Here is a 55,662-nt window from a genome sequence, read left to right as displayed (position 1 = left end):
AGCAGACTCATCGTCCTGTCGCTCGCACTGGTAACCCTTGCTGGTATCGTGCTGAGCCAGTACCAGTCTTATGCCTCCCTCCTACGCAACAATCGGGAGATCCGGCTCATTCTGGTTCCCACCAATTTGTTTGCTGCCGGTCATGGTTACCTGAAACGCAAGCTGGCCACACCGAAAGCGCTGACCTCCATTGGTACCGACGCCGTGGTGACCAGGCAGGGAGCGGCTCGCAAACCCAAGCTGCTGGTACTGGCAGTGGGGGAAACCGCACGTTCCGCCAACTTCTCCCTTAATGGCTACTCCCGCGATACGAATCCAGAGCTGGAAAAGCGCAATGTCATCAGCTTCTCGAATGTGAGCTCGTGCGGCACTGCCACTGCGGTTTCCCTGCCATGCATGTTCTTGGACGTCGGGAGGGATGAGTACAAGGACGGCTTGGCCAAGAGCCGAGAAGGGCTGCTCGATGTGCTTCAGCGGGCAGGCATCAGTGTCATGTGGACTGATAACAATTCGGGCTGCAAAGGGGTCTGTGATCGGGTGCCAAACCACAAGGCTACCCAACACGCAGATGCTCAACTGTGTACCAGCGACGAGTGCAAGGACGGGGTGCTGCTTTCGGAGATGGAGGACTTCATCAAGCGTCAGGAAGGCGATGCAGTCCTGGTGCTCCACTACAAAGGTAGTCACGGCCCGGCCTACTACAAGCGCTACCCCCCGCAGTTCAAGAAATTCGGGCCGGTCTGCGAGACCAATGAGCTCGACAAATGTAAGCAGCAGGAGGTGATCAATGCCTACGACAATTCGATCCTCTACACCGACTACGTGACGGCCGGGCTGATCGACATCCTGGCTGCGAATACCAAATTCGACACTGCGCTCATGTACGTCTCAGATCACGGAGAGTCACTGGGAGAGGGTGGTCTTTACCTGCATGGGCTGCCCTATGCGATGGCCCCAGATGAGCAAACCAAGGTGCCATTGGTGCTCTGGATGTCTGATTCTCTCGCGAAAAGCGAACGCCTCAATGTGGGCTGCTTGAAAGCACAGACGAGCTCGCCACTGAGCCACGACAACCTGTTCCACACCGTACTCGGGATGATGAACGTCCAGACATCCTCGTATCGCTCAGCTCTTGATTTTACTGCCCCTTGCAAGACTTTGACCGGAAGCACCTACTCAGGCCTCTAATGCTGCAACGGGCTGAACACGTGAGGTCGATAGCGATTCCACATCGAGCTGCTTTGACAGCAGCCAGAAGCTCGACTAACTACATAGCAGTACTCAACAACCCAAGCGGAAAAGGAAATTTGCATGAGCATCAAGCCAGGCCCTAAACGCACCAACGAAGATGGCACTCCGGACAAGAGGCAGCGGGTCACGCCTGAGAAGCAGAAGGATCACCCAGACCTGAAACCCCACAAGCATAAAAAGGGGGAGTAGGGCAGAAAAGCAGCTTTTCGGAGCTGCTTTTTTATCTGCAGACAGTGTCCTGAAAAGCTCTCTAGCCCAGGAATGTCAGGCATGAAAGGACGGCTGAAGCCACCTGATGCCACTACCACAGCACGCGTAGTGAAATTCGCTCCGTTGGCGGTGCGAACCTCAAATGCCTTGCCCTTCTGTACGACCGCCACCACTCGGGTACCGCCCTGAAAAGGGAGCTGAAACTCGGCGGCGTATGCCTCCAGGTACTGCACCACTTCATTTCGCACCGGGTAGTCCTTGGGATCGCCAAGAAACGCTCGCCCCGGCAGCGCTGAGTACTCCGATGGTGAGAACAACTGCAAGCTTTCGTAGTAGTTACGCCAGTTACCGCCCGGGGATGTCTGCTCATCCAAGATGAGGTAATCCAAGCCGTGCTGCTGTAAATGCCAGCCAGTCGCCAAACCTGCTTGCCCACCACCGATAACGACCACATCCAGAACGCGATCCAACTCATTCATATATGCGCACTCATGCATATCTAAAGGCAAAAAAAGGCCGGACTACGGACAGCAGATCGATACTAGACCTTTGGTTCGCTGGAGCAGGCCCTCCAGTCGCTCGACGATCGACCCACCATTTACTTCATAGAACACCTGCCGACCCACCTTGGTGGCCTTCACGATCTTGGCGTCATGCAATACCTGCAGGTGCCTGGAGATCACCGAGCGCTCCTGTGGCAGCTCTTTGGCGATTTCGCCGACATCCGCCCGGCCGAGCAAAAGTACGCGCTTGAAAACCGCGACTCTGGAAGGCTCGCAAAGCGCTTTGAAGAAGGTCTCGTCTAGCGACTCGATGGCGGCTTCGATGGCTTGAGCACGGAGATTTTGGTTGGTCGTCATGCAGCCAATATATGTGCATGAACGCGCACATGTAAAGCCACCCATCATCGAGGGGTTGCGACACATTCGAAAAAGCGTATATTCGAAAAACCATATACACTCAGGGTACCAAGTGATGACTGGCAAGACCCGCGTTCTGTTTGTTTGCACCGCAAACGCCGCTCGCTCCCAGCTCGCCGAAGCTTTGCTCCGGCACACAGACCCTGTGCATTTCGAAGTTTTTAGCGCAGGTACCCAGCCTGGCCAAGTCGATCCGCGCACCTATGACGCCCTCGAATATCTCGATATCGATACCAAGGCTCTACGCAGCAAGTCCATCGACGAGTTTGCAGGGGAACGGTTCGACTACTTGATTACGCTCTGCGACAAGGCAGCCCATGAGTGCCTTACTTTGCCTGCCCTCGGCGAGGTTCTGGCGTGGAACTTCGAAGACCCTGTTACCAGTGACCAACACGATGCCTTCCGACGCACGCTTCATGAGATTCATGAGCGCATCAAAATGTTCGTCCTCGTGAAAACTAAACACTGAGAATTGCTATGACTGACTCGCTGACACCTACCAAGGTTTTCAAATGCCTCGCCGACGAGAACCGCATTCGGATGATGCTGCTGATCTCTCGCGAGGAAGAACTCTGCGTCTGTGAACTGACCTGCGCGCTGGAAGAAAGCCAGCCCAAGGTTTCCCGCCACCTGGCGCAACTGCGCACGTGTGACCTGCTGGAAGACCGGCGTCAGGGCCAGTGGGTTTATTACCGCCTGCATCCATCGCTTCCCGGCTGGGTACGTGAGGTCCTGGCGACGACGCTGGAGGCCAACCGCGAATGGCTGAGTGCTAGCACTAAACGACTGGACACAATGGGTGACCGCCCTCAACGCGTCGCCTCCTGCTGCTGATCATTGCCGAGAAAAACCGATGAAAGTTCTGTTCCTCTGCACCGCCAATAGCTGCCGCAGCATCCTCTCCGAGGCTGTTTTCAATCATCTGGCCCCGGCCGGCATGAAGGCCTACAGCGCCGGCAGCCAGCCAAAGGGTGATGTGCACCCGCTGTCCATCACCGCGCTGCAGCGTGCTGGTATCTCCACCGAGGGCCTCAGCAGCAAGTCAAGTGACGCGCATGCCGAGCTGGCACCGGACTTTGTCATCACCGTCTGCGACAAGGCCGCTGGCGAAGCCTGCCCCGTGTTCTTCGGACCAGCAGTGAAAGCCCACTGGGGGCTTTCTGACCCTTCTGACCAGCAGGGCAACACCGCCGAACTGGACGCAGCGTTCGACGTCACGCTTGAGCAGATCAAACGACGCCTCAATGCATTCCTCGCGCTGCCTTTCGAACAATTGGATGCCGCCCAGCTTAAGGCCGAGCTGGCCCGTATCGGAACGCTCTGACGTTTAGGGAGATCCACCATGAGCAAAAGCCGACTTTCCTTTCTAGACCGCTACCTGACGGTGTGGATCTTTCTGGCCATGGGCCTGGGCATTGGTCTGGGCAGCCTGTTCCAGGGATTGCCTGCGTGGCTGAATAGCCTGTCGGTAGGCTCGACAAACATCCCCATCGCCATTGGCCTCATCGTAATGATGTACCCACCTCTGGCGAAGGTGAAATACGAGGAGTTGCCACAGGTATTCAAGGACAAGCGCATCCTTGCCCTGTCGCTGATCCAGAACTGGGTGATCGGCCCGGTCCTGATGTTCGGGCTGGCCGTTGTCTTCCTTTCCGACAAGCCTGAGTACATGACCGGCCTGATCCTCATCGGCTTGGCACGCTGCATCGCCATGGTGCTGGTGTGGAACCAGATCGCCGGTGGCAACAACCAGTACGTGGCGGGTCTGGTCGCCTTCAACAGCATTTTCCAGATCCTGTTCTTTAGCGTGTACGCCTGGATCTTCCTGGGGCTGTTGCCGCCGCTGTTTGGCCTTGAAGGTAGCGTCATTGAGACCAGCTTCCTCGATATCGCCCAATCGGTGCTGATCTACCTGGGCATCCCGTTCCTGGCTGGTTTCCTGACCCGCAAGATCCTGATCAGCAGCAAGGGCGAGACCTGGTACCAGGAGCGATTCATCCCGAAGATCAGCCCGCTGACCCTTGTGGCGTTGCTGCTGACCATCGTCGCCATGTTCAGCCTGAAAGGCGACATGGTGCTGCAACTGCCGCTGGATGTGCTGCGCATCGCTATCCCGCTGACCATCTACTTCGTGGTGATGTTCTTCATCAGCTTCTGGATGGGCAAGCTGTTGGAAGCTGACTACCCACGTACCACGGCGCTGGCGTTCACTGCAGCGAGCAACAATTTCGAACTGGCCATTGCCGTGGCCATCGCCACCTTCGGCCTTGCCTCGCCGGTCGCGTTTGCCACCGTCATCGGGCCCTTGGTGGAAGTGCCGGTACTGATCTCCCTGGTGGGCGTGGCCTTGTGGCTCAAGCGCCGCTGGTTCGATCAGCCATCTGGCGCCTTGACTCAGGAGTAAATCATGACCGAACACCATATCCCGAATATCGACAACGATCTGGTCGACCTGCCGACAGCAGACAAACTGGCAGTCGAGCAAAAGTCCACCCATAACCCTCGCATCCTGCTGCTGTACGGATCGACCCGCGAACGCTCGTTCAGCCGCCTGCTGACGGAAGAAGCGGCACGCCTGCTGGAGCACTTCGGTGCCGAGACGCGGATCTTCAATCCGACCGGGCTGCCACTGGCGGATGACGTGCCCGATGACCACCCCATAGTCAAGGAGCTGCGCGACCTGGTGCTGTGGTCGGAAGGCATGGTCTGGTGCTCGCCAGAGCGCCACGGCGCGATGACTGGCGTGTTCAAGTCGCAGATCGACTGGATTCCACTGAGCATGGGCGCCGTGCGCCCCACTCAAGGCAAAACCCTCGCGGTGATGCAGGTCTGCGGCGGCTCGCAGTCTTTCAACGTGGTCAACCAGCTGCGCGTCCTCGGCCGCTGGATGCGCATGTTCACCATCCCTAACCAGTCGTCCGTGCCGAAGGCCTATCTGGAATTCGACGAGGCGGGTCGCATGAAACCCTCTTCGTACTACGACCGTGTTGTCGACGTAATGGAGGAGCTGGTGAAGTTCACCCTGCTGCTTCGTGATCGCTCCGACTACCTGGTCGATCGCTACTCCGAACGTAAAGAGTCGGCTGAAGAACTATCCAAGCGTGTCAATCAACGATCCATTTGAGGCTTTGTGAGCATGCAATTGCACCCGTATTCAGTGTTGGCTAATTCCGAACTGGTCGGCCAGCTGATCTTCACTCCGTGCCCAGGTACCAAGGAGACATCGGTATCTCAGGCTCTGGCAACGTTGCACGATGCCGGCGCAAGCGCGCTGGTAACCCTGATGCCGAGTGAAGAACTGCTGCAGAACGAGATCGATCTGCTTCCCGAGGAGTGCCAACTGCTGGGCCTCGAATGGTTCCACCTGCCGGTCGAGGATGACGAAGCGCCCGGTGAGCCGTTTGCGGCCGCCTGGAAGGCTCACCGGGAACGCCTGAAAGAGCTGGTGATGACCGGTAAGACGATCGCCATTCACTGCAAGGGCGGCTCTGGCCGCACCGGCCTGTTTGCCGCCCGCCTGATGATCGAGTGCGGCATCCCTGTGCAGGAAGCTGTTTCCCAGGTCCAGGCCCTGCGTCCACGTGCGATCCAGAACCCTGCGCACGTTGGGTATATCAACCAGTTCAGCGACACCCTCTGACCTTTCGCTAATCGCGATTCGAGAAAAAGAACATGGCTATCAAAGTAGGTATCAATGGGTTTGGCCGTATTGGTCGCTTGGCGCTTCGCGCCTCCTGGGACTGGCCGGAATTCGAGTTTGTGCAGATCAATGACCCGGCCGGTGACGCCGAGACCCATGCCCATCTGATCAACTTCGATTCGATCCACGGACGCTGGCACCGTGAAGCCCGCGCAGAGGGCGACGCGGTAGTGATCGAGGGCAAGCGCATCAAGGTCACCGCCAACAAGACCATCGCGGACACCGACTGGTCGGGCTGTGACTTGGTCATCGAGGCCAGCGGCAAGATGAAGTCGGTAGCCGTACTCCAGGCCTACCTGGATCAAGGCGTCAAACGTGTGGTCGTCTGCGCTCCAGTGAAGGAGAAAGGCGCACTGAACGTGGTGATGGGCGTCAACCAGCACCTATTCGACCCGGCGCAGCATCGTATCGTCACCGCCGCTTCCTGCACCACTAACTGCCTGGCCCCGGTGGTCAAGGTGATTCACGAGAACCTGGGCATACGCCACGGCTCGATCACCACCATTCACGACCTCACCAATACCCAGAGCATTCTGGATACACCGCACAAGGACCTGCGTCGCGCCCGAGCCTCGGGCATGAGCCTGATCCCGACCACCACGGGATCTGCCACCGCAATCGCCGAGATCTTCCCCGAGCTACGCGGCAAGCTGAATGGTCACGCCGTACGTGTACCACTGGCCAACGCCTCGCTGACCGACTGCGTGTTCGAAGTGGAACGTGAGACAACGGCTGAAGAGGTCAACGCGCTGCTGAAAGCCGCAACCGAAGGACCGCTGAAGGACATCCTGGGCTACGAAGAACGCCCCTTGGTGTCCATCGACTACCGCACCGATCCGCGGTCCTCGATCATCGATGCGCTGTCCACCCTCGTAGTCAACGGTACCCAAGTGAAGATCTACGCCTGGTACGACAACGAGTGGGGCTACGCCAACCGTGCGGTTGAACTAGCACGCCTGGTCGGCGCAGCGGAGTAAATGGCGATCATGAAGGCGTTGTCAGCCCTGTCTGCGGAAGTGCGTCAGTACCTGCTGGTTACCGGCAATTACTGGGCCTTCACCCTTACCGACGGCGCTTTGCGCATGCTGGTGGTACTGCACTTCCATTCGCTGGGCTACACGCCGCTGCAGATCGCGGCGCTGTTCCTGTTCTACGAAGTGTTCGGCGTGATCACTAACCTCGTGGGCGGCTACCTCGGCGCCCGCCTGGGGCTCAACCGCACCATGAACATCGGCCTTGGCATGCAGGTCTTCGCCCTGCTGATGCTCACGGTACCAGCAGCCTCGCTGACGGTGCCGTGGGTGATGGCGGCCCAGGCGCTCTCCGGCATCGCCAAGGACCTGAACAAAATGAGCGCCAAGAGCTCCATCAAGCTCCTGGTGCCGGACAGCCAGCAAGGCATCCTCTACAAATGGGTGGCCATCCTGACGGGCTCGAAGAACGCTCTCAAAGGCGTGGGTTTTTTCCTCGGGGGAGCATTGCTCGCGTTGCTCGGTTTCACCCAGGCGGTGCTGGCCATGGCGGCGGTGCTGGCCCTGATCTGGATCGGTAGTCTGATGCTGCTGAAAAAGGACTTGGGCAAGGCCAAGGCCAAACCGAAGTTCCGCGACATGCTGTCCAAGAGCCGGGCCATCAACATCCTCTCGGCCGCACGGCTGGTTTTGTTCGGTGCGCGGGATATCTGGTTCGTCGTGGCACTACCGGTGTACCTGAGCTCTGCGTTTGGCTGGGACTTCTGGCTGGTCGGCGGTTTCTTGGCCGTCTGGGTAATCGGCTATGGCATCGTCCAGTCGTTTGCCCCCCATATCACCGGCAAGAGGCGTGGTCATGTACCCGATGGCCGAGCAGCCTTCATCTGGGCAATCGCTCTGGCCGGACTGCCTGCGCTCATTGCCGTGGGCCTGTCGGCAGGCTGGTCGGCAAAGGTAGTCTTGCTCGGTGGGTTGATGCTGTTCGGTGTGCTGTTCGCCGTGAACTCATCGCTGCACAGCTACCTGATCGTCAGTTATGCCAAGGAAGATGGCGTCTCCCTGGATGTAGGCTTCTACTACATGTCCAACGCCCTCGGTCGTTTGGTCGGCACACTGCTGTCAGGTTGGGTGTTTCAGGCCTATGGGTTGGAGGCTTGCTTGTGGGTTTCCAGCGTCTTCGTATTGGTCGCTGCACTCATCTCGATTGCTCTGCCCAGGCACACTGAAATGGCACAGCAGACGCACTGATCTGAGAGGAAATGCGGAAGCCATCAGGCCTTCGCTTTCATCACAAAGTGCTCCATTTCTGCTGCGGTATTTCGGGCCGTGCGGGACACCCCGTTCACAGAACGTGTTGCTTACGCGCCTCCGCCACAGGCGGGACCATCATGACATCGCCCAACCCACCGACTGGCTGGTCAATGACGCGCCCGGGGAGTTTTTCTCTAGCGCAACCGTCCTGGCACAGTTCAATTCTCTAACTCCACTGTCTCCGTTCCAAGCACAAAAGATACCATCATAATTTTTTCGGGTTTTTTCCGAGGCGTACCCCTGCGATTTTTCTCCGGCTGAACCTTTGCTGTGACAACCGTTATTGTTGTGACAACCTTTATTAAACGAAAACCCCCGAGATTTTTTGAAAAGCGATGCTTTGTGACAACCTTTAATTTCGCTTCCACAGGATCAACCTCCCCGCTAGGCCGCGAATTTCCAGAGGTTTTGTGACAGAGTTTATTAATAAGCAACACTTCGGTTATCGGCCAGCGATAAACCAGGTCTACATTGGCAACGATGTCACGGCTGCTTCCCTGCCCAGGAAAGCAGCCGTGCTCGTATCCGACTCAAAATCTCAACGCTGATCGGCGTCCGCTAACATTCCCCTGCTACCCACACTGAAACCCATTCGATAGCCGTTCGGTTGCCTGTATCTTCAGCCCCTCCAACAAGCGCGAGGTCGGTCTAATGCTTCATAAGCAGCTCATTCGTCGAATCGACCTCATGACCCTGCAGCTCTTCGTCTCGGTGCACGAGGAGGGCACGCTGACGCGCGGCGCGGAGCGGGAAATGATTGCGCTGTCCGCCGCGAGCAAGCGCATGAACGACATGGAGCAGGCGCTGGGTATCGAGGTGTTCGAGCGTAACGCCAAAGGCATGGGGCTCACCGCAGCGGGTGAGACGTTGCTTTACTACGCCAAGCGGATCCTGGCCGACATTGAAAAAATCAGCATCGATGTCGGGGAACACCTGCACGGTGTGCGCGGCTATGTGCGCATGCTGGCCAATATCTCCGCCATCATCGAATTCCTCCCCGAGGACCTCCAGGCCTTCATGGCCAGCCACGAACAGGTCAAGATCAACCTGGAAGAGCGCCCCAGCGCGGGGGTGGTGAAGGGAATTCTTGATGGGGTCGCGGACATCGGCATCTGCTCTGCCGATACCGAAATCAAGGGCCTGCATGCTGTGCAATATCGTCAGGACGATCTGGTCGTGGTCATGCGGCCCGAGCACAGCCTGGCTGACAGGGGGCGGATATCCTTTGCCGAAACCCTGGATTTCGATCACGTTGGCTTGCATGCCGACAGCTTCATAAACCTGCGCACGCATGCCGCAGCCAGGGCCTGCGGCAAGCCTTTACGTCTGCGCATTCACGTCCCCGGCTTCGATGCGGTGTGCCGCATGGTGCAGGCCGACCTGGGGATTGGCGTACTGCCCCTCAAAGCCTTCGAGCTGATCGGCAAACCGTTGGGCTTGGTGTCTGCAGCGCTGGAAGACGAATGGGCAAAGCGCAGCATGTTGCTGGTCATCCGGGATGCTTGCGCGCTATCGCCGGTGAGCCGCTTGCTCTACGAGCACCTGCAGGGCCTCTAGCTGCGCGGTCTTCGCGTTTCGCGAAGGGCTATTGCCGATTTACGGTTGGTAGCGGGGCGGTGCCCTCAAATACGCTTGGTGCAAATTCCAAGAAACACGAGGTTGCACCATGACTGCTCTCAACGGACTTCGGGTGATCGAGATCGGTACGCTTATCGCTGCACCGTTTGCTGCCCGCATGCTGGCTGAATTCGGCGCCGAGGTAATCAAGATCGAATCCTTGGGGCAGGGAGACCCTCTTCGTAAATGGCGAAAACTGCACGAAGGGACGTCGCTGTGGTGGTACCTGCAATCTAGGAACAAAAAGTCGATTGCATTGAACCTGAAGTCAGCGTTTGGCATTGACATCGTCAAGCAGCTGGTTGAAAGCGCTGATGTTCTGATCGAGAACCTGCGCCCCGGTGCACTGGAGAAACTGGGCCTCGGCTGGGATGTACTCCACGCGTTGAATCCAAAACTGACGTTGGTGCGAATCTCAGGTTACGGTCAGTCGGGCCCTTACCGAGATCGACCCGGCTTTGGTGCCATCGGTGAAGCCATGGGAGGTATCCGCTATACCACCGGTACTCCCGGCATACCCCCAGCCCGCGTCGGCGTAAGCTTGGGTGACTCGCTGGCCTCCATGCACGCCGTAATTGGTGCGCTTATGTCCGTATTGCGTGTCAAGACAGGTCAAGGTGACGGACAGGTAGTTGATGTGTCGCTCGCAGAGAGCGTTTTCAACGTCATGGAAAGCTTGGTACCTGAATACGACATGCTTGGCCATGTTCGTGAACGTAGCGGTGGTGCATTGCCAGGTATCGCGCCCTCCAACACCTACCCGACGGCAGACAAAGGGTATGTTGTCATCGCCGGTAACAGCGATCCGATTTACAAGCGCTTGATGATTACGATTGGTCGACCAGACCTGGCGAATGACCCGGCGTTTGAGCACAACGATGGTCGAGCGGCCCAGTGCGAGCTGCTGGATGAGGCAATCACCCAGTGGAGTTCCAAGCTGCCGATCGATGCGGTGCTTGAAGCCTTGGAAAAAGCTGAGGTTCCAGCCGGGCGCATCTACTCCGTAGCAGACATCGTGGCCGACCCGCACTATCAGGCGCGCGACATGATCCTGAATGCGACGCTGCCCGACGGAACTACAGTGAAAATGCCGGGGATCGTACCGAAACTGTCGGACACGCCAGGCTGTGTCAATTGGCAGGGGCCAAGCCTTGGTCAGCATACGCATTCTGTTCTCGGTGACTTGGGGTTGCCTGACGAAACGATCCAACGCCTGAAGGATGAGGGGGTCGTGCAATGATCACCGACTACTCTCAACGCCTCATCGTCCAAGAGGTGTCGCCTCGTGACGGCCTGCAGATCGAACCGGTCTGGGTCGAGACGGCAGACAAGATCAAGCTCATCAACGAGCTGTCCTTGGGCGGCTTCAGTCGGATTGAGGCCGGGTCGTTCGTATCGCCGAAGGCAATTCCTGCCCTGCGCGATGGCGAAGCAGTATTTCAGGGAATTGAGCGTCGGCCGGGTGTGGTTTATGTGGCGCTTGTACCGAATCTGAAAGGTGCCCAGCGGGCCTTGGAGTCCAAGGCTGACGAGTTGAACCTGGTGTTGTCAGCTAGCCAAAGCCACAATAAAGCCAATATGCGTATGACCCGAGAGCAGTCACTCGTTGCATTCGATGAGGTGGTTTCGCTCGTCCGTGGCAGCTCCGTCAGCCTGAACGGCACTGTGGCCACGACGTTTGGTTGCCCTTTCGAAGGCCGCATTGATGAAGATGTCGTCATGCGCTTGGTTGATGCGTATCAAGCGCTCGGGATGCAAGGTATTACGCTGGCGGACACCACCGGTATGGCGAATCCACGCCAGGTCTACCATCTGGTTAAACGCGTGTTGACCCAACTTCCCGCCGCGCAGCTGACCTTGCACTTTCACAATACCCGAGGCCTCGGTCTGAGCAATGTATTGGCTGCATACGAGGCTGGCGCCCGCCGGTTCGATGCTTCGCTGGGTGGGCTGGGTGGCTGTCCTTTCGCGCCTGGTGCCTCGGGCAACATCTGCACGGAAGACCTGGTCAATCTTTGCGAAGAGGTCGGGATCGACACAGGAATAAATCTTCCGCATTTGCTCACGTTGTCTCGCTCGCTGCCCGCCTTGCTGGGGCATGAGATGCCGGGGCAAGTGGCGAAAGCAGGCCGTAATTGTGACCTTCATCCGTTACCTCTAGGCAATGGCTGATACCTGACAAAGCGACCAACGTCGCAAGCCAGAAAACAAAAACAATTAGAGCTTCCCTCAAGAAAGCTCACCTGGAGAAACCTAAATGTCTATTTCTGTTTCCGCGCCTGGCGACGGCATTGCCGCCACTTCCATCGACGAAAAGAAACTGATATCGAAAGTGGCATGGCGGCTGATGCCGCTGATTATGATTTGCTATCTCTTCGCATTTTTTGACCGAATCAACATCAGTTTCGCGAAGTTTCAACTACAGGCGGATCTCAGCCTCAGTGATACAGCCTACGGACTCGGCGCTGGCCTGTTTGTTGTCGGTTATGTGCTGTTCGAAGTGCCGAGCAACATGATGCTGTACAAGGTCGGGGCCAGGCGGTGGATCGCCCGGATCATGATGTCCTGGGGCCTTGCTACCGCACTCATGGTGTTCGTGACAGCAGAGTGGCAATTTTATGTCTTGCGCTTCCTGATCGGTGCCATGGAGGCCGGCTTTGCGCCAGGGGTACTTTATTACCTTACTCTTTGGTTCCCCCAGCACTATCGAGGCCGTATCACATCCATGCTGTTCTTGGCGTCTGCCTTTGCAGGCCTTATCGGAGCCCCGGTTTCCGGCTTGGTATTAGGCCATATGGACGGGCTTTTCGAGATGCGTGGCTGGCACTGGTTGTTCCTGTTAGGTGGGCTTCCCTGTATCGCACTTGGCCTGGTCGTGCTGTTTACATTGAAAGACCGCATCAGTGACGCCAACTGGTTGAGTTCCGATGAGAAGTCCTATCTTGCTAGCCGGATTGCCAGCCATGAAATGAACAAGCATGAAGGGTCTCTGCTGACGGCACTGCGCCTTCCAGGCTTCCTGATGCTGGCGTTTATCTACTTCCTGATCCAAGTAGCGTCTTACGGTCTGAATTTTTGGGCACCGCAGCTCATCCGTAGCGCTGGCATCGAAAGTGCGACGATCATTGGGTTGCTGACCGCTGTGCCTTACGTGTGTGGTGCTATCAGCATGGTGCTGGTTGGACGTTTGTCTGACGCTACGGGTGAGCGAAGAAAATTCGTATGCGGCTTGGTTGTCATCGGCTCGATTGGCTTCTTCAGCGCGGGGATTTTTGAGGCGCACGTGCTTTATCTCACCCTGTCGCTAGCACTTTTGGGCGCAGGCATCATCGCCTCCATTCCAACTTTCTGGTCACTCCCACCAAAACTGCTTGCTGGGGCAGGCGCCGGAGCTGCTGCGGGAATTGCGCTGATCAACACGATGGGGCAGGTAGGCGGCATTGTTAGCCCTGTAATGGTTGGCTTTATTAAAGACGTTACCGGCAGCACGACCCCGGCGCTTTATCTGATTGGGACTACTTGTCTGATTGCAGCTGCGCTCTTGATCTGGGCCTTGCCTGAGAGCTTGAGGACTTTGGATAAGAAGTGATGATTTCTTAATGTTGCGATTGCTGGGCTTGGCCTGCAAGTCCAGTGTTGCGGAAGCTTAGTTAGAAACTCGGAGTTCCGTAACGTCAAACGTGCATCAAGTACTTATTGGATACGGTGTCTCTGTAGACGCGTGCGCCTATCGGTACTCCCAGCGTCCGCGTATCCGGCTCCGTTTTGCCTCCCCCACAATGCAGGGTCAAAGGCGGAGCCGGGTTCGCTGGCCCTAAATAAGAGAAGTATAATGAACCCGATTACCCTCTTTGAGAAACTCTGGCGTCGTCATGCGGTTCTTGAAACAGATGATGGCCAAACTCTGCTATACATCGATTTGCAATTGATCAATGAAGTGACCAGTCCGCAGGCGTTCGATGCCCTGCGAATGAATGGGCTCAGTCCATGGCGTGTAGATTCTGTGTTGGCCACTGCTGATCATAACGTTCCGACCAAGGATCGGCCTAAAGGCATTACGGACGATATTGCTCGCCGTCAAGTCCATGCGCTCGAGCGAAACTGCGCAGAATTCAACCTGACGCTTTTCGGTATGGACGATCATCGTCAAGGTATCCTCCATGTGATAGGCCCTGAACAAGGGCTCACCCTTCCTGGCATGTCGATCGTGTGCGGCGACTCTCACACAACGACCCATGGTGCCTTTGCTGCACTCGCTTTTGGAATTGGTACGTCGGAAATCGAGCACGTTCTGGCAACCCAATGCCTTTCGATGAAAAAGCTCAAAACCATGCGTATCGCCATCGATGGCGAGCTTGATCCCTACATAACGTCGAAGGATCTCGCCTTGGCACTGATCGGGCGAATTGGTACCGCCGGCGCGACGGGGTATGCCATTGAGTTCGCAGGTTCCACGGTCGAGCGCATGACGATGGAAGCCCGCATGACACTTTGCAACCTGGCAATCGAGGCAGGCGCGCGTTGTGCCATGGTGGCATTCGACGATACGACAGCGGCTTACATCCGAGTTAAGCCGATGGCACCGACGGGGCAGCGGTGGAATGACGCCGAACGCTATTGGCGTACCCTCTGCAGTGATGCCGGGGCGGTGTTCGACGCAGAAGTCCGCATGGATGCGAGTTCTATCAGACCGCATGTCACGTGGGGCACTTCTCCGGAAATGGTCGTGGACATCGACGGATGTGTGCCATCCCCGCAGGATGAACCTGATCCGGTCAAACGACAAAGTATTGAACGCGCCTTGAAGTACATGGATTTGGCGCCGGCTACGGCAATCAAAGACATCTTTCTCGATAAAGTCTTCATTGGCTCGTGTACCAACTCGAGGATCGAAGATCTTCGTCTAGCGGCGTCCGTTGTCGCAGGAAAAAAGGTAGCTCCAACTATCAAGCAGGCGCTAGTCGTTCCTGGCTCTGGCTTGATCAAAAAGCAGGCCGAGTCGGAAAAACTGGATCGCATCTTCATCGATGCCGGCTTTGAATGGCGGGACGCCGGATGCTCCATGTGCCTGGGCATGAACGAGGACAGGCTTACCGCTGGCGAACGTTGTGCGTCGACCTCGAATCGAAACTTCGAAGGGCGTCAGGGCCCTGGTGGGCGCACTCATCTTGTCAGCCCGGCAATGGCAGCTGCTGCAGCAATCGCTGGTCACTTTGTCGATATTGGAGAGGTATAGGCCCGCTATGCAACCATTCACTTCCCTGAAAAGTAAGGTTGTTCCGTTGGATCGTGCCAATGTGGACACTGATGCGATCCTGCCAAAGCAGTTTCTGATGATTATCGAGCGCAGTGGTTTTGGCCAGCATCTGTTTGATGAGTGGCGTTATCTTGACCACGGTGAACCCTATCAGGACTGCTCAAAAAGGCCACTCAACTTGAGTTTTCCACTGAACCAGCCTCGCTTCGAAGGCGCTGGGGTTTTGTTGACTCGGGGTAATTTTGGTTGTGGCTCCAGCCGTGAACATGCGCCTTGGGCTTTGCATGACTGGGGAATCAGGGCGATCATTGCACCGAGTTTTGCTGAAATCTTTTATGGCAACTGCTTCAAAAACGGAATTCTACCGATCGCGCTCGACGAGGATACTGTCGAAGCGTTGTTCGGCGCAGTCGAGCGCTTGCCAGGTTTTCAACTCAGCATTGACCTTGAGAAACAAGAGATCGTAGACGACCAAGGCAACCGCATTCCGTTTGATGTCGACCCGTTTCGTAAACATTGCTTGCTTAATGGTTTGGACGAGGTCGGCATGACATTACTCAAGGCAGGCGCTATTCGGGCGTTCGAAAAAGCCCGAATGGCTTTGGAGCCATGGCTTTACGACAGATTCTAGCGTCAGAATCCGCGCCTACCGCAAGAAGCTCATTGCTGTCTTGTGGTAGGTCGTCGCGGCATCATTTCCGACACGCGAAGGGCTGCAACCCGGCCCCGCGCTGTTTCACATCAGATCTGCATCGCCATCCCGTCCACGTTCATCGCTGCCTGGCGCAAGGCCTCGGAGCGGGTCGGGTGGGGGTGGCAGGTGAGGGCGATGTCTTCCGCCGAGGCCGAGAATTCCATGGCTACGCAGAACTCACCAATCATCTCGCTGACGCTCGGGCCGACCAGGTGCACACCCAGCACTTCATCGGTTTCGGCATCGGCGATGACCTTGGCGAAGCCTTCGGTCTCGTGGTTGATCTTGGCGCGGCTGTTGGCGGTGAAGGGGAACTTGCCGACTTTATAGGCTCGCCCTTCGGCCTTGAGCTGCTCTTCGGTCTTGCCCACGGTGGCCAGCTCCGGGCGGGTGTAGATGACGCCCGGGATCAGGTTGTAGTTGACCTCGTGGGGCTTGCCGGCGATGCGTTCGATGCAGGCCACGGCTTCATCTTCAGCTTTGTGCGCCAACATCGGGCCGGAGGTTACATCGCCGATCACCCAGATACCTGGCACGGAGGTGCGGTGGTGGTCGTTGCCGAGCATGCCGCGCTTGTCGGTTTCCAGGCCCACGCTTTCCAGGTTCAGCCCTTTGGTATAGGGGCGGCGGCCGATGGCGACCAGTACATAGTCGGCTTGTAGCGTTTCGGCGGTGCCGCCGGCGGCTGGCTCCAGGGTCAGGCTGACGCCCTCGGCGCTGGCGCTGGCCTGGGTCACCTTGCTGCCCAGCTTGAATGCCATGCCTTGCTTGGCCAAAGCCTTTTGCAGGGTCTTGGCGGTTTCTTCGTCGGTGCCCGGGCAGATGCGGTCGAGGTATTCGATGACCGTCACCTGGCTGCCCAGGCGACGCCATACCGAACCCAGCTCGAGGCCGATCACGCCGGCGCCGATGACCACCAGGTGCTTAGGCACCTGCGGCAGCGACAGCGCGCCGGTCGAGTCGATGATGCGCTGGTTGTCGATGGTCACGCCCGGCAGGGGCGTGGGCTCGGAGCCGGTGGCAATGACGATATCCTTGGCCTGGAGTGCGGTCTCGCTGCCATCCTCAGCCTTGACCACGACCTTGCCGACGCCATCCAGGCGCCCCCAGCCCTTTACCCAGTCGACCTTGTTCTTGCGGAACAGGTATTCGATGCCCTTGGTCAGGCCGGTCACGCTCTCGTCCTTCTGTTTCATCATCTGGGCGAGGTTGAGGGTGGGTTTCACTTCGATACCGAGGTGGGCGAACTCGTCACCGCTGGCGGCTTCGTACAGTTCGGAAGCATGCAGCAGCGCTTTGGATGGCATGCAGCCGACATTCAGGCAAGTGCCGCCCAAGGTCGAGCGGCCTTCCACGCAGGCTACGCTCAGGCCCAGCTGGCCGGCACGGATGGCAGCGTTGTAGCCGCCAGGGCCACCGCCGATGATCACCACGTCATAGGATTTCATGGGTTCAACTCCAGGATGAAGAAGTGCGAGAGGGGCACAAGGTTAAGCTGAGATGCGAAGATTGTATACAATCTGCTGGGCGGATAAGATCAGTTGGTTCTAGACCATGGTCGCGTTTAGAGGAAACATCCCACGAATGAACTACTCTGTTCCGGCGACGTTCGTAATATCAGACGTCGTGGCCAAATACGGACAGGAGGGTCGTTCATGCTTGCGCAACTTCCACCGGCATTGCAGAGCTTGCACCTGCCATTGCGGCTGAAACTGTGGGACGGCAACCACTTCGATCTTGGCCCTAGTCCGCAGGTCACCATCCTGGTCAAGGAGCCGCAGCTGATCAGCCAGTTGAGCCACCCGAGCATGGACCAGCTGGGCACGGCGTTCGTCGAAGGCAAGCTGGAGCTGGAAGGCGATATCGGTGAAGCCATCCGCGTGTGCGATGAGTTGAGCGAAGCGCTGCTGGCCGATGAGCAAGACACGCTGCCGCAGCGGCTTGCCCATGACAAGAGCACCGACGCCGAAGCCATTTCCTACCACTACGATGTTTCCAACACGTTCTACCAGCTGTGGCTGGATCAGGACATGGTCTACTCGTGCGCCTACTTCCGCGAGCCGGACAACACCCTCGATCAGGCACAGCAGGACAAGTTCGACCACCTGTGCCGCAAGCTGCGCCTGGACGCCGGTGACTACCTGCTCGACGTTGGCTGCGGCTGGGGTGGGCTGGCGCGTTTCGCTGCACGTGAATATGGCGCCAAGGTCTTCGGTATCACCTTGAGCAAGGAACAGCTCAAGCTCGGCCGCGAGCGCGTCAAGGCGGAAGGCCTGGCCGACAAGGTCGACCTGCAGATTCTCGATTATCGCGACCTGCCCCAGGACGGCCGCTTCGACAAGGTCGTCAGCGTTGGCATGTTCGAGCATGTCGGCCATGCCAACCTGGCGCTGTATTGCCAGAAGCTGTTCGGGGCAGTGAAAGAAGGCGGCCTGGTGATGAACCACGGCATTACCGCCAAGCACGTTGACGGCCGCCCGGTCGGGCGTGGCGCTGGTGAGTTCATCGACCGCTACGTGTTCCCCCATGGCGAGCTGCCACACCTGTCGATGATCAGTGCCAGTATCTGTGAAGCAGGGCTTGAGGTGGTGGATGTGGAAAGCCTGCGTTTGCACTACGCCAAGACCTTGCATCACTGGAGCGAGAATCTGGAAAACCAGCTGCACAAGGCGGCCGCACTGGTGCCGGAAAAGACCTTGCGCATTTGGCGCCTGTACCTGGCCGGCTGTGCTTATGCCTTCCAGAAAGGCTGGATCAACCTGCACCAGATTCTGGCGGTGAAGCCTTACGCCGATGGGCACCATGACCTGCCCTGGACCCGCGAAGACCTGTATCGCTGAGTTGCTAAAAGCCCCTTGCCGCGAGACCCGGCGAGGGGCACGTGTTTCAGAGAATCGGCGAAATCAGCCGCGCAATGCGCATCGCCAGTTGTTGCAGCCGGTGGGTATCGCGGCTGTCCTCTGCAGTAATTTCCTGCGCTTGCTCAAAGTCAGCGATCAGCATGTGCTCGACCTGGTCAGCGAAGCCGCGATCGACGGTCAGCAGGGTGATCTCGAAGTTCAGGCGGAACGAACGGTTGTCCAGGTTGGCGCTGCCGATCGCGCTGACTTCGTCGTCCACCAGCACCACCTTCTGATGCAAGAAGCCTGGCTGGTAACGGAACATACGCACCCCGGCGCGTACCGCTTCGAAGGCAAACAGACTCGAGGCGGCATAGACGATGCGGTGGTCCGGGCGTGACGGGATCAGCACCCGCACATCGACGCCACGCAGTACTGCCAGACGCAACGCGGCGAACACCGCTTCGTCGGGAATGAAGTACGGGCTGGTTATCCACACGCGCCGGGTGGCCGAATGGATCGCCTCAAGGAAGAACAACGCGCAGGTTTCCTGCGGGTCGGCTGGGCCGCTGGCCAGGGCTTGGCACAGTACACCGTTGTCTGGGTAGGTATCTGGCAGGATCAGTGGCGGTAGCTGACGCGTGGCCCAATACCAGTCCTCGGCGAACGACTCCTGCAAGCAGGCCAGTACCGGGCCGCTGATTTGCACATGGGTATCGCGCCAGGGTGAGAGCCGCGGGTGACCACCGAGGTACTCATCGCCCACGTTGTGCCCGCCGATGAACCCGAGCAGGCCATCCACCACCACGATCTTGCGGTGGTTGCGGAAGTTAACCTGGAAGCGGTTGAACCAGCCGCGACGGGTAGCAAAGGCATGTATCTGTACAGCGCCGTCGCGTAACGCCTGGCTGTAGCTGGCCGGCAGGGCATGGCTACCGACGCGGTCGTACAGCACGAACACCCGCACCCCTTCGGCGGCCTTGCGCAGCAGTAGCTGTTGCAGGCTTTTGCCAAGGCTGTCGTCATGAATGATGAAGAACTGCACCAGTACCACATCGCGGGCGCTTTCGATGGCGGCGAAGATGGCATCGAATGTCGCCTTGCCATCGATCAACAACTTCACCTGGTTGTTAGCCAGGCAGGGCATGCGCCCGAGCTTGGGCATGGCGCGCAACGCTGCGTAACTTTCTGATTCGCGGGCAGTGAGGGCTTCTTCTACCCAAGGGCGCCAGTTGAGGTTGGCCATGGCCACGTGCATTTCCTGGTTCGCCTGGCGCCGGGCCTTGATGTAGGCATAGAACGAGCGAGCCCCGAAGACCAGATAGGGGATCAAGGTGAAGTAGGGAATGAAGAACAATGGCATGGCCCAGGCGATCGAACCTTGGGCGGTGCGCACGGTGAGCAGTGCGTGCAGCGCGGCGACGATACCCAGCAGATGAATCAGGCCGAGTAGGTAACCGAAGAAGTAGGGGCTGTGGTAATCCATATGCATCCTGCTTGCCGAGTACACTTGGGTAACAGAACACGTTCCCGGTCCGCCTTGCAACCCGCAGGTGGATTTAGCGTCTAAGGCTCAGCCCGGCCCGCTTGGCCGGCTTTTTCCAGGAGCGTTCGTCCATGAAGATTCGTCTGCCACTGTTGGCTTTGGCCCTCGGCGCGAGCAGCCCATTGGTGCAGGCTCAGATGCTGCAACCCGGCTTGTGGGAGTTGACCACCAGCAACATGCAGGTCGATGGCAAACCATTACCCGACATGGAGTTCATGCTCGGCCAGCTGAAGAACCTGCCGCCGGAGCAGCGCGCGATGATGGAAGGCGTGCTGGCCAAACAAGGCGTAACGGTTGGAGGCAAGGGCGTGCGCTCGTGCCTGACGCCGGAGCAAGTGGCAACCAACGATATCCCGCTGCAGGACCCGAAGTCAGGTTGCACCCAGAAGATCACCGAGCGCACCGGTAATGTCTGGAAGTTTCAGTTCAGCTGCCCCAAAGCACAAGGCAGCGGCCAGGCGACGTTCCTTAGTGATCGCGAATTCACCACGCAGGTTAACGGCACGTTCAACGCCTCGGGTGTACAGCAGCAAGGCAGCATGAACACCCGGGCCGTGTGGTTGGGTAATGACTGCGGTTCGGTCAAGCCGCGCAGCTGATCTGGTGCTATTGCCATTGCCACTGACTGGTGGCGACAGCGTCGTGGGCATGCAGGCTTTCTGCATGTTCCACGCGCAGCTTGAAGGCAGTGCTCCACGCAATTTGCCGTAGCGTCTCATACAGGCGTCGAGCGGCGTCTTCGCAGAACATCAGGTTCTGTCCGTTGGCCAGAGCAAAAGCTTGTTCGTCTGCGCGCTTTACTGCGGTCTGCACCGCTGTGCCCAGGCTGGCTTCTATCCGGTCGATCAATTCGGTGACCGGCAACGACTGCGTATCGTTGCGCAACCTTACTTGTACCTGTGCGCTACTGCGTTGGCTATGTGGCGTCGCTACGATGCCTTCGGCGCTGCCCAGCCATTGCAGCACTGCAGCTTTGTCGACCTGTTGAGCGTTGAACTGCGTTTGAAATTGCTGCTGAATCAACTGCCGCGCAAGGGCAGCCGAACATGGGCATGTCGAGGAGTAGGGCACGGAAACCGATAGTTCCACGTGGAACATTTCATTTTCGATTTTCGCGTCGATCGTTACCGCATAACTTTTCCAGCCTTCCAACGGGCTTACCAAGGCAGGCCTTTTTAGCAGGTGCTCGAAGCGCAGGCGCAGATAGGCGGCAGAAGAAAGGCCTTCATGACTACTGAGAAACGCAGCCAGCAGCTGACGGATGGCGAGCGGCGTCAAGTGCTGACGCTCCAGTGACGACAGCGCGAGATATAGCCGCGACATATGGATGCCCCGTGCGCTGCCATCTACCAGGCTGACGCCCGCGTCGACAGTGGCTGCTGCGGTGCGCCCATCAAACTGCACAGACAGGGCAATCCCGCACATACCTACCCATTGCAAAGGCGAGGCGTATTGCTGAGTTTGTGCAGCAATGTCGGGGAGCTGGAGCTGGGTCATCGGTCATTCCGAATGAAAGGTGGATCAGCGGCCACGGAACGGCTTGGCGAAATTGTATTGTTACTTTATAACATTATGCAATGCATCATTTCGAATGCGCTCGCCTGAAGAGGTTTCGCCATGCCCAACCGTCTCCCTGTCACTGTGCTGTCCGGCTTTCTCGGCGCCGGCAAAAGCACCTTGCTCAACCATGTGCTACGTAACCGCGACAACCTGCGCGTCGCGGTCATCGTCAACGACATGAGTGAAATCAACATCGACGCCAGCGAGGTGCAGCGTAACGTCAGCCTCAACCGCGCCGAGGAGAAGCTGGTGGAGATGAGCAACGGCTGCATCTGCTGCACGCTGCGTGAGGACTTGCTCGAGGAAGTGGCGCGGCTGGCCGAAGAGGGGCGTTTCGATTATCTACTGATCGAGTCCACGGGTATCTCTGAACCATTACCGGTGGCCGAGACCTTTACCTTCCGAGATGAGCAGGGCCGCAGCCTTTCCGATATGGCCCGCCTGGATACCATGGTAACGGTGGTCGATGGCCTGAATTTCCTGGCGGACTACCAGGCGGCAGACAGCTTGGCCAGCCGTGGCGAAACCTTGGGTGAGGATGACGAACGCTCGATCACTGACTTGCTGATCGAACAGGTCGAGTTCGCCGATGTGCTGTTGTTGAGCAAGATCGACCTGATCAGCCAGCACCAGCGCGAAGAACTCATGGCAATTCTGCGCAGCCTCAACGCCCGCGCGCAGATCGTGCCGATGGTCATGGGCCAGGTGCCGCTGGGGCGCATCCTCGATACTGGCCTGTTCGACTTCGACCAAGCGGCCCAGGCACCGGGCTGGTTGCAGGAAATGCGTGGCGAGCATGTGCCGGAAACCGAAGAGTACGGCATTGCCGCCAGCACCTGGCAGGCCCGGCGCCCGCTTCATCCACAACGCTTTTTCGATTTTATCCACAGGCCTTGGAGCAATGGCCGATTGCTGCGTTCGAAAGGTTTCTTCTGGTTGGCCAGCAAGTATCAGGAGGCAGGTAGCTGGTCCCAGGCCGGCGGTATGATGCGCCACGGCCTTGCAGGGCGCTGGTGGCGCTTCGTGCCGCGCGAGCAGTGGCCGCAAGATGTGGATAACACCGCTGCGATCCTGAAAAACTGGGTTGCCGAGAGCGGGGATTGTCGCCAGGAACTGGTGTTCATCGGGCAGAACATCGATTTCGAAAAATTATCCACAGAGCTTGATGCGTGCCTGTTGACCGATGAAGAAATGGACTTGGGCTTCATGGGCTGGTTGCGTCTGCCCGATCCGTTCGGCCCATGGCATGAAGAGGCGGCAGCCTGAACCGGCACGCAAGCCCTTGCTCAGCCTTGACTGGCTAGCCTGACAGCGCATAGTGAGGCATCACCACCGCCCGAAGTCACCCATGCTGCAGAACATCCCCACCCATGTGATTGCCGGCCCGCTGGGGGCCGGCAAGACCACACTGATTCGCCATCTGCTGGCTCAGCGCCCGACCAATGAGCGCTGGGCCGTATTGATCAATGAATTCGGCCTGGTAGGCCTGGATGCGGCCTTGCTCAGCCGTGACGAAGACGGTATTGCCATCGGCGAAGTCGCCGGTGGCTGCCTGTGCTGCGTCAACGGCATGCCGTTCCAGGTAGGCCTGGGCCGGCTGCTGCGCAAGTCCCGGCCCGACCGGCTGTTCATAGAACCGTCCGGGCTGGGCCATCCGTTGCAGTTGCTCACCCAGTTGCAGCAAGCCCCTTGGGCTGGCGTGCTGGCAGTTCAGCCGTTGCTGATGGTTGTGGATGCACAATCGATGGTCCAGGGCGCGTTGCTGCCAGAGGCGCAACAGCAAGCGCTCGAAGCTTGCGAAACTGTGGTGTTAAACAAATCGGAAGCTGTGCATGAAGATTCCCGGCTGTTGATAAGTAGTCGGTTGATTGGCAAGAAGCTACTCTGGACCGTCCATGGGCAGCTATCTCTGTCGGATCTTCCGCTTGCAGCCACAGGCGTCGATCAACGCCTGCTTGTGGATAACAAGCTTATCGATAACCTCATGAATACCCCACCAGCGCTATGGACCGACCCCGCCCAACCGATCTGTTTGGCCCAGCAAGGCGAAGGAGGCTGGAGCATTGGCTGGCGCTGGCATCCAGGCCAGCAGTTTTATCCACAGCGCTTGTTGGCGTTCCTGCGCGCCTGGCCATGGCGCCGCGCCAAAGGGGTTATCCACAGTGTGGAAGGCTGGCAGTCATTCAATGGCCTGGATGGCGAGATGCCGATATGGCAGCCCAGCGACTGGCGCAGGGATACCCGCATCGAGCTGATTTTCGATCAGCCGCAATCGCAACCCGCACTGCAGGCCGGCTTGAGCGACTGCCGCGTCAGCTGATCAGTTACGCCAGCGGTTGTGCTCCTGGCGCCACTGCTGCATTTCGATGACATTGTCGGCGCGCGGAGGGGTCTTGATCTCGAACGGGTAGGGTGCCAGTTCGATCTGTACGCTGTGGGCGCCGAACTGGGTCACGGTACCGGGGTGGCGTTGCTCGCCAGTAACGGTGAACTCGAAGGCGTAGACGCGCGCCAGGCGCTTGCGGCCATTGGCGTCACGGACAAAGGCGATGCGCTTGAGCGCAACCGCATCATCGAGCAGTTCGAGGTCAAGCTTGGCGCAATGCTGTTTGACCCGCTCCAGGGCTTTTTCGCGCAACCCGTGGTTGTGCCACAACCAGGCGCCTGCGGTGGCGACCAGCATCAGGACGAAGAGGTTTTCCAGGGTCAACATTTGCGTTTGCTCCAAACAGGTCGATCCAGCTTAACTGCGTCCCTGGCCTGTCGTACAGGTGGCAATCAAGTTCATACTGCGCTGCGCACAATCCCTGAAACCGCTTTGGAACCCACCTGCATGAAACGTACTCCGCACCTGCTCGCCATCCAGTCCCATGTGGTGTTCGGCCACGCCGGCAACAGCGCCGCGGTGTTTCCCATGCAGCGTATCGGGGTCAATGCCTGGCCGCTCAATACCGTGCAATTTTCCAATCACACACAGTATGGCCAGTGGGCGGGTGAAGTGCTTGCGCCAGCGCAAATTCCTGCGTTAGTGGAAGGCATTTCCAATATCGGCGAGCTGGGCCACTGCGACGCGGTGCTGTCCGGCTACCTGGGCAGTGCCGAGCAAGGGCGGGCGATCCTGGCGGGGGTGGCGCGGATCAAGGCGGTGAACCCCAAGGCCCTGTACCTGTGCGACCCGGTCATGGGGCACCCGGAGAAGGGCTGCAGCGTGCCCGCTGAGGTCAGCGAGTTCCTGCTCGATGAGGCAGCCGCCACGGCTGACATCCTTTGCCCCAACCAGCTGGAGCTGGACAGCTTCTGCGGGCGCCGCGCGCAATCGCTGGAAGACTGCGTGCACATGGCGCGCAGCCTGCTGACGCGCGGGCCGCAGGTGGTGCTGGTCAAGCACCTGGCCTACCCCGGGCGTGCCGCTGACCAGTTCGAGATGCTGCTGGTGACCGCCGAGCACAGCTGGCACCTGCGCCGGCCGCTGCTGGTATTCCCACGGCAGCCAGTGGGGGTGGGTGACCTGACCTCAGGCTTGTTCCTGGCCCGCGTGCTGCTCGGCGACAGCTGGTTGCAGGCGTTCGAATTCACTGCCGCGGCGGTGCACGAAGTGCTGCTGGAAACCCAGGCCTGCGCCAGCTACGAACTGCAACTGGTGCGGGCCCAGGACCGCATCGCGCACCCACGGGTGCGCTTCGAGGCACAGCTTTTGGCGCTTTAAATGGCGTCGGTCTTCAGGTCCTGATAGCGTTTTTCCAGCTCCTGGCGGATTTGCCGGCGCTGCTGGCCTTGCAGGAAGCGGCGCTTTTCTTCGCTGCTCTGCGGTTGGCGCGGCGGTACCTGCACCGGCCGACGGTTGTCGTCGACCGCGACCATGGTGAAGAAGCAGCTGTTGGAATGGCGTACCGAGCGCTCGCGGATGTTTTCGGTCACCACCTTGATGCCCACCTCCATCGAGGTGTTGCCGGTGTAGTTGACCGACGCCAGGAAGGTCACCAGCTCCCCCACATGCACGGGCTCGCGGAAAATCACCTGGTCTACCGACAGGGTGACCACATAGCTGCCGGCATAGCGGCTGGCGCACGCATAAGCCACTTCGTCGAGGTACTTGAGCAGGGTGCCGCCATGTACGTTGCCAGAAAAGTTGGCCATGTCCGGGGTCATCAGGACGGTCATGCTCAGCTGGGCGTTTCCAGGTTCCATAGTGTGCTCACGGTGAGGTTGCGCTGAATCGGGCGAATGGGGCCATTGGGGGTCGTTATCTACAGACACTTCTATTCCCCTCTTGTGAATTTTCCTTCCTGATACGGGACGTTGGCTGACGCTCCATCGTCACGCCGTTCATGCCATCAGCGGCGCTTTTCCGGCCGATCTGTTTCTGCATATTGCACCGCCTTTTTGCGGCAGGGCGCGATGTTAACCTGATTGCGCCCATGCAATTTGGGCGTTCTCTGCATTCAAAACAGTATGTACTTGCTGCTCGCTCAGGGTTGCCTTGGCAGAGGAGCGGTCTGCCCAGGCATTCAGCAACGGACGAGAAAAGGAGTATCACGCCATGCATGCCATCAGCTTTATCCAGGACCTGGCAGTCATCATGCTGGTTGCTGGCGTGGTTACCATTCTCTTTCACCGCTTCAAGCAACCCGTCGTGCTGGGGTATATCGTCGCCGGCTTCATCATTGGCCCGCACACTCCACCGTTCGGCCTGATCCACGACGAAGACACGATCAAGATCCTCGCCGAGCTGGGGGTGATCTTCCTGATGTTCTGCCTGGGCCTCGAGTTCAGCTTGCGCAAGCTGTTCAAGGTTGGTGCCACGGCGTTCATCGCGGCGTTCCTGGAAATCGTGCTGATGATCTGGATCGGCTTCGAGATCGGCCGCTGGTTCGGCTGGAACACCATGGATTCGCTGTTCCTCGGTGCCATTCTGGCAATTTCCTCGACCACTATCATCGTCAAGGCACTCAACGACCTGAAGATGAAGAACGAGCGCTTCGCCCAGCTGATCTTCGGCGTCCTGATCGTCGAGGACATCCTCGGCATCGGCATCATCGCCCTGTTGTCGGGTATCGCCGTCAGTGGCACGGTCAGTTCGGGCGAGGTGTTCTCCACGGTTGGCAAGCTGTCGCTGTTCATGATCGTCGCGCTGGTCATCGGCATCCTGCTGGTGCCGCGGCTGCTGGCCTATGTGGCCAAATTCGAAAGCAACGAGATGTTGCTGATTACCGTGCTGGGCCTGTGCTTCGGCTTCTGCCTGCTGGTGGTGAAGCTGGAATACAGCATGGTGCTTGGCGCCTTCCTGATTGGCGCGATCATGGCCGAATCGCGCCAGTTGCTGAAGATCGAGAGCCTGATCGAGCCAGTACGCGACCTGTTCAGCGCAATTTTCTTCGTCGCCATCGGCCTGATGATCGACCCCGGTGTACTGGTCGACTACGCCTGGCCGATCGTGGTCATTACCTTGGCCGTGGTGCTGGGGAAAATGCTGTCGTGCGGCATGGGCGCGTTCATTGCCGGTAATGACGGGCGCACCTCGCTGCGGGTGGGCATGGGGCTTTCGCAGATTGGCGAATTTTCCTTCATCATCGCTGCGCTGGGCATGACCCTGCAGGTCACCAGCGATTTCCTCTATCCGGTAGCCGTGGCGGTATCGGCCATTACAACGCTGCTCACGCCTTACCTGATCCGTGCCGCCGACCCACTCTCGCTCAAGCTGGGCAGGGTAGTGCCCGGCCGCCTGGCGCGGGTGTTGTCGCTGTATGGCGAATGGCTGCGCAGCATCCAGCCGCAGGGTGAGAGCGCCATGCTGGCGGCGATGATCCGGCGCATCCTGTTGCAGGTGGGGGTCAACCTGGCACTGGTGATCGCCATCTTCTTCAGTGGTGGCTATTTTGCCGGGCGGATCGGCAACTGGCTCAGCGAGTGGGTCAGCGATGCCAGCCAGCAGAAAGCACTGATCTGGGGGGCAGCGTTGTTGCTGTCGCTGCCGTTCCTGATCGCCGCCTACCGCAAGCTCAAGGCGCTGTCGATGCTGCTGGCGGAGATGGGGGTGAAACCGGAAATGGCCGGGCGGCATACCCAGCGGGTGCGCCGTGTGATCGCCGAGGTGATCCCACTGTTGTCGCTGCTGGTGATTTTCCTGCTGTTGTCGGCATTGTCGGCGAGCATCCTGCCGACCAGCGAGTTGCTGCTGGTGATCGCCGTGGTGGCTGCGGTGGTGGTGGCTTTACTGTGGCGCTGGTTCATCCGTGTGCACACGCGCATGCAGATTGCCTTGCTGGAGACGCTGGAGAACAGTCGCGAGAGTTCGCACTGACTGTGGCAGCGGCGCGCCGGGTTCTTCGCGGGCGCGCCCGCTCCCACAGGTACTGCATCCAGTCAGCGATCGAGGTCAGCTCTCCAGCCAGACATCCCGCGCCCAGTGCCACACCGACTCCCAGCTTTCTTCGCCGACAATTTCCTCATCGGCATCCCACAGCACCACAGTGCCGTCTTCTTCGACGCAGTAGTAGTTGTCGCCGTCCTGGCACAGCGGAATCAGGTCGCGCGGCACGCCGGCATCCCAGGCGTTGGCGGCGACATCCGGCAGGTAGGTATGCGATTGCGGGTCGGTGACGGTCACCGGTTCCAGTGAGCCATACACCACATCACTGACGGTCAGCAGAAACTCTTTGAACACGAATGGAATATTGATGAACAGCTGCTCTTCAATCTCGACCAGTTGGTCCTCGTCGGGAAGCTCCAGGGGTACCGGTACCGGCTGATTGGCTTCACGGAGTTGTTCGATCACTTCTTCCACGGTTCACTTCCTCTGACCTAGATGACAACGCTGCGCGTTATACCCTAGTAGGCCAGTCTGGCAAAAGCAAAAACCCCGGGCCAGGGCCCGGGGTTTTTTGTGCAACACGCAGCGGTTAGCCGTTTTGACGGATACCGGCCACCAGCCAAGGCTGGTTTTCGCCCTGGGCACGAACCATGTGCCAGCTTTCGCTGAACACTTCGCCCTGGTCGAAACGCGAGTTCTTCGACACGCCACGGAAGGTCAGGGTGGCGTCGGTGCGGTCGGCGCGGTCTTCGACACCGTCCAGCTGCACTTCCAGGTTGTCGATGTAGGTGGACTGGAAGCCATCACCCAGTTCAGCACGCTCGCGCTTGAGGAACTCGAGCATCTGCGGGGTGACGAATTCGGCGATCTTGTCCATCTCGTTGGCGTCCCAGTGCTGCTGCAGCGCCTGGAAGTGGTTACGGGCGGCAGCCAGGAAGCTTTGCTCGTTGAACCAGGCCGGAGCGTTGATCACCGGGGCGGCTGCAGGTGCAGCCGAACCACCGAAGATCGACGGTTGGGCAGGCTGGGCGTGAGCTTCACGCTGCATCGGCGCGTGGCCCGGCATCGCCATTTGCGGCTGCTGCTGGCGACGGCGCGCGGCGATGAAGCGGAACACCAGGAAGGCGATGAGCGCCACGATCAGGAAGTCCATGATCTGGAAGCCCTCGAAACCGTCGCCCATGAACATGGAAGCCAGCAGGCCACCGGCGGCGAGGCCGGCCAGTGGGCCCAGCCAGCGCGAAGCACCGCTGGCGGCCGGAGCGGCACGGCCAGGTGCGGTCGGCGCGGCGGCAGGCGTGGTTGGCGTGGCCTGGCGGGTCTGGTGAATAGGCGCGGAGCCCGAGCTCTTGCCGCCGCCGAAACGTTTGGCGTTGGCGTCCAGGCTCAGCGTCAAGCCGACGCAGAGCGCCAGAGCGATGCTAAGAAAACGTTGCATAAGTGGGATATCCCCTGTTGTGGATTGCACGCGCGTCATGGTGCACAGGTTCCCGGGCACATGACCAGCGACATAATGTTTCGAGCTTTTGCCTGAATGTTACAAGCCCGGCACGACCTGCCCTCGGAATGCTGGCGCAATACTTGTGGGAGCGGCCTTGTGTCGCGACAGGGCTGCGAAGCAGCCCCAAGATATCAGCGCCAAAGCCTCTATCGTGGGGCCGCTTTGCGGCCCTTTCGCGACACAAGGCCGCTCCCACTAAAGTACCTGCGCAGGCTTTTAGATGGCCTCGAGCTTGGCATACCCCAGCATCAGCCACTTGCTGCCTTCGGCAAAATTCACCTGCACCCGGGCCTGGGCGCCGGAACCCTCGAAATTGAGGATCACGCCTTCGCCGAACACCGCATGCTGCACACGCTGGCCGAGATTGAACGCGGTCTGCGGAATGCTGGCATTGGCGAACAGGTTGCTGTTGGTGGCGGTCTTGGCTCCGCCGAACGGGCGGCTGACGCTGTTGGACAGGCGTACTTCCTGAATCAGGCCCGTCGGAATTTCGCGCACGAAACGTGACACCTTGTTGTAGGTCTCGCTGCCATACAGGCGGCGCGTTTCGGCGTAGGTCATCACCAACTGGCGCATGGCGCGGGTGATGCCCACATAGGCCAGGCGGCGTTCCTCTTCCAGGCGGCCGGGTTCTTCCAGGCTCATCTTGTGCGGGAACAGGCCTTCTTCCATGCCCACCAGGAACACATACGGGAACTCCAGGCCCTTGGCGCTGTGCAAGGTCATCAGCTGGATGCTGTCTTCATGCTCGTCGGCCTGGGCATCGCCGGCCTCGAGCGAGGCGTGGCCGAGGAATGCCGAAAGTGGCGAAAGGTCGGCGTCTTCGTCGGTGGCCTCGAAGTTGCGCGCGGCGCTGACCAGTTCCTCAAGGTTTTCTACCCGTGCCTGGCCCTTTTCACCCTTTTCTTCCTGGTGGTAGATGATCAGCCCGGACTGCTCGATGGTGGTCTGGGTCATGGTATGCAGGGGCATGTCCACAACCTTGGCAGCCAACCCCTCGATCAGCTCGATGAACGCACCCAGGGCACTGGCGGCACGGCCTTTCAAGGCTTTGGCAGCCAGCAGCTGGCACATGGCTTCCCACATCGACAGCTGGCTGTGGCGGGCGTGCTCGCGGATGGCTTCGACGGTTTTTTCGCCAATGCCGCGCGGCGGCACGTTGATGACCCGTTCCAGGGCAGCATCGTTGCCGCGGCCTTCGATCAGGCGCAGGTAGGCCATGGCGTTCTTGATTTCGGCACGCTCGAAGAAGCGCTGGCCACCATAGATGCGGTAAGGAATGCGCTCGCGCAGCAGGGCTTCTTCCAGCACCCGCGACTGGGCGTTGGAGCGGTACAGAATGGCAATTTCGTTGCGCGCATTGCCCTGCTTGACCAAGCTCTCGATGGTTTCCACCACGTAGCGCGCTTCGTCGTGCTCGTTGTAGGCCGCGTACAGGGTCAGCGGTTCGCCTTCGCCCATGTCGGTCCACAGCTCCTTGCCCAGGCGCCCGCTGTTGTTGGCGATCAGCGCGTTGGCTGCCTTGAGGATGCCGCCGGTGGAGCGGTAGTTTTGCTCCAGGCGGATCATTTCGGCGTCAGGGAAGTCGGCGGTGTACTGGTGAATGTTCTCGATCTTGGCGCCGCGCCAGCCGTAGATCGACTGGTCATCATCGCCCACCGCCATCAGGCTGGCGCCACCGCGCGCCAACAGGCGCAGCCAGGCGTACTGCACGGCGTTGGTATCCTGGAATTCGTCTACCAGCACGTGCTGGAAGCGCCGCTGGTAGTGTTCCAGCAGGCCGGGGTGGTCGCGCCACAGGTCCAGAGCGCGCAGCAGCAGTTCGGAGAAGTCGATGACCCCGGCGCGCTCGCAGGCCTGCTCGTAAGCGGTATAGACGTCGCGCATGGTCGACAGGAACAGGTCGCCCCCGGCCTGGATATGCTGCGGGCGCAGGCCCTCGTCCTTTTGCCCGTTGATGAACCACTGGGCCTGGCGTGCCGGCCATTTCTGCTCGTCCAGGCCCAGCTCGCGCATCACCCGCTTGATCAGGCGCTGCTGATCGTCGCTGTCGAGGATCTGGAAGTTCTGCACCAGCCGCGCTTCCTGCCAGTGGGCGCGCAGCAGGCGATGGGCCAGGCCGTGGAAAGTGCCGACCCACATGCCCGCCGGGTTGATCCCCAGCAGTTGCTCGATCCGCTGGCGCATTTCTGCCGCGGCCTTGTTGGTGAAGGTCACCGACAGGATCGAATGCGGCGATGCCTGCTCCACCTGGATCAGCCAGGCGATGCGGTGCACCAGCACGCGGGTTTTACCGGAACCGGCGCCGGCAAGCACCAGTTGACGCCCGAGCGTGGCCGCTACGGCCTGGCGTTGGGCATCGTTGAGAGAGTTCAGCAGGAGGGAGAGGTCGTCTGTGCGCATCGGGCCATTCTAGGGCGCGGCAGGAAATGGGGCAAACCTCTACTGTATGAATATTCACCTTTTGCGTGCCCGTTGATCGAGCCGCTGACAGCTGCCGGGCCGCCACCTGGGCGACCGGTCAGCCTGCAAATCAGTCGACTGCCTCAATGGTGCGTATATCGCAGCGCTGCGAACCGTCGGCGTGGATCACTTCCAGGGTCTTCCAGCCGGTACCGCCGGCACGTTCGAACAGCACGGTTTTGTCGGTCAGCACCTGCGGGGCAATGCCACCGCTATCCAGCAGTTGAAGCTCCAGCACTTCCCAGCCACCCCGGTGGCGTATCTTGGGTTCGACCAGCACGGGTTCGATGGCCGGGTTGTTGACGGTAACGGTGCCGTGCACCCGGAAAACCTGCTCACCATTGGCGATGTCATTGATTGCAACGAGGTTGGTGATAGTGGCCATTGTCTGCTCCTGTTTCGGATTGAAAGTAGCGCCAGCGCGCGAGGGCTACTCTCTGCCGTTTACCGGCCACAGGGAGCAGGGCAGTGCTTCAGCTATGCCAATGTCTGCCATGCCTGGCAAGCAGGCTATTGGCTTGCTCCGGCCCGTTACTGCCTGCCGGATACGGCCGCGGCGCCTGAAAGTGCTCTTCACAGCCCTTGATGATCGGGTCGATCCACGCCCAGGCCGCTTCCACTTCGTCGCGCCGCATGAACAGCGTCGAGTCGCCTTCCAGCACATCCAGCAGCAAGCGTTCGTAGGCTTCCCAGCGACGCGTCTGGCTGAACACCTGGGCCAGGTTCAGGTCCAGGTCCACCGGCTCCAGGCGCATGCCCTTGCCCGGGCTCTTGGTCATCATGCGCAGGCTGATGCGTTCGTCCGGTTGCAGCTGGATCAGCAGCTGGTTGACCTGGCCACCGTTGAACAGCTCGTGGGGCACCGGCTTGAACTGGATGACGATCTGCGATGAACGCCGCGCCATGCGCTTGCCGGTGCGCAGGTAAAAGGGCACCCCGGCCCAGCGCCAGTTGTCGATGTGCGCCTCGATCGCGATGAAGGTTTCCGTGTCGCTGTCGTTGTCGACGTCCTTTTCGAAGTAGTAGGCCGGTACTTCCTGGCCGCCGATGCGGCCGGCGCCATACTGCCCGCGTACGGTCTTGTCCTGGACGTCCTGGCCGGTGATGGGTTTGAGGGCGCGCAGGATCTTCACCTTTTCGTCACGCACCGCTTCGGCTTCGAACTGCGCGGGGGGCTCCATGGCCACCAGGCACAGCAGCTGCAGCAGGTGGTTCTGCAGCATGTCGCGGGTCGCGCCGGCGCGGTCGTAGTAGGCGCCGCGGTTTTCCACCCCCAGGGTCTCGCAAACGCTGATCTGCACATGGTCGACCTGGTTGTTGCGCCACACCGGCTCCAGCAGGGCGTTGGCAAAGCGCAGGGCCATCAGGTTCTGCACGGTCTCTTTGCCCAGGTAGTGATCGATACGGAATACCTGGTTTTCTGCCAGCACCGAGCCAATCGCTTCGTTGATGGCGGTAGCCGATTCCAGCGAGTGGCCGATCGGCTTTTCCAGCACGATGCGCGCTTCGCTGTCGGCCAGGCCGGCATTGCGCAGGTGATTGGCAATCGGTACGAACAGGTTGGGCGCGGTGGCCAGGTAGAAGATACGCGTCAGGCCGCCGGGCTCGCCCAGGTAACGCGCCAGGCGTCCGAAGTCGGCGCTTTGCGAGGCATCCATGGCGAAATAGTCGACCCGCGCGGAAAACCGTTGCCAGACTTCTTCGTCGAAGTCGTTGCGGGCGATCTGTGCTCGGCAATGGCGTTCGGCGAGTTTCAGATAATCGTTACGTGGCAGGTTGCGTCGCGCCAGCGCGATGATCCGCACGGCATTGTTCAGACGGGCCTCGCGATACAGGTGGTAGAGCGCCGGGAGCAATTTGTGCAGGGCCAGATCGCCGGTGCCGCCGAAGACCAGAATGTCGCAAGGAATAGTCAAACCACCACGCTCCACGTTCGTTTAACTGGGCGGGTTGGCGTCCATGTAGTATAACTACAAGAAAGCTACAACCCGGCCAGCCGATCATAACCGAGTCCAGCCCGTGAATCTGTTGCAACATATCGCCCAATCGCGCCACCTGCTGCGCAAATCGGAACTCAAGGTAGCCGACCACGTGCTACTCGACCCGGCTGCCGTCATGCACAGTTCCATGGCCGATCTGGCGCACAGCGTAGGTATCAGCGAACCGACCATCGTGCGTTTTTGCCGCGCGATCGGCTGTTCGGGCTTTCAGGACCTCAAGCTGAAGCTGGCGCAGAGCCTGGCCGCCGGGGCCAGTTTCGGCCAGTTCGCCATCCATGAAGACGACTCGGTTGCCGACTACAGCCTGAAGATCTTCGACACCACCCTGCACACCCTGATGGAAGTGCGCGAGCACCTTGACCCACAGGCGCTGCAGCAGGCCGTGTCCGCCATGGCCCAGGCGCAGCGTGTGGAGTTCTATGGCTTCGGCGCCTCGGGTGCGGTGGCGGCCGATGCCCAGCACAAGTTCTTCCGCCTGCTGCTCAGTGCGGCAGCCTATTCCGACCCGCACATGCAGGCGATGTCGGCAGTAACTTTGAAGCCAGGCGATGTGGCGGTTTGTATTTCCCAGTCGGGCCGCTCCAAGGACCTGCTGATTACCGCCAACCTGGTGCGTGAGAGCGGTGCCAACCTGATCACCCTGTGCCCCAGCCAGACGCCGCTGGCCGAGCTGTCGACGGTCAACCTGGCGATCGATGTGCATGAGGACACCGAAATCTACACCCCGCTGACCTCGCGTATCGCCCACCTGGTAGTCATCGATGTGCTGGCCATGGGCGTGGCCATGGCGCGCGGGCCGAGCCTGGTCAACCACCTCAAGAGCGTGAAGCGCAGCTTGCGCAGCCTGCGCCTGTCGCCGAAGTCGATCAAGGCTACCGACGACTGATAGTGTTGCCTGTGCAGGCCTCTTCGCGGGCTTGCCCGCTCCCACAGGAGTTGTGCACTTCTTGAAGTCGGCGCAGGCGCTACAAAATTCACTGTTCTGTCACCATTCCACCGCCAAACGGTAAACCGCCAACGCCAGTCTGAAACTCCCGCATCCTATCTGGGAGACAGGCAATGGCTCGTGACTTCGACGGTACGTACCAACCCAACGCCAAGGCTCGCAAACAGCAGGAAAAGGATCAGCGCCGTATGGAATACCGCCGCGCGATCGAGAGCTATTGCGATCAACGTCAGCTGCTTCGTGACCTCGCCGACTACCCCGAGTTGCAAGAACTCACGGTGTGGCAGGCGTCGGCGGCAGTTTCCCCGAAAAACGCTCGACCAGTGCACTGATCAACGCACGTTCGCTGCGGATGAACGCAAGAAAGGCCAAGGCTACCGGCGATTGCCGCTTGGCCTTGGCCTGCACCACGCACCAGCTTCGGTACAACGGCAGCTCCTCCACCGGTAGCTCCTTCAGCACACCCGTCGCGAGCTCAAGATTGACCGCATGGCGGGTCAGCAGGGCAATCCCCAGCCCGGCGATCACGCATTCACGCTGGGCGTCGGCCGAGGCCACTTCCAGGGTCTGGGTGAAATGCACGCGCTTGTCCTTGAAGTACTCCTCGCAAGCCTTGCGCGTGCCGGAACCTTGTTCGCGGATCAGCAAGGTATGAGGTTCCAGGTCCTGCAGGCGCAGTTGCTCGAGCTTGCACAGCGGGTGCTCGGGCGGCGCCACCGCGACGATCGGGTTGTTGAGGAACGGCAGAAACTCCAGGCCCATGTCCTGAGGCACCATGGACATGATGATCAAATCGTCGCGGTTGTCCGACAGGCGGCGGATGGCCTGGGCCCGGTTGACCACCGTCAGGGTCAGGTTGACCTCCGGGTGGCGCTGCTTGAAGGCGGCGAACAGGTGTGGCACGAAGTACTTGGCGCTGGACTCGATCGCCAGTTTCAGCTGCCCCTGCAATGAGCCCTGCATGTCCGACAGCTGCATGTCCAGGCTCTCCAGCCGCCCGAAGATATCGTGGCTGGCGCGTTGCAGGGCTTCGGCCGCTTCGGTCAGGTAGAGTTTCTTGCCCACGTACTCGAACAGCGGCTGGCCGATCAGTTCTTCGAGCTGGCGGATCTGTAGACTAACGGCGGGTTGCGTCAGCGCCATCTCTTCCGCCGCACGGCTGTACGAGCGCAAGTCGCACACCTCGTTGAAGATCTGCAATTGACGCAATGTCATACGCATCAATGACTTACGCATTTCAGTCGGGCCTTAAGCAACACCTTGTTACCGCACTATAAGCTTTTACTAATACAGCCTCTAACAAATATTGATTTTTGTTTATCGACCCACAGCGCTAGGGTGAATGTGCGACTGGCCAGCAACGTCTGGTCACGCGCCGACCGGTAGAACCGGCTCGACTGTTCCTACGGCTTTGGGAAGACTCCAGTGATAAAAAAAATCCTGATCGCCAACCGAGGTGAAATCGCAGTTCGGATCGTGCGCGCCTGCGCCGAGATGGGCATTCGCTCGGTGGCGATCTATTCCGACGCCGACCGCCACGCGTTGCACGTCAAGCGTGCCGACGAAGCCCACAGCATCGGTGCCGAGCCGCTGGCCGGTTACCTGAACCCGCGCAAGCTGGTGAACCTGGCGGTGGAAACCGGCTGTGATGCCCTGCACCCGGGCTATGGCTTCTTGTCGGAAAACGCTGAACTCGCAGAGATCTGTGCCGAGCGCGGGATCAAGTTCATCGGCCCGGCCGCCGATGTCATTCGCCGCATGGGCGACAAGACCGAAGCGCGCCGTACCATGATCGCCGCCGGTGTGCCGGTAACCCCAGGCACCGAAGGCAACGTTGCCGATATTCATGAAGCCCTGAGCGAAGGTGACCGCATCGGTTACCCGGTCATGCTCAAGGCCACCTCTGGCGGCGGCGGCCGCGGTATTCGCCGTTGCAACAGCCGTGAGGAACTGGAACAGAATTTCCCTCGCGTCATCTCCGAAGCCACCAAGGCCTTCGGTTCTGCGGAAGTGTTCCTGGAGAAGTGCATCGTCAACCCCAAGCACATCGAGGCGCAGATCCTCGGTGACAGCTTTGGCAACGTGGTGCACCTGTTCGAGCGCGACTGCTCGATCCAGCGCCGTAACCAGAAGCTCATCGAAATCGCTCCGAGCCCCCAGCTTACCCCCGAGCAGCGCGCCTATATCGGCGACCTGGCGGTACGCGCGGCCAAGGCTGTGGACTACGAGAACGCCGGTACCGTGGAGTTTCTGCTCGCCGATGGCGAGGTGTACTTCATGGAGATGAATACCCGGGTGCAGGTGGAGCACACCATCACCGAGGAAATCACCGGTATCGACATCGTTCGTGAGCAGATTCGCATTGCTTCGGGCCTGCCGCTGTCGGTCAAGCAGGAAGATATCCTGCACCGTGGTTATGCGTTGCAGTTCCGTATCAACGCCGAAGACCCGAAGAACAACTTCCTGCCCAGCTTCGGCAAGATCACCCGTTATTACGCCCCCGGCGGCCCGGGCGTGCGTACCGACACGGCGATCTACACCGGCTACACCATTCCGCCGTTCTACGACTCCATGTGCCTGAAGCTGGTGGTGTGGGCGCTGACCTGGGAAGAAGCCATGGACCGCGGCCTGCGGGCCCTGGACGACATGCGCGTACAAGGGGTGAAGACCACCGCCGCGTATTACCAGGAAATCCTGCGCAATCCGGAATTCCGTAGCGGCCAGTTCAATACCAGCTTCGTCGAAAGCCACCCTGAACTGACCAACTACTCGATCAAGCGCAAACCCGAAGAGCTGGCCCTGGCCATCGCCGCCGCCATCGCCGCCCACGCAGGCCTGTGAGGAACCCCATAATGTCCAAGAAAATTCACGTAACCGACACGATCCTGCGCGATGCCCACCAGTCCCTGCTGGCTACCCGCATGCGTACCGAAGACATGCTGCCGATCTGCGAAAAGCTCGACAAGGTCGGCTACTGGTCGCTGGAAGTCTGGGGTGGCGCCACCTTCGACGCCTGCGTGCGCTTCCTCAAGGAAGACCCGTGGGAGCGCCTGCGCAAGCTGCGTGCGGCGTTGCCCAACACCCGCCTGCAAATGCTCCTGCGGGGCCAGAACCTGCTGGGCTACCGCCACTACAGCGATGACGTGGTCAAGGCCTTCGTCGCCAAGGCTGCGGTCAACGGCATCGATGTGTTCCGCATCTTCGACGCCATGAACGACGTGCGTAACCTGCGTGTAGCCATCGAAGCGGTCAAGGCTGCCGGCAAGCACGCCCAGGGCACCATCGCCTACACCGTCAGCCCCGTGCACACCATCGACGCCTTCGTCGCCCAGGCCAAGCAGATGGAAGCCATGGGTTGCGACTCGATTGCGATCAAGGACATGGCCGGCCTGCTGACGCCATTCGCCACTGGCGAGCTGGTCAGGGCGCTGAAGGCCGAGCAGTCGCTGCCGGTGTTCATCCACTCCCACGACACTGCCGGCCTGGCCGCCATGTGCCAGCTCAAGGCAGTGGAAAACGGTGCCGACCATATCGACACCGCCATCTCCAGCTTCGCCTGGGGCACCAGCCACCCGGGCACCGAGTCGATGGTTGCTGCGCTCAAGGGCAGCGAGTTCGATACCGGCCTGGACCTGGAGCTGCTGCAGGAAATCGGCTTGTACTTCTACGCCGTGCGCAAGAAGTACCACCAGTTCGAGAGCGAGTTCACCGCGGTGGATACCCGCGTGCAGGTCAACCAGGTACCGGGCGGGATGATTTCCAACCTGGCTAACCAGCTCAAGGAGCAGGGCGCCCTCAACCGCATGAACGAAGTGCTGGCAGAGATCCCGCGCGTGCGTGAAGACCTTGGCTTCCCGCCACTGGTCACGCCGACTTCGCAGATCGTTGGCACCCAGGCGTTCTTCAACGTGCTGGCCGGCGAGCGCTACAAGACCATCACCAACGAAGTGAAGCTGTACCTGCAAGGCGGTTACGGCAAGGCCCCGGGTGTGGTCAACGAGCAGCTGCGTCGCCAGGCGATCGGCAGCGAAGAAGTGATCGATGTACGTCCGGCCGACCTGCTGAAGCCGGAAATGGCCAAGCTGCGTGCCGACATCGGTGCCCTGGCCCGTTGCGAAGAAGACGTGCTGACTTTCGCCATGTTCCCGGACATTGGCCGTAAGTTCCTCGAGGAACGTGAAGCCGGCACCCTGACTCCTGAAGTCCTGCTGCCTATTCCTGAGGCGGGCGCAGTGGCGTCTCACAGCGGCGAAGGCGTGCCGACCGAGTTCGTCATCGATGTGCACGGCGAAACCTACCGCGTCGACATTACCGGCGTCGGCGTCAAGGCCGAGGGCAAGCGCCACTTCTACCTGTCGATCGACGGCATGCCGGAAGAGGTGGTGTTCGAGCCGCTCAACGAATTCGTTGGTGGCGGCAGCAGCAAGCGCAAGCAGGCCAGTGCTCCGGGCCACGTCAGCACCACCATGCCGGGCAACATCGTCGATGTGCTGGTCAAGGAAGGCGACATGGTCAAAACCGGCCAGGCCGTGCTGATTACCGAAGCCATGAAGATGGAGACCGAAGTGCAGGCGGCGATCGCCGGCAAGGTCGTGGCCATCCACGTGGCCAAGGGCGACCGGGTGACCCCGGGTGAGATCCTGATCGAGATCGAGGGCTGAGTTAAGCCCTCATCTGCAAGCGGTTAACCTCTGGGGAGCGGATGCTCCCCTTTTTTTGCGCTCGAGTCTGGTAAAGACCATGTGGGAGCGGGCGAGCCCGCGAAGAGGCCGGTGAGCCCGATACAAGGCTCAACCTTTGCGGCACGCTTCCAAGGTCTGCACCTGCCCCTCGGGCCGCTGATTGTCCTCGCTCAGCCAGCGCGCGAACCCGGCAGCCACCGCTGGCCATTCATCATCGGTAATCGAATACCACGCGGTATCCCGGTTGTGGTCCTTCACCACCAGGTGCTTGCGGAAAACACCCTCGTGAACGAAGCCAAATCGCTCCGCCGCGCGCCGGGAGCGAGCGTTGGCGTTGTTGCACTTCCACTCCAGCCGGCGGTTGCCCAGCTCGAAGGCGAGCTTGCCCAGCAGGTACACCGCCTCGGTGCTCTTGGGCGTGCGCTGCATGGCGGCGCCGAAGGCGACATGGCCGATTTCGATGCGGCCGTGCTCGGGCACCATCGACATCAGGCTGAGGATGCCCTGGGCCTGGCCGTTGCTGCGGTCGATCACGGCATGGAACAGCGGATCGCGGCCGGCAGCGTTGCCTTCCAGCCAGCGGTCGAAGGCCGCACGTTCGGTGAACGGGCCGTAAGGCAGGTAGTCCCACAGGGCCGGGTCGGCAGCCGGGCCTTGCAGCGCCTGCCAGAGGTCGTTGCCATGGCGCGCCGGCTCGAGCTTTTCCAGGCGGATGAAGCGCCCTTCGATCGTCTCGGCCTTCGGCGTGGCGGCGGGCTTCCAGTTCAATGTGTCGGTCATGTTCGGCTCAGAACTCTTTACGGAATTGGATGAAGCCCGAGCGCTCGGCAACCTGCTGGTACAGGCTGATGGCGGTGGCATTGGTTTCGTGGGTCAGCCAGTGCACCTTGCTGCAGTTTTCAGCCTTGGCTGCTGCGTAGACATGCTCGATCAGTTGCCGGCCGATGCCCAGGCCACGCTGCGTGCCGTCCACGTACAGGTCCTGCAGGTAGCAGGCATTGCCGATACTCCAGTTGCTGCGGTGGTAGATGAAGTTGACCATGCCCACCGCCTTGCCATCCACCCAGGCCAAGGCCGAATGGGTTGGCTCGTTGGGGTCGAGCAGGCGCTGCCAGGTGCAGAGGCTCACTTCATCGGCCAGTTCGGATTCATAGAAGTGCAGATAGGCGTGCCACAGGGCAAGCCAGGCAGCGTGGTCTTGGGCAGTGACGGGGCGCAGGGTAACGCTGGGCATGGGGCTGTTCCTTCAGAGTGGGCGCATGTGCGCCGCGAGTTGGTTGTCCAGGTAATCGGGGCTGGCGCTCAGGCTTTCGCGCACGCCGGCAATGTCTTGTGCCGAGCGGTTCTGGCTGAGCTTGCGCGCGCCTTGCAGGCGGGCGATGGGCAGGCGGATACCGACGATGGCGCGAAGCATGCCGTCAAGGTAGTCCCGCGGGGCGTCGCTGACGCTCCACGGTTCGCTGCGGCCTTGCTCGTGGCGATCGGTCAGGCGGCTGACGATGGCCAGCAGGGGTTCGGCTTGGTGAATCACTTCTGCCTGGCCATAGGCATGTACGGCCAGGTAGTTCCAGGTCGGCACCACCTTGGGGTTGTCTGCCTTGCTCGGGTAGTAGGTGGGGCTGACATAGGCGTCGGCACCGGGGAATACCAGCAGGGCTTCGGCACCTTGCGCCAGGTCCTGCCATTGGCTGTTGGCCCGTGCCAGGTGGGCATAGACGGTGCCGAACTCACCCTCAGTGGAATCGACCAGCACTGGCAGGTGGGTGGCCAGCAGGCCGTGTGCGCCATGGCTGACCAGAATGGCCAGGCGAGTGTCGAGCATGTGTTGGTGCAGGCGACCGAGGTCGTGCTCCTGGTGGGGTTTGCTGTTGTACATGCTCGGTTTCCTTGTGCAATGGCACCATCCTAGGCAGGCTAATGGCTCTTGGTAAGAGCCATTACCAGCTGTTTTGATAGGTCCAATAACATGAACAGGCCCACCCTCGTATTACCTTTCGACCCCGCCGGGATCTCGCTCGATCGGCGCCGCGGGCTCAGCCAGCAGCTGTACCAGGCCCTGCGTGCGCGGGTACTGGACGGGCGGCTGAGCAGTGGCACCCGGCTGCCGGCCACTCGTGACCTGGCTGCTGTGCTGGCGCTGTCGCGCAACAGCGTGGTGCGGGCCTATGACCAGCTGTATGCCGAGGGCTTTATCGAAAGCCGGGTAGGCGATGGTACGTATGTCAGTCAGCTGCCGAAGCTCTCTTCCGCAGAACTATCCACACAACTATCCACAGGGTTATCCCGGGGTTTATCAACAGACTTATCCACATTTCGCGCCTCAGATACTGATGATTTATCCAGCAGTCGCCTTTCCAGCGGGCCTTTGCAGCGTCTGAAAACCAACCATTTGCTGCCGCCCAGAAGCGGTGCGCCGCGTGCTTTTCGCGTCGGTATTCCAGCATTCGACCTGTTCCCGTTCGACATCTGGGCCAAGCTCCAGGCGGGTTTCTGGCGTAAACCGGCGCCTGCCCAGTTGGGTTACGGCGACCCGGCAGGCGAGCCGCTGCTGCGCGAGCTGATCGCGGCGTACTTGCGTCGCTCGCGTGGGCTGAGTTGTACTGCTGAACAAATTGTGATCACCAGTGGCGCGCAGCAGGCCATCAGCCTTTGTGCACAGCTGCTGCTGCAGCCGGGCGACGGTGTGGCTGTGGAAAACCCGGGCTATCGGGCGGCCGGGCACGCGTTTGCACTGGCAGGCGGCAGGCTGCATGGCGTGCCGGTGGACGAGCAGGGCATGGACTGCCGCCAGCTCGAGCAGTTGGCCGATTGCCGGCTGGCCTACGTCACCCCGGCTCACCAGTACCCGACCGGGGTGACCATGAGCCTGGCGCGGCGCCTGGAGCTGCTGGCCTGGGCCGAGCGTAGCGGTGGCTGGGTTATCGAGGACGATTACGACGGCGAGTACCGTTACAGCGGTGCGCCCCTGGCTCCGCTTGCGGCCCTCGACCGCAACGGGCGGGTGCTGTATGTCGGCACGTTCGGCAAGATCGCCTTTCCGGCGTTGCGCCTTGGTTACCTGGTATTGCCGGCGCAGCTGGCGCTGGCGTTCAGCCAGGGCAGGGCATTGGCGGTGCGGCATTCGGAAGTCAGCAGCCAGTGCGTGATGGCCGAGTTCATGGCCCGCGGCCACTTCCAGCGGCATATCCGACGCATGCGCAAGGCGGCGTTGAGCCGGCGCAATGTGCTCAAGGCCGGCTGGCCTGTGGATATCCCAGGGTTGGGTGGCATGCCGGAAGTGGAGGCCGGGTTACATGTGAAGGTCGATGTGGATAACTTTGCCCTGGAACAGCGGCTGGTAGCCAAGGCTGAGGAGGTAGGGGTGGAGGTGACGCCGCTGAGTAATTTCTGGCTCGCGGATAGCGCGGTGCCTGTGGATAAGCGGGCAGGGCTGGTGCTGGGGTTTGCGGCGGTGCCGGAGGGGGAGATAGCCGAGGCCTTGCTGAAATTACGCAAGGCCTGGAGAAAGTGAATGGGGCCGCTGTGCGGCCCAATCGCCGGCAAGCCAGCTCCCACAGGTACTGCATCTGCCTCGTAAGCAGTGGAGATACTGTGGGAGCTGGCTCCCACAGGTACTGCATAGGCCTTGAAGGCAGTGGAACACCTGTGGGAGCTGGCTCCCACGGGTACAGCATAGGCCTTGAAGGCAATGGAACACCTGTGGGAGCTGGCTTGCCGGCGATTGGGCTGCAAAGCAGCCCCCCGGCGCTGAATCAGGTACCGGACTTGATCCGCGTCCAGGCCCGGGTTCGTGCCCGTTCGGCATCCCTTGCCAAAGGCTTGAGCGTGTAAAGCTTGGCCATCGCCTCCGCCGTCGGGTACAGGTTGGGGTTGTTGCGAATCGCCGGGCTCACCTTGTCGGTCGCGTCCTTGTTCGGGTTCGGGTAGCCGACAAAGTCGCTGATCGGCGCAATCACCTCGGGCCGCAGCAGGTAATTGATGAACGTATGGGCATCTTCCGGGTTGGCCGCGTTTTTCGGAATCGCCAGCATGTCGAACCAGATCGGCGCACCTTCCTTGGGCAGGCGCATGTCCACCACCACGCCATTCTTCGCATCGCGGGCGCGGTTGGCGGCCTGGGAGAAGCTGCCGCTATAACCCACTGCCACGCAGATATCGCCGTTGGCGATGTCAGCCATGTACTTCGAGGAATGGAAGTAGGTGATGTGCGGGCGAATCTTCAGCAGCAGTGCCTCGGCCTGCTTGTAATCGGCCGGCTTGTCGCTGTTCGGCGGCAGGCCCAGGTACTGCAGGGCCAGCGGCATGATCTCCGAAGGCGAGTCGAGCAGGGCTACGCCGCACGCTTTGAGCTTGGCGATGTTCTCTTCCTTGAAGATCAGGTCCCAGCTGTCCACCGGGGCGTTGTCACCAAGCGCCGCCTTGACCTTGGCCGGGTTGAAGCCAATCAGCACGGTGCCGTACATGTAAGGCACGGCGAACTTGTTGCCGGGGTCGTTGGCCTCGATCAGCTTCATCAGCGCCGGGTCCAGGTGCTGCCAGTTCGGCAGCTTGCTGCGGTCCAGCGGCTGGAATACCCCGGCTTCGATCTGCTTGGCGAGAAACACGTTGGAAGGCACCACCACATCGTACCCGGAGTTGCCGGTCAGCAGCTTGGCTTCGAGCGCCTCGTTGGTGTCGAAAATGTCGTAAACCAGCTTCACACCGCTTTGCTGCTTGAAGTCGGTGAGGGTCTGCGGCGTGATGTAGTCGAACCAGTTGTATACCCGCAAGGTGCGCTGTTCTGCCTGGGCCGGCAGGGCAGCGGTGAACAGCGTGGCGGCGATGAACGGGGCGAGCAGATGCTTGAGTCGGACCATTACCGGGCTCCTGGCTGGGCGTGCTGGAAGCCTTCCAGCACATTGACCGCGTTGATACCGATTTCTTCCACAGCGTAGCCGCCTTCCATCACGAACAGGGTCGGCTTGCCGAGCTGGGCGATGCGCTTGCCCATTTCCAGGTAATCCGGGCTGTCCAGCTTGAACTGCGAGATCGGGTCGTCCTTGAAGGTGTCCACGCCCAGCGAGATCACCAGCACATCGGCGTCATAGGCGGCGATGCGCTGGCAAGCGTCCTCCAGGGCGTTGCTCCAGGCAGCCCAGTCGCTGCCAGCCGGCAATGGGTAGTTGATGTTGCAGCCTTCGCCGACACCCTCGCCGGTTTCGTCGGCATAGCCGAGGAAGAACGGGAACTCGTCGCGCGGGTCGCCATGGATCGAGGCGAAGAACACATCGTTGCGGCTGTAGAAGATGTCCTGGGTGCCGTTGCCGTGGTGGTAGTCGACATCGAGGATGGCGACCTTGCGTCGGCCCTGGTCAAGGAAGGCCTGGGCGGCGATGGCGGCGTTGTTCAGGTAGCAATAGCCGCCCATGACTTCGCCGGCGGCGTGATGCCCTGGCGGACGGCACAGGGCGAAAGCGGAATGGGCGCCCTGCTGGATCGCCGCCTGGGCGGTGAGGGCAACCTGGGCGGCGCTGTAGGCGGCCTGCCAGGTACCGGCGGTGATCGGCGCACCGGCATCGAAGCTGTAATAGCCCAGCTCACCGTGCAGGCCGCTGGGTTTGACCTGGCGCAGGGTGCGTGCGGGCCAGGTGAACGGCAGCAGATCGCCTTCGTGACCCAGTGCGGCCCAGCGCGCCCAGGCGCCTTGGAAAAAATCCAGGTAGTCGGCGCTGTGGATGCGCAGCAACGGCGCGCGGCCGAAGTCGGTTGGGCCCTGCACGGCGCCGAGATTGCGCTTTTTCACCTGGTCGAGCACATGGTCGGCACGCGAAGGCATTTCGAAGCAGGGCATCAGCTTGCCGTCGATCAGCTCGCAGCGGCCGTGGTGCAGGCGGTGGTCATCGGAATAGATCGTCAGCATTGTTGTTCTCCGGTAGGGACTGGCGTGGGCTCATTTTCATGGTCGGGCCAGTGCGGGAGAACGACGCAAATGGCCAAAAGGGGATCGATGTGGCCAAGGTCTTTGGCTGGATTTGTTGGTGGCCTGTACTGGCCCTTTCGCGGGTGAACCCGCTCCCACAGGGATTGCACCCACAGGTGCAACACTGTAACTGTGGGAGCGGGTTCACCCGCGAAAGGGTCGGTGCAGATCAGCCGCGAAAATGGCTGGGTGCCACACCGCTCCAACGCTGGAAGGCATGCCGAAAGCTGGCGGTCTCGCTGAACCCCAGGCACTCGGCAATCCGATAGATCGGCATCTGCTCATCAGCCAGCAACTGCTTGGCCCGCTCGAACCTAAGTTCATCCAGCAACTGTTGATAACTGCTGCCCAGCGCCTGCAGATGCCGACGCAGGGTGCGCGATGAACAATTCATCTGCCGCGCCAGGCCGTCCAGCCCGGGCGCTGCATCCAGTTGCTGCGCCAGCAATTGGCGGATCCGCCCCAGCCAGGCCTGGCGACCCGTGAACTCCAGGTTCAGGCGCCGGCAGCGTTCACTCATGGCGTTGTGGGTGATGGGGTCGGCCAGTGGCAACGGCGTCTCCAGCCAGCGCCGTTCGAACGCAAAGGCGTTGTCCTCGGCGCCGAACCCGACCGGGCACTGGAAGGCCCCGGCATAGAGCGCGTGGTAGCCAGGACGGGGGTGTTCGAAACGGGCGCCCAGCAGGGGTAGCGGGCGGCCGAGCAGGTCGTCGCAGATGACCTTCAGCGATACCAGGCAGAACTCGGCATTGAAGGCGGTCAGCGCCGGGCTGTCGTGGTAATCGCTGGCGCTGAACCAGACGCGCTGGCCGTCGTCGAGCAAACGTAGTTTGAAGACTGTTCCCAGCAGTGCCGGGTACTGCAACGCCAGGCGCAGGGCGTCACCCAAAGTGGCACTGGAGAGCAGGGCGTAACCGAGCATTCCGTAGCACGACACATGCATGCGCCGGCCCAGTTCCAGGCCGATGTCCTCACGCCGGGCAACGGCATTGGCGCACACCTGCAGTTCCTGCTGGGTGGTGATGCGCGCATCGGCATGCCCCAGGTCTGCCGGGCCTATGCCGCTGCCGGCCAGCAGCGCCGAGGCCTCGCAACCGTCCGCCTGGAAGACGTTGAGGATCAGCGAAACCGCGTTGAGGGTGGTCAGGTGGCTGTGCAGCATGCTGGGTAATCCCGTTGGCCTGGGACGCATTATGGAGCAAGTTGTGTGCCGATGTTCGGGGGCCGCTCTGCGGCCCTATCGCGACACAAGGCCGCTCCCACATGAACGGTGTACGCAGGGCTCTTGTGGGAGTGGCCTTGCGTCGCGATGGGCTGCAAAGCAGCCGCAAAATCCTGCAGGCAAAAAAAAGGCCCGAAGCATAGGCTCGGGCCTTGGAAAGGTTGAGAGGTGTCTAGTCCCTCGACCTGGTGAGACTGTTTACAGCGGCCTGGTTACGCCTTCAGCGGAACCAGACGGGGAGCGATCATGTTCTCTGGGCGCAGGATGTCGTCGAGCATCGCGTCGTCCAGCAGCTTCTCTTCGCGCACCAGTTCCAGAACGCCGCGGCCGGTCTCCAGGGCAACGCGGGCGATACGGGTGGCGTTTTCGTAGCCGATGTACGGGTTCAGGGCGGTGACCAGGCCGATCGAGTGCTCGACCAGTTCACGGCAGCGCTGTTCGTTGGCAGTGATGCCGACGATGCAGTGCTCGCGCAGCATGTCCATGGCGCGCTGGAGCAGGCGGATCGAGTCGAAGATCTTGTAGGCGATCAGCGGCTCCATCACGTTCAGCTGCAGCTGGCCACCTTCGGCAGCGACGGTCAGGGCCAGGTCGTTGCCCATGATGGCGAAGGCCACCTGGTTGACGGCTTCCGGGATAACCGGGTTGACCTTGCCTGGCATGATCGAGCTGCCTGGCTGACGCGCTGGCAGGTTGATCTCGTTGATGCCGGTGCGCGGGCCGCTGGACAGCAGACGCAGGTCGTTGCAGATCTTCGACAGCTTGACCGCGGTACGCTTGAGCATGCCGGAGAACAGCACGAAGGCGCCCATGTCGGAGGTGGCTTCGATCAGGTCGGCAGCCGGTACCAGCGGTTGGCCGCTGATGGCAGCCAGGCGCTGTACGGCCAGGGCCTGGTAGCCAGGGTCGGCGTTGATGCCGGTGCCGATGGCGGTGCCGCCCAGGTTGATTTCGGTCAGCAGTTCCGGGGCCAGCGAGCGCAGGCGCTGCAGGTCTTCGGTCATGGTGGTGGCGAAAGCGCGGAATTCCTGACCCAGGGTCATCGGGACGGCGTCCTGCAGCTGGGTACGGCCCATCTTCAGAACGTGGTCGAATTCCTTGCCCTTGGCAGCGAAGGCCTGGATCAGGCTGTCGAGGCTGGCCAGCAGGGCGTCGTGGCCCAGCAGCAGGCCCAGACGGATAGCCGTCGGGTAGGCGTCGTTGGTCGACTGCGCCATGTTCACGTCGTTGTTCGGGTGCAGGTACTGGTACTCACCCTTCTGGTGGCCCATGGCTTCCAGCGCGACGTTGGCAATGACTTCGTTGGCGTTCATGTTGGTGGAGGTACCAGCACCACCCTGGATCATGTCCACCACGAACTGGTCGTGGTAATCGCCTTTGATCAGGCGGGCGCAGGCTGCACTGATGGCAGCGTGCTTGGCATCGCTCAGGTGACCCAGCTCACGGTTGGCGTCGGCAGCGGCCTGCTTGACCATGGCCAGGGCCACGACCAGCTTCGGGTAGTGCGACAGCGGAACACCGGAGAGGTGGAAGTTGTTGGCAGCGCGCAGGGTCTGAATGCCGTAGTAGGCATCTGCAGGAACTTCAAGGGTGCCCAACAAATCTTTTTCGACGCGGAACGATGCAGCGGAGGACATGATGTATATCATCTCGATTTTGACCCGGCACATGCCGGAATGGCGCCAATCCTAGGCCTGAAGGTGTTTTTGCGGCCAATGCTGTTGCACGCTAACCTATGCACAAACGGCATAGTGTTTCATGTGACGCCAATTGACATTCGAGCGTGTTCCATTTTGGTGCACGCCAGGAGATGTGCTTCGTGAACCTTGAAAGCAAATGGCTGGAAGACTTCAGTGCGCTGGCTGCCACCCGCAGTTTTTCCCAGGCGGCAGAGCGGCGTTTCGTCACCCAGCCGGCCTTCAGCCGGCGCATCCGCAGCCTCGAGGCTGCGCTGGGCCTGCAGCTGGTGAACCGCTCGCGCACGCCGATCGAACTGACCGAGGCTGGCCAGCTGTTTCTTGTCACGGCACGCACGGTTGTCGACCAGTTGAGCGAGATTCTCCGCCATTTGCATCATCTGGAAGGCGGGCAGGGCGAAGTGGTGCAAGTGGCTGCGGCGCACTCGCTGGCGTCGGGCTTCTTTCCGCGTTGGGTGGCCCAGTTGCGCAACGACGGCCTGAACATTGCCACCCGCCTGGTTGCGACTAACGTCGGAGACGCCGTGCACGCGTTGCGCGAAGGTGGTTGCGACCTGATGCTGGCCTTCTATGACCCGGATGCCGCCCTGCAGATGGATGCCGAAATCTTCCCGTCGCTGCACATGGGTAACACCGAAATGTTGCCGGTGTGCGCTGTGGATGCCGATGGCAAGCCATTGTTCGACCTCGAAGGCGAGGGCAGTGTGCCGCTGTTGGCCTACACCGCCGGCGCTTTCCTCGGGCGTTCGGTCAACCTGCTGTTGCGTCAGCGCAACCTGCGCTACACCACGGTCTATGAGACCGCCATGGCCGACAGCCTCAAGAGCATGGCGCTGGAGGGCATGGGCATCGCCTGGGTACCGCGCCTGTCGATGCGCGGAGAACTGGAGCGGGGGGAACTGGCGATATGTGGCGGAAGCCAATGGCATGTGCCGCTGGAAATCCGCCTGTACCGCTGCGCCCTGGTGCGCAAGGCCAACGTCCGGCTGTTGTGGCGCAAGCTGGAAGGGGCGGCGATGGTTGACCCGAAAGTCAGCCAAAGCCCCGAAAAATAAGGCCCGACAGTTGGTCGCCGGGGTGCCTTAACCGCACCACCTTACGGTATACTGCGCGGCCTTTCGACCGGATGCGTCCGGTCCTGATCAGCAAACAAGCCACGCCGGTCGTCCCGCGTGGCTTGTTGTTTTTTGACGCGCCCAAGGGCGCACAAGCGAAGAGGCTCGACGATGAGTGCACTGGTTGGCGTGATCATGGGCTCCAAGTCCGATTGGTCCACCCTTAGCCACACCGCCGATATGCTGGAAAAACTCGGCATCCCCTACGAAGTGAAGGTGGTTTCCGCCCACCGCACCCCGGATCTGCTGTTCCAGTATGCCGAGGAGGCCGAGGGCCGTGGCATCGAGGTGATCATCGCCGGTGCCGGTGGCGCAGCTCACCTGCCAGGCATGTGCGCCGCCAAGACCCACCTGCCGGTGCTGGGCGTGCCCGTGCAATCGTCGATGCTGTCGGGTGTCGATTCGCTGCTGTCGATCGTGCAGATGCCAGCCGGTGTGCCGGTAGCCACCCTGGCCATCGGCCGTGCCGGTGCGGTCAACGCCGCGCTGCTGTCGGCGAGCATCCTCGGTGCCAAGCACCCTCAGTTCCACACGGCGCTCAAGCAGTTCCGCACGGAACAGACCGACACTGTGCTGGACAACCCAGACCCGCGCCAGGCTTGAGGCTCAACCCATGAAGATCGGTGTAATCGGTGGCGGCCAACTGGGCCGCATGCTGGCTCTGGCGGGCACCCCGCTGGGCATGAACTTCGCCTTCCTCGACCCGGCACCGGACGCCTGCGCCGCGCCGCTGGGCGAGCACCTGCGCGCTGACTACGGCGACCAGGACCACTTGCGCCAGTTGGCCGACGAAGTCGACCTGGTCACGTTCGAGTTCGAAAGCGTCCCGGCCGAAACCGTCGCCTTCCTCTCGCAGTTCGTGCCGGTGTACCCCAGCGCCGAAGCGCTGCGCATCGCCCGTGACCGCCTGTTCGAGAAGAGCATGTTCCGCGACCTGGGTATTCCTACCCCGGCCTTCGCCGACATCCTTTCGCAGGCCGACCTGGACGCCGCAGTGGCCAGCATCGGCCTGCCGGCGGTGCTGAAAACCCGCACCCTCGGTTACGACGGCAAGGGCCAGAAAGTGCTGCGCACGCCTGAAGATGTGGTCGGTACCTTCGCCGAGCTGGGCAGCGTGCCGTGCCTGCTGGAAGGCTTCGTGCCGTTCACTGGCGAAGTGTCGCTGGTGGCCGTGCGTGCCCGTGATGGCGAAACCCGCTTCTACCCGCTGGTGCACAACACCCACGAAAGCGGCATTCTGCGCCTGTCGGTGGCCAGCCAGGCGCACCCGCTGCAGGCGCTGGCCGAAGACTACGTGGGGCGCGTGCTCAAGCAGCTGGACTACGTGGGCGTGATGGCCTTCGAGTTCTTCGAGGTCGACGGTGGCCTGAAGGCCAACGAAATCGCCCCGCGCGTGCACAATTCCGGGCACTGGACCATCGAAGGTGCCGAGTGCAGCCAGTTCGAGAACCACCTGCGCGCGGTCGCCGGCCTGCCGCTGGGCTCGACCGCCAAGGTGGGCGAAAGCGCGATGCTCAACTTCATCGGTGAAGTGCCGCCGGTGGACCAGGTGGTCGCCATCGGTGATTGCCACCTGCATCACTACGGCAAGGCCTTCAAGGTCGGCCGCAAGGTTGGCCATGCCACCCTGCGCTGCCACGACATGGCCACGCTCGAGCGCAAGATTGCCGAAGTAGAAGCGCTGATCGGCAACTGATCGAACTTCTACCGGCGGCTAACCCTCTGAAATGGCAACAAGCCAAAGTGCTGTCTAGGCTTTGGCTTGTTCCATCTTCACTGCAGAGGGATCGCCATGGGCATCATCGGAACCATCTTCATCGGCCTCATCGTCGGCCTGCTGGCCCGCTTCATCAAGCCGGGCGACGACAGCATGGGCTGGATCATGACCATCCTGCTGGGTATTGCCGGCTCCTTGCTGGCTACCTACGGCGGCCAGGCGCTGGGCATCTATCAGGCCGGAGAGGCTGCGGGCTTCTTTGGCGCGCTGGTGGGTGCGGTCGTCCTCCTGGTGATCTACGGGTTCATCAAGAAACGCTGAATACTGGTTAGAATGCTCGGCAATTCATTCGAGTTGCCGAGCATTTTCATGCGTGCCTTTTTCCTCGCCTCACTGCTGTTGGCCAGTACTCTGGCCCATGCCGAACTGCCTGAAACCGACTGGCTGGAGCTGATGCCCAAGTCGGACCAGCAGGCGCTCGAGCAAATGCCTGAAATCGACCACAACTCCCCGGAAGCCATGGGCACCTTTACCGACAAGGGCGGCCTGAAGCAGAGCAAGGGCCTGCCGGCGGTGATGTACTCGAGCAAGACCGTGGCGGCCATGAACGGCAAGGCCATCCGCCTCGGCGGCTATCCGGTGCCGTTGGAGAGCGACGCCAAGGGCAACAGCACGCTGTTCTTCCTGGTGCCGTACCCGGGCGCCTGCATCCATGTGCCGCCACCCCCGCCCAACCAGCTGGTGCTGGTGCGCTACCCGCAAGGCTTGAAGATCGACGACATCTACACACCGCTGTGGGTCAGCGGCAAGCTGAAGGTGGAGAAGGTCAGCAATGACCTGGCCGATGCGGCCTATGCGCTGGATGCTGGGAAGGTGAGGGTGGTGGAGGACGCAGACCTCTGATTGCCTGTGCCGGCCCTTTCGCGGGTAAACCCGCTCCCACAAGTCTTCACAAACCTTGAATATCGTGGAGACCCTGTGGGAGCGGGTTTACCCGCGAAGGGGCCCGAACAGACACTGCAAAACTCAGATCAGTTCACAGCCAATCCTGACCCCCAGCGAACTGCTTCCCCTTGGCTGCAACTCCACAAGGTCATCCCACACATTCGCCGTCTCGATGCACAGCATGCGCTGCCAGCCATCATCGGCCATGTCCGCTAGTTCCCTGGCCCGTTCGGTCCAGGGGTTCCAGATCACCGCCGAACGTGACCCGCTGCTGGTCAGGGTAATCCGCCGCTTCCAGTGCGGGTCGACAATGCTTAGCGTTGGCGGGGTGTTGAGGTAGATGCGGTCTGTTTCCCCAGCGAACTCGAGCGCCCCTTGCTGCTGGCGCTGCTGCCAGTCAGCCAGCGTTTCGATGTAGCTCAGGCCCTCGGCGCCTTCCACCCACGCCTGGCGCACATCGCTGACCGCGAAATAGCTGTGCAAGGCCTGGCTGATGGTAACCGCGGTGTAGCCCATGTTGCGGCTGGTCAGGTTCAGGGTCAGCTCGTCACCCAGCTCCATCACCAGCTTCAGCTCTACATCATGCGGCCAGCCGGGAAGCTCACCCTGCGCTTCAGGCAGCTCGAATTCGATCCGCAGGGTCGTGCCTGCTTGCTCGATCCCCAGCAGTTGCCAGTCGCGCGCGCGCGCCAGGCCATGGGCCGGCGCCTGTTCGCCACGGTACATGGCCTGCACGGCCTGGGGGTTGCGCTGCAGGTTGCCGAACCACGGCCAGCACACCGGTACACCGGCGCGTACCGACTTGCCCTGACGGAAGATGGCCTGGTCGCTCAGCCACAGCAGCGGGGGCTGGCCAACGCGCTGGTAGCTGAGGACCTGTGCGCCCTGCTGGGCGATCAGGAGTTCGGCGTGGTCGCTGCTGATGCGCCAGCAGTTGAGTTCGCCATGTTGCTCGGTTACGACCTGGTAGGTAGCCATTGCGTTCGTCTCATTGATTGCCAGTGGGCCTTGGACCCGGGCATACGCAATGAGTTTACCGCTGGCGTTGCTCAGCGACGAGGTACGGAGCGGGTGCGGCCACTGCCGTCGATGGCGACGAAGACGAACACGGCTTCGGTGACCTTGCGCCATTCGCTGGACAGCGGGTCGTCGCTCCACACTTCGACCATCATCTGGATCGAGCTGCGGCCGATTTCCAGGGTCTGGGTATAGAACGACAGCTGCGCGCCGACAGCGACCGGAACCAGGAAGGCCATGCGGTCGATGGCCACGGTGGCCACGCGGCCGCCGGCGACGCGGCTGGCCATGGCGGTGCCGGCCAGGTCCATCTGGGCGACCAGCCAGCCGCCGAAGATATCGCCGAAGCCATTGGTCTCGCGCGGCAATGCGGTGATCTGCAAGGCCAGGTCGCCTTGCGGGATAGGATCTTCTTGTTCGAGCTCAATCATGCGATGGGGCCTCTGACCCGTGACGCTTTTCGTTGGTGTGGCGCAAAGGCCGGGTAAACGATTCAGCTGGAAACATACTACGCCGATTTCGTTTCACTGGACGGCCGTAGGGAAACTCTGCGAAACCGCCTGACAATAATGACCGGCGTTTTCGCACAACATCCCACATTAGGCGCAACCTTTTCCTACGAATCGCCAGTATATAGAGCATAACGGCCAGCGACGACCGCGCATTGATGAATATCTGTAGGGATTTTGTATCGCTTTCGGCGCGGCTCGGCAATTTGCTATCTTCACCGGTCTTACCTATTCAAAAGCCGCGTGCCAAGCGGCCTGCACGCCTAAAAAGAGAACAATCAGCGATGACTTCCGTGCCGAGCAGTATCGAGCAGCCTTCGCGGCCGCTGACCCGCAGTGACTACAAGACCCTCTCGCTGTCCGCCCTGGGTGGCGCACTGGAGTTCTACGACTTCATCATTTTCGTGTTCTTCGCCACCGTGGTCGGCAAATTGTTCTTCCCAGCCGACATGCCCGAGTGGCTGCGCCTGATGCAAACCTTCGGCATCTTCGCCGCCGGCTACCTCGCCCGCCCGCTGGGCGGCATCATCATGGCTCACTTCGGCGACCTGCTCGGGCGCAAGAAAATGTTCACCCTGAGCATTTTCATGATGGCGCTGCCAACGCTGATCATGGGTTTGCTGCCGACTTATGCACAGATCGGCATGCTGGCGCCGATCCTGCTGTTGTTGATGCGCGTGATCCAGGGCGCTGCAATCGGCGGCGAGGTGCCGGGTGCCTGGGTGTTCGTGTCCGAGCACGTGCCGGCGCGCAACACCGGCTACGCCTGCGGCACCCTGACTGCGGGGCTGACTGCGGGCATTCTGCTGGGCTCGCTGGTGGCCACCCTGATCAACAGCCTGTACAGCGCCGAGGAAGTGGCCGATTACGCCTGGCGTATCCCGTTCCTGCTCGGCGGTGTGTTCGGCCTGTTTTCGGTGTACCTGCGCCGCTGGCTGCACGAAACCCCGGTATTTGCCGAAATGCAGCAGCGCAAGGCACTGGCCGAGGAGCTGCCGCTGCGCGCCGTGCTGCGTGACCATCGTGGTGCGATCATCCTGTCGATGCTGCTGACCTGGATGCTGTCGGCTGCCATCGTGGTGGTCATCCTGATGACCCCGGCACTGCTGCAGAGCATCTACCACATCAGCCCTATCGACTCGCTCAAGGCCAACAGCATGGCGATCGTGCTGCTCAGCTTTGGCTGCATCGGTGCTGGCAGCCTGGCCGACCGCTTCGGTGCGGGCCGGGTGTTCGTGGTCGGCAGCCTGCTGCTGCTGGCCAGTTCCTGGACCTTCTTCCACAGCCTGCCGACCCGGCCCGAGCTGCTGTTCCCGCTGTATGCGCTGACCGGCCTGTGCGTGGGCGTGATCGGCGCGGTGCCGTATGTGATGGTCAAGGCGTTCCCGGCGGTGGTGCGTTTCAGTGGGCTGTCGTTCTCGTACAACGTGGCCTACGCGATCTTTGGCGGGCTGACGCCGATGGTGGTGACCGGGCTGTTGAAGGTGAGCCCGATGGCGCCTGCGTACTATGTGGCGGGGTTGTGTGCGGTTGGTCTGCTTGTGGGGCTGTATCTGCTCGCCAACAAGCGCTAAGGCTGCTGGCCTCTTCGCGGGGGGGGCCCCCCCCCCCCAGGGGGCCCCCCGGGGGGGGGGGGGGGGGGGGCGGGCGCGGGGGGGGCCGGGGGGGGGGGGGGGGGGGTGGTGCCAAGTGGGCGCACAAG

At 60.8% G+C, this 55,662-nt stretch carries 54 protein-coding genes (1 of these 54 only partly in view); 32 read left to right on the top strand and 22 right to left on the bottom strand.

Annotated elements, in window-relative coordinates; genetic code table 11:
* Nucleotides 1–1,188 carry the 3' portion of a phosphoethanolamine--lipid A transferase gene (locus C6A77_RS00275; RefSeq protein WP_044047182.1) on the top strand. 510 nt of this gene lie to the left of the window's left edge, so 1,188 of the gene's 1,698 nt are visible here — the last part of the coding sequence; its start codon lies beyond the left edge, outside the window; the stop codon is at nt 1,186–1,188.
* A gap of 209 nt (nt 1,189–1,397) precedes the next feature.
* On the opposite strand, the gene C6A77_RS00270 is transcribed toward C6A77_RS00275, so the two are convergent.
* Together C6A77_RS00270 and C6A77_RS00265 are read right to left on the bottom strand one after the other, a co-directional pair.
* Nucleotides 1,398–1,940 carry an NAD(P)/FAD-dependent oxidoreductase gene (locus tag C6A77_RS00270; protein ID WP_013974864.1) on the bottom strand — a complete coding sequence of 181 codons (543 nt, stop codon included), beginning with the start codon at nt 1,938–1,940 and terminating at the stop codon, nt 1,398–1,400.
* A gap of 42 nt (nt 1,941–1,982) precedes the next feature.
* Complete coding sequence (locus C6A77_RS00265) at nt 1,983–2,321, bottom strand: metalloregulator ArsR/SmtB family transcription factor (RefSeq protein WP_013974863.1); 339 nt, start codon at nt 2,319–2,321, stop codon at nt 1,983–1,985.
* A gap of 115 nt (nt 2,322–2,436) precedes the next feature.
* On the opposite strand from C6A77_RS00265, the gene C6A77_RS00260 reads away from it, so the two are divergent.
* The 14 genes from C6A77_RS00260 (at nt 2,437) to leuD (ending at nt 15,868) form a co-directional block, all read left to right on the top strand.
* Nucleotides 2,437–2,850 carry an arsenate reductase ArsC gene (locus C6A77_RS00260; RefSeq protein WP_044047181.1) on the top strand — a complete coding sequence of 138 codons (414 nt, stop codon included), beginning with the start codon at nt 2,437–2,439 and terminating at the stop codon, nt 2,848–2,850.
* A gap of 8 nt (nt 2,851–2,858) precedes the next feature.
* Complete coding sequence (locus tag C6A77_RS00255; protein ID WP_044047180.1) at nt 2,859–3,215, top strand: metalloregulator ArsR/SmtB family transcription factor; 357 nt, start codon at nt 2,859–2,861, stop codon at nt 3,213–3,215.
* A gap of 19 nt (nt 3,216–3,234) precedes the next feature.
* A complete protein-coding gene (locus C6A77_RS00250; protein ID WP_044047179.1) occupies nt 3,235–3,705 on the top strand; it encodes an arsenate reductase ArsC in 471 nt (156 codons plus the stop codon).
* Between the two features lie 18 nt (nt 3,706–3,723).
* Nucleotides 3,724–4,785, top strand: a complete 1,062-nt coding sequence (arsB, locus tag C6A77_RS00245) for an ACR3 family arsenite efflux transporter (protein ID WP_054912979.1) — start codon at nt 3,724–3,726, stop codon at nt 4,783–4,785.
* A 3-nt stretch (nt 4,786–4,788) separates the two neighbouring features.
* The gene (arsH, locus tag C6A77_RS00240) at nt 4,789–5,505 is read left to right on the top strand and encodes an arsenical resistance protein ArsH (RefSeq protein WP_013974858.1); all 717 of its coding nucleotides are present in this window, start codon (nt 4,789–4,791) and stop codon (nt 5,503–5,505) included.
* A gap of 12 nt (nt 5,506–5,517) precedes the next feature.
* The gene (locus C6A77_RS00235) at nt 5,518–6,021 is read left to right on the top strand and encodes a cyclin-dependent kinase inhibitor 3 family protein (RefSeq protein WP_013974857.1); all 504 of its coding nucleotides are present in this window, start codon (nt 5,518–5,520) and stop codon (nt 6,019–6,021) included.
* 32 nt (nt 6,022–6,053) lie between these two features.
* Complete coding sequence (locus C6A77_RS00230; protein WP_013974856.1) at nt 6,054–7,058, top strand: ArsJ-associated glyceraldehyde-3-phosphate dehydrogenase; 1,005 nt, start codon at nt 6,054–6,056, stop codon at nt 7,056–7,058.
* 9 nt (nt 7,059–7,067) lie between these two features.
* A complete protein-coding gene (arsJ, locus tag C6A77_RS00225) occupies nt 7,068–8,300 on the top strand; it encodes an organoarsenical effux MFS transporter ArsJ (RefSeq protein WP_044047293.1) in 1,233 nt (410 codons plus the stop codon).
* Nucleotides 8,301–9,014: 714 nt separating this feature from the next.
* Entirely contained in the window at nt 9,015–9,920 is a 906-nt protein-coding gene (locus C6A77_RS00215; protein ID WP_114167559.1) for a LysR family transcriptional regulator, read from the top strand.
* 109 nt (nt 9,921–10,029) lie between these two features.
* A complete protein-coding gene (locus C6A77_RS00210) occupies nt 10,030–11,220 on the top strand; it encodes a CaiB/BaiF CoA-transferase family protein (protein ID WP_114167558.1) in 1,191 nt (396 codons plus the stop codon).
* Nucleotides 11,217–12,152 (top strand): hydroxymethylglutaryl-CoA lyase, encoded by a 936-nt coding sequence (locus tag C6A77_RS00205; protein WP_114167557.1) that lies wholly within the window; start codon nt 11,217–11,219, stop codon nt 12,150–12,152. Before C6A77_RS00210 ends, C6A77_RS00205 begins: the two co-directional genes overlap by 4 nt.
* A gap of 85 nt (nt 12,153–12,237) precedes the next feature.
* Nucleotides 12,238–13,569, top strand: coding sequence for an MFS transporter (locus C6A77_RS00200; RefSeq protein WP_114167556.1), 1,332 nt, complete (start codon nt 12,238–12,240; stop codon nt 13,567–13,569).
* A 243-nt stretch (nt 13,570–13,812) separates the two neighbouring features.
* Nucleotides 13,813–15,216, top strand: coding sequence for a 3-isopropylmalate dehydratase large subunit (leuC, locus tag C6A77_RS00195; RefSeq protein ID WP_114167555.1), 1,404 nt, complete (start codon nt 13,813–13,815; stop codon nt 15,214–15,216).
* A gap of 7 nt (nt 15,217–15,223) precedes the next feature.
* Nucleotides 15,224–15,868 carry a 3-isopropylmalate dehydratase small subunit gene (leuD, locus tag C6A77_RS00190; protein ID WP_114167554.1) on the top strand — a complete coding sequence of 215 codons (645 nt, stop codon included), beginning with the start codon at nt 15,224–15,226 and terminating at the stop codon, nt 15,866–15,868.
* 110 nt (nt 15,869–15,978) lie between these two features.
* On the opposite strand, the gene lpdA is transcribed toward leuD, so the two are convergent.
* Nucleotides 15,979–17,379, bottom strand: coding sequence for a dihydrolipoyl dehydrogenase (gene lpdA, locus C6A77_RS00185; protein ID WP_114167553.1), 1,401 nt, complete (start codon nt 17,377–17,379; stop codon nt 15,979–15,981).
* A gap of 207 nt (nt 17,380–17,586) precedes the next feature.
* Here lpdA and cfaB point away from each other — a divergent pair, with 207 nt between their 5' ends.
* Nucleotides 17,587–18,771: a C17 cyclopropane fatty acid synthase CfaB gene (gene cfaB / locus C6A77_RS00180; protein ID WP_114167552.1), complete on the top strand. Its 1,185-nt coding sequence runs from the start codon at nt 17,587–17,589 to the stop codon at nt 18,769–18,771.
* Between the two features lie 46 nt (nt 18,772–18,817).
* On the opposite strand, the gene cls is transcribed toward cfaB, so the two are convergent.
* Nucleotides 18,818–20,257, bottom strand: a complete 1,440-nt coding sequence (gene cls, locus C6A77_RS00175) for a cardiolipin synthase (RefSeq protein WP_114167551.1) — start codon at nt 20,255–20,257, stop codon at nt 18,818–18,820.
* A gap of 131 nt (nt 20,258–20,388) precedes the next feature.
* Here cls and C6A77_RS00170 point away from each other — a divergent pair, with 131 nt between their 5' ends.
* The gene (locus C6A77_RS00170) at nt 20,389–20,916 is read left to right on the top strand and encodes a DUF3617 domain-containing protein (protein ID WP_114167550.1); all 528 of its coding nucleotides are present in this window, start codon (nt 20,389–20,391) and stop codon (nt 20,914–20,916) included.
* A gap of 7 nt (nt 20,917–20,923) precedes the next feature.
* On the opposite strand, the gene folE2 is transcribed toward C6A77_RS00170, so the two are convergent.
* Nucleotides 20,924–21,814: a GTP cyclohydrolase FolE2 gene (gene folE2, locus C6A77_RS00165; RefSeq protein ID WP_114167549.1), complete on the bottom strand. Its 891-nt coding sequence runs from the start codon at nt 21,812–21,814 to the stop codon at nt 20,924–20,926.
* A 120-nt stretch (nt 21,815–21,934) separates the two neighbouring features.
* Between folE2 and zigA the strand changes: the two genes are divergently transcribed.
* The gene (gene zigA, locus C6A77_RS00160; protein ID WP_114167548.1) at nt 21,935–23,143 is read left to right on the top strand and encodes a zinc metallochaperone GTPase ZigA; all 1,209 of its coding nucleotides are present in this window, start codon (nt 21,935–21,937) and stop codon (nt 23,141–23,143) included.
* 82 nt (nt 23,144–23,225) lie between these two features.
* Nucleotides 23,226–24,197, top strand: a complete 972-nt coding sequence (locus C6A77_RS00155) for a CobW family GTP-binding protein (protein ID WP_114167547.1) — start codon at nt 23,226–23,228, stop codon at nt 24,195–24,197.
* Here the strand turns inward: C6A77_RS00155 and C6A77_RS00150 are convergent, their stop codons facing one another.
* Entirely contained in the window at nt 24,198–24,590 is a 393-nt protein-coding gene (locus C6A77_RS00150; RefSeq protein ID WP_013974846.1) for a DUF3301 domain-containing protein, read from the bottom strand.
* A gap of 120 nt (nt 24,591–24,710) precedes the next feature.
* Here C6A77_RS00150 and pdxY point away from each other — a divergent pair, with 120 nt between their 5' ends.
* On the top strand, nt 24,711–25,583 hold the full coding sequence (gene pdxY, locus C6A77_RS00145; protein WP_114167546.1) for a pyridoxal kinase PdxY: 873 nt from the start codon (nt 24,711–24,713) through the stop codon (nt 25,581–25,583).
* Here the strand turns inward: pdxY and C6A77_RS00140 are convergent.
* Nucleotides 25,580–26,065 carry an acyl-CoA thioesterase gene (locus C6A77_RS00140; RefSeq protein ID WP_003260046.1) on the bottom strand — a complete coding sequence of 162 codons (486 nt, stop codon included), beginning with the start codon at nt 26,063–26,065 and terminating at the stop codon, nt 25,580–25,582. The genes pdxY and C6A77_RS00140 overlap by 4 nt on opposite strands.
* Nucleotides 26,066–26,417: 352 nt before the next feature.
* Between C6A77_RS00140 and C6A77_RS00135 the strand changes: the two genes are divergently transcribed.
* The gene (locus C6A77_RS00135) at nt 26,418–28,178 is read left to right on the top strand and encodes a cation:proton antiporter (protein WP_114167545.1); all 1,761 of its coding nucleotides are present in this window, start codon (nt 26,418–26,420) and stop codon (nt 28,176–28,178) included.
* A 75-nt stretch (nt 28,179–28,253) separates the two neighbouring features.
* Here the strand turns inward: C6A77_RS00135 and C6A77_RS00130 are convergent, their stop codons facing one another.
* The 5 genes from C6A77_RS00130 to zwf all read right to left on the bottom strand — a co-directional run bounded on the left by C6A77_RS00130 (nt 28,254) and on the right by zwf (nt 34,067).
* Complete coding sequence (locus C6A77_RS00130) at nt 28,254–28,661, bottom strand: SMI1/KNR4 family protein (RefSeq protein ID WP_114167544.1); 408 nt, start codon at nt 28,659–28,661, stop codon at nt 28,254–28,256.
* 115 nt (nt 28,662–28,776) lie between these two features.
* Nucleotides 28,777–29,625: a TIM44-like domain-containing protein gene (locus tag C6A77_RS00125; RefSeq protein WP_114167543.1), complete on the bottom strand. Its 849-nt coding sequence runs from the start codon at nt 29,623–29,625 to the stop codon at nt 28,777–28,779.
* A 279-nt stretch (nt 29,626–29,904) separates the two neighbouring features.
* Nucleotides 29,905–32,091 carry a DNA helicase II gene (uvrD, locus tag C6A77_RS00120; protein WP_114167542.1) on the bottom strand — a complete coding sequence of 729 codons (2,187 nt, stop codon included), beginning with the start codon at nt 32,089–32,091 and terminating at the stop codon, nt 29,905–29,907.
* A 130-nt stretch (nt 32,092–32,221) separates the two neighbouring features.
* Nucleotides 32,222–32,536 carry a hypothetical protein gene (locus C6A77_RS00115; RefSeq protein ID WP_114167541.1) on the bottom strand — a complete coding sequence of 105 codons (315 nt, stop codon included), beginning with the start codon at nt 32,534–32,536 and terminating at the stop codon, nt 32,222–32,224.
* 88 nt (nt 32,537–32,624) lie between these two features.
* A complete protein-coding gene (gene zwf / locus C6A77_RS00110) occupies nt 32,625–34,067 on the bottom strand; it encodes a glucose-6-phosphate dehydrogenase (RefSeq protein WP_114167540.1) in 1,443 nt (480 codons plus the stop codon).
* 103 nt (nt 34,068–34,170) lie between these two features.
* Between zwf and hexR the strand changes: the two genes are divergently transcribed.
* Both hexR and C6A77_RS25830 read left to right on the top strand, forming a co-directional pair.
* Nucleotides 34,171–35,037 carry a transcriptional regulator HexR gene (gene hexR, locus C6A77_RS00105; RefSeq protein ID WP_003253273.1) on the top strand — a complete coding sequence of 289 codons (867 nt, stop codon included), beginning with the start codon at nt 34,171–34,173 and terminating at the stop codon, nt 35,035–35,037.
* A gap of 173 nt (nt 35,038–35,210) precedes the next feature.
* Nucleotides 35,211–35,429: a hypothetical protein gene (locus tag C6A77_RS25830; protein WP_114167539.1), complete on the top strand. Its 219-nt coding sequence runs from the start codon at nt 35,211–35,213 to the stop codon at nt 35,427–35,429.
* Here C6A77_RS25830 and C6A77_RS00095 read toward each other — a convergent pair.
* Entirely contained in the window at nt 35,371–36,333 is a 963-nt protein-coding gene (locus C6A77_RS00095; protein WP_114167538.1) for a LysR family transcriptional regulator, read from the bottom strand. The two genes, C6A77_RS25830 and C6A77_RS00095, sit on opposite strands and share 59 nt — an antisense overlap.
* Nucleotides 36,334–36,522: 189 nt before the next feature.
* On the opposite strand from C6A77_RS00095, the gene C6A77_RS00090 reads away from it, so the two are divergent.
* Together C6A77_RS00090 and oadA are read left to right on the top strand one after the other, a co-directional pair.
* Entirely contained in the window at nt 36,523–37,938 is a 1,416-nt protein-coding gene (locus C6A77_RS00090) for an acetyl-CoA carboxylase biotin carboxylase subunit (protein ID WP_114167537.1), read from the top strand.
* An 11-nt stretch (nt 37,939–37,949) separates the two neighbouring features.
* On the top strand, nt 37,950–39,758 hold the full coding sequence (gene oadA, locus C6A77_RS00085; RefSeq protein ID WP_114167536.1) for a sodium-extruding oxaloacetate decarboxylase subunit alpha: 1,809 nt from the start codon (nt 37,950–37,952) through the stop codon (nt 39,756–39,758).
* Nucleotides 39,759–39,887: 129 nt separating this feature from the next.
* On the opposite strand, the gene C6A77_RS00080 is transcribed toward oadA, so the two are convergent.
* Genes C6A77_RS00080 through C6A77_RS00070 form a run of 3 tightly spaced genes read right to left on the bottom strand, consistent with a single transcriptional unit; the run spans nt 39,888 to nt 41,655 of the window.
* Nucleotides 39,888–40,559 carry a GNAT family protein gene (locus tag C6A77_RS00080; protein WP_114167535.1) on the bottom strand — a complete coding sequence of 224 codons (672 nt, stop codon included), beginning with the start codon at nt 40,557–40,559 and terminating at the stop codon, nt 39,888–39,890.
* Between the two features lie 7 nt (nt 40,560–40,566).
* On the bottom strand, nt 40,567–41,013 hold the full coding sequence (locus C6A77_RS00075) for a GNAT family N-acetyltransferase (protein WP_114167534.1): 447 nt from the start codon (nt 41,011–41,013) through the stop codon (nt 40,567–40,569).
* A gap of 12 nt (nt 41,014–41,025) precedes the next feature.
* Nucleotides 41,026–41,655, bottom strand: a complete 630-nt coding sequence (locus C6A77_RS00070) for an FMN-binding negative transcriptional regulator (RefSeq protein WP_114167533.1) — start codon at nt 41,653–41,655, stop codon at nt 41,026–41,028.
* Nucleotides 41,656–41,745: 90 nt separating this feature from the next.
* On the opposite strand from C6A77_RS00070, the gene C6A77_RS00065 reads away from it, so the two are divergent.
* A complete protein-coding gene (locus C6A77_RS00065) occupies nt 41,746–43,290 on the top strand; it encodes a PLP-dependent aminotransferase family protein (protein ID WP_114167532.1) in 1,545 nt (514 codons plus the stop codon).
* A 241-nt stretch (nt 43,291–43,531) separates the two neighbouring features.
* On the opposite strand, the gene C6A77_RS00060 is transcribed toward C6A77_RS00065, so the two are convergent.
* The 4 genes from C6A77_RS00060 to aspA all read right to left on the bottom strand — a co-directional run bounded on the left by C6A77_RS00060 (nt 43,532) and on the right by aspA (nt 48,597).
* Nucleotides 43,532–44,635, bottom strand: a complete 1,104-nt coding sequence (locus C6A77_RS00060) for a polyamine ABC transporter substrate-binding protein (RefSeq protein ID WP_114167531.1) — start codon at nt 44,633–44,635, stop codon at nt 43,532–43,534.
* Nucleotides 44,635–45,678, bottom strand: a complete 1,044-nt coding sequence (locus C6A77_RS00055; RefSeq protein ID WP_114167530.1) for a histone deacetylase family protein — start codon at nt 45,676–45,678, stop codon at nt 44,635–44,637. Before C6A77_RS00055 ends, C6A77_RS00060 begins: the two co-directional genes overlap by 1 nt.
* Nucleotides 45,679–45,907: 229 nt before the next feature.
* Nucleotides 45,908–46,900: an AraC family transcriptional regulator gene (locus C6A77_RS00050; RefSeq protein ID WP_114167529.1), complete on the bottom strand. Its 993-nt coding sequence runs from the start codon at nt 46,898–46,900 to the stop codon at nt 45,908–45,910.
* 272 nt (nt 46,901–47,172) lie between these two features.
* Nucleotides 47,173–48,597, bottom strand: coding sequence for an aspartate ammonia-lyase (gene aspA / locus C6A77_RS00045; protein ID WP_063912413.1), 1,425 nt, complete (start codon nt 48,595–48,597; stop codon nt 47,173–47,175).
* Nucleotides 48,598–48,779: 182 nt separating this feature from the next.
* Here aspA and C6A77_RS00040 point away from each other — a divergent pair, with 182 nt between their 5' ends.
* The 5 genes from C6A77_RS00040 to C6A77_RS00020 all read left to right on the top strand — a co-directional run bounded on the left by C6A77_RS00040 (nt 48,780) and on the right by C6A77_RS00020 (nt 52,392).
* Nucleotides 48,780–49,712: a LysR substrate-binding domain-containing protein gene (locus tag C6A77_RS00040; RefSeq protein ID WP_161959639.1), complete on the top strand. Its 933-nt coding sequence runs from the start codon at nt 48,780–48,782 to the stop codon at nt 49,710–49,712.
* Nucleotides 49,713–49,883: 171 nt separating this feature from the next.
* The gene (gene purE, locus C6A77_RS00035) at nt 49,884–50,375 is read left to right on the top strand and encodes a 5-(carboxyamino)imidazole ribonucleotide mutase (RefSeq protein ID WP_114167527.1); all 492 of its coding nucleotides are present in this window, start codon (nt 49,884–49,886) and stop codon (nt 50,373–50,375) included.
* Between the two features lie 10 nt (nt 50,376–50,385).
* Nucleotides 50,386–51,468, top strand: coding sequence for a 5-(carboxyamino)imidazole ribonucleotide synthase (locus C6A77_RS00030; RefSeq protein ID WP_114167526.1), 1,083 nt, complete (start codon nt 50,386–50,388; stop codon nt 51,466–51,468).
* 96 nt (nt 51,469–51,564) lie between these two features.
* Nucleotides 51,565–51,810: a GlsB/YeaQ/YmgE family stress response membrane protein gene (locus C6A77_RS00025; protein WP_112249445.1), complete on the top strand. Its 246-nt coding sequence runs from the start codon at nt 51,565–51,567 to the stop codon at nt 51,808–51,810.
* 48 nt (nt 51,811–51,858) lie between these two features.
* Nucleotides 51,859–52,392 (top strand): DUF3299 domain-containing protein, encoded by a 534-nt coding sequence (locus tag C6A77_RS00020; protein ID WP_161959638.1) that lies wholly within the window; start codon nt 51,859–51,861, stop codon nt 52,390–52,392.
* 123 nt (nt 52,393–52,515) lie between these two features.
* Here C6A77_RS00020 and C6A77_RS00015 read toward each other — a convergent pair whose 3' ends face one another.
* Complete coding sequence (locus tag C6A77_RS00015) at nt 52,516–53,412, bottom strand: D-hexose-6-phosphate mutarotase (protein ID WP_114167525.1); 897 nt, start codon at nt 53,410–53,412, stop codon at nt 52,516–52,518.
* Between the two features lie 71 nt (nt 53,413–53,483).
* Nucleotides 53,484–53,882, bottom strand: a complete 399-nt coding sequence (locus C6A77_RS00010; protein ID WP_003253317.1) for an acyl-CoA thioesterase — start codon at nt 53,880–53,882, stop codon at nt 53,484–53,486.
* 362 nt (nt 53,883–54,244) lie between these two features.
* On the opposite strand from C6A77_RS00010, the gene C6A77_RS00005 reads away from it, so the two are divergent.
* Entirely contained in the window at nt 54,245–55,534 is a 1,290-nt protein-coding gene (locus C6A77_RS00005) for an MFS transporter (RefSeq protein WP_114167524.1), read from the top strand.
* The last annotated feature ends 128 nt before the right edge of the window (nt 55,535–55,662 follow it).

It is taken from the genome of Pseudomonas sp. AFG_SD02_1510_Pfu_092 (assembly GCF_003331055.1).
Classification (GTDB): domain Bacteria; phylum Pseudomonadota; class Gammaproteobacteria; order Pseudomonadales; family Pseudomonadaceae; genus Aquipseudomonas.
Note: the sequence above shows the minus strand (reverse complement) of the source record. Positions and strands in the feature narration are given on the sequence as shown.

Bases quoted from the DNA above. Each gene is read 5' to 3' on its own strand.
- C6A77_RS00270 (WP_013974864.1), bottom strand. From the start codon at position 1,940: ATGAATGAGTTGGATCGCGTTCTGGATGTGGTCGTTATCGGTGGTGGG.
- C6A77_RS00265 (WP_013974863.1), bottom strand. From the start codon at position 2,321: ATGACGACCAACCAAAATCTCCGTGCTCAAGCCATCGAAGCCGCCATC.
- C6A77_RS00260 (WP_044047181.1), top strand. From the start codon at position 2,437: ATGACTGGCAAGACCCGCGTTCTGTTTGTTTGCACCGCAAACGCCGCT.
- C6A77_RS00255 (WP_044047180.1), top strand. From the start codon at position 2,859: ATGACTGACTCGCTGACACCTACCAAGGTTTTCAAATGCCTCGCCGAC.
- C6A77_RS00250 (WP_044047179.1), top strand. From the start codon at position 3,235: ATGAAAGTTCTGTTCCTCTGCACCGCCAATAGCTGCCGCAGCATCCTC.
- arsB (WP_054912979.1), top strand. From the start codon at position 3,724: ATGAGCAAAAGCCGACTTTCCTTTCTAGACCGCTACCTGACGGTGTGG.
- arsH (WP_013974858.1), top strand. From the start codon at position 4,789: ATGACCGAACACCATATCCCGAATATCGACAACGATCTGGTCGACCTG.
- C6A77_RS00235 (WP_013974857.1), top strand. From the start codon at position 5,518: ATGCAATTGCACCCGTATTCAGTGTTGGCTAATTCCGAACTGGTCGGC.
- C6A77_RS00230 (WP_013974856.1), top strand. From the start codon at position 6,054: ATGGCTATCAAAGTAGGTATCAATGGGTTTGGCCGTATTGGTCGCTTG.
- arsJ (WP_044047293.1), top strand. From the start codon at position 7,068: ATGAAGGCGTTGTCAGCCCTGTCTGCGGAAGTGCGTCAGTACCTGCTG.
- C6A77_RS00215 (WP_114167559.1), top strand. From the start codon at position 9,015: ATGCTTCATAAGCAGCTCATTCGTCGAATCGACCTCATGACCCTGCAG.
- C6A77_RS00210 (WP_114167558.1), top strand. From the start codon at position 10,030: ATGACTGCTCTCAACGGACTTCGGGTGATCGAGATCGGTACGCTTATC.
- C6A77_RS00205 (WP_114167557.1), top strand. From the start codon at position 11,217: ATGATCACCGACTACTCTCAACGCCTCATCGTCCAAGAGGTGTCGCCT.
- C6A77_RS00200 (WP_114167556.1), top strand. From the start codon at position 12,238: ATGTCTATTTCTGTTTCCGCGCCTGGCGACGGCATTGCCGCCACTTCC.
- leuC (WP_114167555.1), top strand. From the start codon at position 13,813: ATGAACCCGATTACCCTCTTTGAGAAACTCTGGCGTCGTCATGCGGTT.
- leuD (WP_114167554.1), top strand. From the start codon at position 15,224: ATGCAACCATTCACTTCCCTGAAAAGTAAGGTTGTTCCGTTGGATCGT.
- lpdA (WP_114167553.1), bottom strand. From the start codon at position 17,379: ATGAAATCCTATGACGTGGTGATCATCGGCGGTGGCCCTGGCGGCTAC.
- cfaB (WP_114167552.1), top strand. From the start codon at position 17,587: ATGCTTGCGCAACTTCCACCGGCATTGCAGAGCTTGCACCTGCCATTG.
- cls (WP_114167551.1), bottom strand. From the start codon at position 20,257: ATGGATTACCACAGCCCCTACTTCTTCGGTTACCTACTCGGCCTGATT.
- C6A77_RS00170 (WP_114167550.1), top strand. From the start codon at position 20,389: ATGAAGATTCGTCTGCCACTGTTGGCTTTGGCCCTCGGCGCGAGCAGC.
- folE2 (WP_114167549.1), bottom strand. From the start codon at position 21,814: ATGACCCAGCTCCAGCTCCCCGACATTGCTGCACAAACTCAGCAATAC.
- zigA (WP_114167548.1), top strand. From the start codon at position 21,935: ATGCCCAACCGTCTCCCTGTCACTGTGCTGTCCGGCTTTCTCGGCGCC.
- C6A77_RS00155 (WP_114167547.1), top strand. From the start codon at position 23,226: ATGCTGCAGAACATCCCCACCCATGTGATTGCCGGCCCGCTGGGGGCC.
- C6A77_RS00150 (WP_013974846.1), bottom strand. From the start codon at position 24,590: ATGTTGACCCTGGAAAACCTCTTCGTCCTGATGCTGGTCGCCACCGCA.
- pdxY (WP_114167546.1), top strand. From the start codon at position 24,711: ATGAAACGTACTCCGCACCTGCTCGCCATCCAGTCCCATGTGGTGTTC.
- C6A77_RS00140 (WP_003260046.1), bottom strand. From the start codon at position 26,065: ATGGAACCTGGAAACGCCCAGCTGAGCATGACCGTCCTGATGACCCCG.
- C6A77_RS00135 (WP_114167545.1), top strand. From the start codon at position 26,418: ATGCATGCCATCAGCTTTATCCAGGACCTGGCAGTCATCATGCTGGTT.
- C6A77_RS00125 (WP_114167543.1), bottom strand. From the start codon at position 29,625: ATGCAACGTTTTCTTAGCATCGCTCTGGCGCTCTGCGTCGGCTTGACG.
- uvrD (WP_114167542.1), bottom strand. From the start codon at position 32,091: ATGCGCACAGACGACCTCTCCCTCCTGCTGAACTCTCTCAACGATGCC.
- C6A77_RS00115 (WP_114167541.1), bottom strand. From the start codon at position 32,536: ATGGCCACTATCACCAACCTCGTTGCAATCAATGACATCGCCAATGGT.
- C6A77_RS25830 (WP_114167539.1), top strand. From the start codon at position 35,211: ATGGCTCGTGACTTCGACGGTACGTACCAACCCAACGCCAAGGCTCGC.
- C6A77_RS00095 (WP_114167538.1), bottom strand. From the start codon at position 36,333: ATGCGTAAGTCATTGATGCGTATGACATTGCGTCAATTGCAGATCTTC.
- oadA (WP_114167536.1), top strand. From the start codon at position 37,950: ATGTCCAAGAAAATTCACGTAACCGACACGATCCTGCGCGATGCCCAC.
- C6A77_RS00080 (WP_114167535.1), bottom strand. From the start codon at position 40,559: ATGACCGACACATTGAACTGGAAGCCCGCCGCCACGCCGAAGGCCGAG.
- C6A77_RS00075 (WP_114167534.1), bottom strand. From the start codon at position 41,013: ATGCCCAGCGTTACCCTGCGCCCCGTCACTGCCCAAGACCACGCTGCC.
- C6A77_RS00070 (WP_114167533.1), bottom strand. From the start codon at position 41,655: ATGTACAACAGCAAACCCCACCAGGAGCACGACCTCGGTCGCCTGCAC.
- C6A77_RS00065 (WP_114167532.1), top strand. From the start codon at position 41,746: ATGAACAGGCCCACCCTCGTATTACCTTTCGACCCCGCCGGGATCTCG.
- C6A77_RS00060 (WP_114167531.1), bottom strand. From the start codon at position 44,635: ATGGTCCGACTCAAGCATCTGCTCGCCCCGTTCATCGCCGCCACGCTG.
- C6A77_RS00055 (WP_114167530.1), bottom strand. From the start codon at position 45,678: ATGCTGACGATCTATTCCGATGACCACCGCCTGCACCACGGCCGCTGC.
- C6A77_RS00050 (WP_114167529.1), bottom strand. From the start codon at position 46,900: ATGCTGCACAGCCACCTGACCACCCTCAACGCGGTTTCGCTGATCCTC.
- aspA (WP_063912413.1), bottom strand. From the start codon at position 48,597: ATGTCCTCCGCTGCATCGTTCCGCGTCGAAAAAGATTTGTTGGGCACC.
- purE (WP_114167527.1), top strand. From the start codon at position 49,884: ATGAGTGCACTGGTTGGCGTGATCATGGGCTCCAAGTCCGATTGGTCC.
- C6A77_RS00030 (WP_114167526.1), top strand. From the start codon at position 50,386: ATGAAGATCGGTGTAATCGGTGGCGGCCAACTGGGCCGCATGCTGGCT.
- C6A77_RS00025 (WP_112249445.1), top strand. From the start codon at position 51,565: ATGGGCATCATCGGAACCATCTTCATCGGCCTCATCGTCGGCCTGCTG.
- C6A77_RS00020 (WP_161959638.1), top strand. From the start codon at position 51,859: ATGCGTGCCTTTTTCCTCGCCTCACTGCTGTTGGCCAGTACTCTGGCC.
- C6A77_RS00015 (WP_114167525.1), bottom strand. From the start codon at position 53,412: ATGGCTACCTACCAGGTCGTAACCGAGCAACATGGCGAACTCAACTGC.
- C6A77_RS00010 (WP_003253317.1), bottom strand. From the start codon at position 53,882: ATGATTGAGCTCGAACAAGAAGATCCTATCCCGCAAGGCGACCTGGCC.
- C6A77_RS00005 (WP_114167524.1), top strand. From the start codon at position 54,245: ATGACTTCCGTGCCGAGCAGTATCGAGCAGCCTTCGCGGCCGCTGACC.